The sequence below is a fragment of the Synechococcus sp. A18-25c genome, from assembly GCF_014280035.1.
Classification (GTDB): Bacteria; Cyanobacteriota; Cyanobacteriia; order PCC-6307; family Cyanobiaceae; genus Synechococcus_C.
Window position 1 is genome coordinate 112,827 of sequence record NZ_CP047957.1, and the last position, 56,414, is coordinate 169,240.

At 58.4% G+C, this 56,414-nt stretch carries 51 protein-coding genes and 1 riboswitch (2 of these 52 cut by a window edge); of the genes, 28 read left to right on the forward strand and 23 right to left on the reverse strand.

Annotated elements, in window-relative coordinates; genetic code table 11:
- Positions 1 to 100, reverse strand: partial view of a sulfotransferase gene (locus tag SynA1825c_RS00520; protein ID WP_186469830.1) — the 5' portion only. It extends 671 nt beyond the left edge of the window; 100 of the gene's 771 nt are visible here — the first part of the coding sequence; it begins with the start codon at positions 98 to 100; its stop codon lies beyond the left edge, outside the window.
- Between the two features lie 45 nt (positions 101 to 145).
- Here SynA1825c_RS00520 and SynA1825c_RS00525 point away from each other — a divergent pair, with 45 nt between their 5' ends.
- From SynA1825c_RS00525 to SynA1825c_RS00550, 6 genes are all read left to right on the forward strand, one after another.
- Entirely contained in the window at positions 146 to 2,662 is a 2,517-nt protein-coding gene (locus tag SynA1825c_RS00525) for a glycosyltransferase (protein ID WP_186469831.1), read from the forward strand.
- A complete protein-coding gene (locus SynA1825c_RS00530; RefSeq protein ID WP_186469832.1) occupies positions 2,662 to 3,906 on the forward strand; it encodes a hypothetical protein in 1,245 nt (414 codons plus the stop codon). The genes SynA1825c_RS00525 and SynA1825c_RS00530 overlap by 1 nt, the downstream gene beginning before the upstream one ends.
- A 3-nt stretch (positions 3,907 to 3,909) precedes the next feature.
- Positions 3,910 to 5,043, forward strand: a complete 1,134-nt coding sequence (locus SynA1825c_RS00535) for a glycosyltransferase family 4 protein (RefSeq protein ID WP_186469833.1) — start codon at positions 3,910 to 3,912, stop codon at positions 5,041 to 5,043.
- Between the two features lie 15 nt (positions 5,044 to 5,058).
- Positions 5,059 to 5,871, forward strand: coding sequence for an ABC transporter ATP-binding protein (locus tag SynA1825c_RS00540; protein WP_255478412.1), 813 nt, complete (start codon positions 5,059 to 5,061; stop codon positions 5,869 to 5,871).
- Positions 5,868 to 6,689, forward strand: coding sequence for an ABC transporter permease (locus SynA1825c_RS00545; protein WP_186469834.1), 822 nt, complete (start codon positions 5,868 to 5,870; stop codon positions 6,687 to 6,689). The genes SynA1825c_RS00540 and SynA1825c_RS00545 overlap by 4 nt, the downstream gene beginning before the upstream one ends.
- Positions 6,690 to 6,908: 219 nt before the next feature.
- The gene (locus SynA1825c_RS00550) at positions 6,909 to 7,808 is read left to right on the forward strand and encodes a glycosyltransferase (RefSeq protein ID WP_255478413.1); all 900 of its coding nucleotides are present in this window, start codon (positions 6,909 to 6,911) and stop codon (positions 7,806 to 7,808) included.
- Here SynA1825c_RS00550 and SynA1825c_RS00555 read toward each other — a convergent pair.
- Positions 7,801 to 9,336: a glycosyltransferase gene (locus tag SynA1825c_RS00555; RefSeq protein WP_186469836.1), complete on the reverse strand. Its 1,536-nt coding sequence runs from the start codon at positions 9,334 to 9,336 to the stop codon at positions 7,801 to 7,803. The two genes, SynA1825c_RS00550 and SynA1825c_RS00555, sit on opposite strands and share 8 nt — an antisense overlap.
- A gap of 3 nt (positions 9,337 to 9,339) precedes the next feature.
- Positions 9,340 to 10,353 (reverse strand): glycosyltransferase, encoded by a 1,014-nt coding sequence (locus SynA1825c_RS00560; RefSeq protein WP_186469837.1) that lies wholly within the window; start codon positions 10,351 to 10,353, stop codon positions 9,340 to 9,342.
- Positions 10,354 to 10,459: 106 nt separating this feature from the next.
- Between SynA1825c_RS00560 and secA the strand changes: the two genes are divergently transcribed.
- The 3 genes from secA (at position 10,460) to SynA1825c_RS00575 (ending at position 18,201) form a co-directional block, all read left to right on the forward strand.
- Positions 10,460 to 13,312, forward strand: a complete 2,853-nt coding sequence (gene secA, locus SynA1825c_RS00565) for a preprotein translocase subunit SecA (RefSeq protein WP_186469838.1) — start codon at positions 10,460 to 10,462, stop codon at positions 13,310 to 13,312.
- A 289-nt stretch (positions 13,313 to 13,601) separates the two neighbouring features.
- Entirely contained in the window at positions 13,602 to 15,908 is a 2,307-nt protein-coding gene (locus tag SynA1825c_RS00570) for a tetratricopeptide repeat protein (protein WP_186469839.1), read from the forward strand.
- Positions 15,909 to 16,158: 250 nt separating this feature from the next.
- On the forward strand, positions 16,159 to 18,201 hold the full coding sequence (locus SynA1825c_RS00575) for a tetratricopeptide repeat protein (protein ID WP_186469840.1): 2,043 nt from the start codon (positions 16,159 to 16,161) through the stop codon (positions 18,199 to 18,201).
- Positions 18,202 to 18,430: 229 nt separating this feature from the next.
- On the opposite strand, the gene cysE is transcribed toward SynA1825c_RS00575, so the two are convergent.
- Positions 18,431 to 19,174, reverse strand: coding sequence for a serine O-acetyltransferase (gene cysE / locus SynA1825c_RS00580; protein ID WP_186469841.1), 744 nt, complete (start codon positions 19,172 to 19,174; stop codon positions 18,431 to 18,433).
- A 55-nt stretch (positions 19,175 to 19,229) separates the two neighbouring features.
- On the reverse strand, positions 19,230 to 20,219 hold the full coding sequence (locus SynA1825c_RS00585) for a GntR family transcriptional regulator (RefSeq protein ID WP_186469842.1): 990 nt from the start codon (positions 20,217 to 20,219) through the stop codon (positions 19,230 to 19,232).
- Positions 20,220 to 20,298: 79 nt separating this feature from the next.
- Here SynA1825c_RS00585 and SynA1825c_RS00590 point away from each other — a divergent pair, with 79 nt between their 5' ends.
- Positions 20,299 to 21,108: a dienelactone hydrolase family protein gene (locus tag SynA1825c_RS00590; RefSeq protein WP_186469843.1), complete on the forward strand. Its 810-nt coding sequence runs from the start codon at positions 20,299 to 20,301 to the stop codon at positions 21,106 to 21,108.
- Positions 21,109 to 21,117: 9 nt separating this feature from the next.
- Here SynA1825c_RS00590 and infC read toward each other — a convergent pair whose 3' ends face one another.
- Positions 21,118 to 21,774, reverse strand: coding sequence for a translation initiation factor IF-3 (gene infC, locus SynA1825c_RS00595; protein ID WP_186469844.1), 657 nt, complete (start codon positions 21,772 to 21,774; stop codon positions 21,118 to 21,120).
- Positions 21,775 to 21,827: 53 nt separating this feature from the next.
- Positions 21,828 to 22,760, reverse strand: a complete 933-nt coding sequence (gene miaA / locus SynA1825c_RS00600) for a tRNA (adenosine(37)-N6)-dimethylallyltransferase MiaA (protein ID WP_186469845.1) — start codon at positions 22,758 to 22,760, stop codon at positions 21,828 to 21,830.
- 116 nt (positions 22,761 to 22,876) lie between these two features.
- On the opposite strand from miaA, the gene gyrB reads away from it, so the two are divergent.
- Genes gyrB through SynA1825c_RS00620 form a run of 4 tightly spaced genes read left to right on the forward strand, consistent with a single transcriptional unit; the run spans position 22,877 to position 25,973 of the window.
- Positions 22,877 to 24,844 carry a DNA topoisomerase (ATP-hydrolyzing) subunit B gene (gene gyrB, locus SynA1825c_RS00605; protein ID WP_186469846.1) on the forward strand — a complete coding sequence of 656 codons (1,968 nt, stop codon included), beginning with the start codon at positions 22,877 to 22,879 and terminating at the stop codon, positions 24,842 to 24,844.
- On the forward strand, positions 24,844 to 25,182 hold the full coding sequence (locus SynA1825c_RS00610; RefSeq protein WP_186469847.1) for an SH3 domain-containing protein: 339 nt from the start codon (positions 24,844 to 24,846) through the stop codon (positions 25,180 to 25,182). Before gyrB ends, SynA1825c_RS00610 begins: the two co-directional genes overlap by 1 nt.
- A complete protein-coding gene (locus SynA1825c_RS00615; protein WP_186469848.1) occupies positions 25,175 to 25,591 on the forward strand; it encodes a CrcB family protein in 417 nt (138 codons plus the stop codon). Before SynA1825c_RS00610 ends, SynA1825c_RS00615 begins: the two co-directional genes overlap by 8 nt.
- Positions 25,584 to 25,973 carry a CrcB family protein gene (locus SynA1825c_RS00620; RefSeq protein ID WP_186469849.1) on the forward strand — a complete coding sequence of 130 codons (390 nt, stop codon included), beginning with the start codon at positions 25,584 to 25,586 and terminating at the stop codon, positions 25,971 to 25,973. The genes SynA1825c_RS00615 and SynA1825c_RS00620 overlap by 8 nt, the downstream gene beginning before the upstream one ends.
- On the opposite strand, the gene SynA1825c_RS00625 is transcribed toward SynA1825c_RS00620, so the two are convergent.
- The gene (locus tag SynA1825c_RS00625; RefSeq protein ID WP_186469850.1) at positions 25,963 to 26,442 is read right to left on the reverse strand and encodes a glutathione peroxidase; all 480 of its coding nucleotides are present in this window, start codon (positions 26,440 to 26,442) and stop codon (positions 25,963 to 25,965) included. The genes SynA1825c_RS00620 and SynA1825c_RS00625 overlap by 11 nt on opposite strands.
- A 74-nt stretch (positions 26,443 to 26,516) precedes the next feature.
- Between SynA1825c_RS00625 and mgtE the strand changes: the two genes are divergently transcribed.
- Positions 26,517 to 27,998, forward strand: a complete 1,482-nt coding sequence (gene mgtE, locus SynA1825c_RS00630; RefSeq protein ID WP_255478414.1) for a magnesium transporter — start codon at positions 26,517 to 26,519, stop codon at positions 27,996 to 27,998.
- Between the two features lie 52 nt (positions 27,999 to 28,050).
- Complete coding sequence (locus SynA1825c_RS00635) at positions 28,051 to 29,139, forward strand: RpoD/SigA family RNA polymerase sigma factor (protein WP_255478415.1); 1,089 nt, start codon at positions 28,051 to 28,053, stop codon at positions 29,137 to 29,139.
- Between the two features lie 18 nt (positions 29,140 to 29,157).
- Here the strand turns inward: SynA1825c_RS00635 and SynA1825c_RS00640 are convergent, their stop codons facing one another.
- Genes SynA1825c_RS00640 through SynA1825c_RS00650 form a run of 3 tightly spaced genes read right to left on the reverse strand, consistent with a single transcriptional unit; the run spans position 29,158 to position 34,560 of the window.
- Positions 29,158 to 30,156 carry an alpha/beta fold hydrolase gene (locus SynA1825c_RS00640; RefSeq protein WP_186469851.1) on the reverse strand — a complete coding sequence of 333 codons (999 nt, stop codon included), beginning with the start codon at positions 30,154 to 30,156 and terminating at the stop codon, positions 29,158 to 29,160.
- Positions 30,119 to 33,409 (reverse strand): efflux RND transporter permease subunit, encoded by a 3,291-nt coding sequence (locus SynA1825c_RS00645; protein WP_186469852.1) that lies wholly within the window; start codon positions 33,407 to 33,409, stop codon positions 30,119 to 30,121. Before SynA1825c_RS00645 ends, SynA1825c_RS00640 begins: the two co-directional genes overlap by 38 nt.
- A gap of 8 nt (positions 33,410 to 33,417) precedes the next feature.
- The gene (locus tag SynA1825c_RS00650) at positions 33,418 to 34,560 is read right to left on the reverse strand and encodes an efflux RND transporter periplasmic adaptor subunit (protein WP_255478416.1); all 1,143 of its coding nucleotides are present in this window, start codon (positions 34,558 to 34,560) and stop codon (positions 33,418 to 33,420) included.
- 449 nt (positions 34,561 to 35,009) lie between these two features.
- On the opposite strand from SynA1825c_RS00650, the gene SynA1825c_RS00655 reads away from it, so the two are divergent.
- The 3 genes from SynA1825c_RS00655 (at position 35,010) to SynA1825c_RS00665 (ending at position 36,733) form a co-directional block, all read left to right on the forward strand.
- Complete coding sequence (locus tag SynA1825c_RS00655) at positions 35,010 to 35,237, forward strand: DUF2811 domain-containing protein (protein WP_186470920.1); 228 nt, start codon at positions 35,010 to 35,012, stop codon at positions 35,235 to 35,237.
- 465 nt (positions 35,238 to 35,702) lie between these two features.
- Positions 35,703 to 35,870: a hypothetical protein gene (locus SynA1825c_RS00660; RefSeq protein WP_186469854.1), complete on the forward strand. Its 168-nt coding sequence runs from the start codon at positions 35,703 to 35,705 to the stop codon at positions 35,868 to 35,870.
- Positions 35,867 to 36,733, forward strand: coding sequence for a sugar phosphate isomerase/epimerase (locus SynA1825c_RS00665; RefSeq protein ID WP_186469855.1), 867 nt, complete (start codon positions 35,867 to 35,869; stop codon positions 36,731 to 36,733). The genes SynA1825c_RS00660 and SynA1825c_RS00665 overlap by 4 nt, the downstream gene beginning before the upstream one ends.
- On the opposite strand, the gene SynA1825c_RS00670 is transcribed toward SynA1825c_RS00665, so the two are convergent.
- From SynA1825c_RS00670 to speB, 7 genes are read right to left on the reverse strand one after another with little or no spacing between them, the layout of a single operon-like run.
- A complete protein-coding gene (locus tag SynA1825c_RS00670) occupies positions 36,655 to 37,740 on the reverse strand; it encodes an aromatic ring-hydroxylating dioxygenase subunit alpha (RefSeq protein ID WP_370593763.1) in 1,086 nt (361 codons plus the stop codon). The genes SynA1825c_RS00665 and SynA1825c_RS00670 overlap by 79 nt on opposite strands.
- A complete protein-coding gene (locus tag SynA1825c_RS00675; RefSeq protein WP_186469856.1) occupies positions 37,734 to 38,489 on the reverse strand; it encodes an ABC transporter ATP-binding protein in 756 nt (251 codons plus the stop codon). The genes SynA1825c_RS00670 and SynA1825c_RS00675 overlap by 7 nt, the downstream gene beginning before the upstream one ends.
- 3 nt (positions 38,490 to 38,492) lie before the next feature.
- Complete coding sequence (locus tag SynA1825c_RS00680; protein ID WP_186469857.1) at positions 38,493 to 39,320, reverse strand: ABC transporter permease; 828 nt, start codon at positions 39,318 to 39,320, stop codon at positions 38,493 to 38,495.
- Positions 39,320 to 40,321 (reverse strand): ABC transporter substrate-binding protein, encoded by a 1,002-nt coding sequence (locus SynA1825c_RS00685; protein WP_186469858.1) that lies wholly within the window; start codon positions 40,319 to 40,321, stop codon positions 39,320 to 39,322. The genes SynA1825c_RS00680 and SynA1825c_RS00685 overlap by 1 nt, the downstream gene beginning before the upstream one ends.
- 38 nt (positions 40,322 to 40,359) lie before the next feature.
- Positions 40,360 to 41,064, reverse strand: a complete 705-nt coding sequence (gene hypB / locus SynA1825c_RS00690; protein ID WP_186470922.1) for a hydrogenase nickel incorporation protein HypB — start codon at positions 41,062 to 41,064, stop codon at positions 40,360 to 40,362.
- 22 nt (positions 41,065 to 41,086) lie between these two features.
- Positions 41,087 to 41,485, reverse strand: coding sequence for a hydrogenase maturation nickel metallochaperone HypA (locus SynA1825c_RS00695; RefSeq protein WP_186469859.1), 399 nt, complete (start codon positions 41,483 to 41,485; stop codon positions 41,087 to 41,089).
- 3 nt (positions 41,486 to 41,488) lie between these two features.
- On the reverse strand, positions 41,489 to 42,679 hold the full coding sequence (speB, locus tag SynA1825c_RS00700; protein ID WP_186469860.1) for an agmatinase: 1,191 nt from the start codon (positions 42,677 to 42,679) through the stop codon (positions 41,489 to 41,491).
- Between the two features lie 26 nt (positions 42,680 to 42,705).
- A riboswitch (guanidine-I (ykkC/yxkD leader) is annotated at positions 42,706 to 42,800 on the reverse strand.
- A 593-nt stretch (positions 42,801 to 43,393) separates the two neighbouring features.
- Between speB and SynA1825c_RS00705 the strand changes: the two genes are divergently transcribed.
- Both SynA1825c_RS00705 and mutT read left to right on the forward strand, forming a co-directional pair.
- On the forward strand, positions 43,394 to 43,648 hold the full coding sequence (locus SynA1825c_RS00705; protein ID WP_186469861.1) for a hypothetical protein: 255 nt from the start codon (positions 43,394 to 43,396) through the stop codon (positions 43,646 to 43,648).
- Positions 43,645 to 44,838: an 8-oxo-dGTP diphosphatase MutT gene (gene mutT, locus SynA1825c_RS00710; RefSeq protein WP_186469862.1), complete on the forward strand. Its 1,194-nt coding sequence runs from the start codon at positions 43,645 to 43,647 to the stop codon at positions 44,836 to 44,838. The genes SynA1825c_RS00705 and mutT overlap by 4 nt, the downstream gene beginning before the upstream one ends.
- A 53-nt stretch (positions 44,839 to 44,891) precedes the next feature.
- Here the strand turns inward: mutT and SynA1825c_RS00715 are convergent, their stop codons facing one another.
- Positions 44,892 to 46,487 carry an urea transporter gene (locus SynA1825c_RS00715; protein ID WP_186469863.1) on the reverse strand — a complete coding sequence of 532 codons (1,596 nt, stop codon included), beginning with the start codon at positions 46,485 to 46,487 and terminating at the stop codon, positions 44,892 to 44,894.
- Entirely contained in the window at positions 46,477 to 47,985 is a 1,509-nt protein-coding gene (locus SynA1825c_RS00720) for an arginase family protein (protein ID WP_186469864.1), read from the reverse strand. The genes SynA1825c_RS00715 and SynA1825c_RS00720 overlap by 11 nt, the downstream gene beginning before the upstream one ends.
- 187 nt (positions 47,986 to 48,172) lie before the next feature.
- Here SynA1825c_RS00720 and SynA1825c_RS00725 point away from each other — a divergent pair, with 187 nt between their 5' ends.
- Together SynA1825c_RS00725 and SynA1825c_RS00730 are read left to right on the forward strand one after the other, a co-directional pair.
- Positions 48,173 to 48,415, forward strand: coding sequence for a hypothetical protein (locus tag SynA1825c_RS00725; RefSeq protein WP_186469865.1), 243 nt, complete (start codon positions 48,173 to 48,175; stop codon positions 48,413 to 48,415).
- A 330-nt stretch (positions 48,416 to 48,745) separates the two neighbouring features.
- Positions 48,746 to 49,789, forward strand: a complete 1,044-nt coding sequence (locus tag SynA1825c_RS00730; RefSeq protein WP_186469866.1) for a carbohydrate kinase — start codon at positions 48,746 to 48,748, stop codon at positions 49,787 to 49,789.
- A gap of 14 nt (positions 49,790 to 49,803) precedes the next feature.
- On the opposite strand, the gene SynA1825c_RS00735 is transcribed toward SynA1825c_RS00730, so the two are convergent.
- Together SynA1825c_RS00735 and tsaE are read right to left on the reverse strand one after the other, a co-directional pair.
- Positions 49,804 to 50,850, reverse strand: coding sequence for a carbohydrate kinase family protein (locus tag SynA1825c_RS00735; protein ID WP_255478418.1), 1,047 nt, complete (start codon positions 50,848 to 50,850; stop codon positions 49,804 to 49,806).
- Positions 50,754 to 51,236 (reverse strand): tRNA (adenosine(37)-N6)-threonylcarbamoyltransferase complex ATPase subunit type 1 TsaE, encoded by a 483-nt coding sequence (tsaE, locus tag SynA1825c_RS00740; protein WP_186469868.1) that lies wholly within the window; start codon positions 51,234 to 51,236, stop codon positions 50,754 to 50,756. Before tsaE ends, SynA1825c_RS00735 begins: the two co-directional genes overlap by 97 nt.
- Before the next feature lie 24 nt (positions 51,237 to 51,260).
- Here tsaE and ahcY point away from each other — a divergent pair, with 24 nt between their 5' ends.
- Together ahcY and SynA1825c_RS00750 are read left to right on the forward strand one after the other, a co-directional pair.
- Entirely contained in the window at positions 51,261 to 52,691 is a 1,431-nt protein-coding gene (gene ahcY / locus SynA1825c_RS00745) for an adenosylhomocysteinase (RefSeq protein WP_186469869.1), read from the forward strand.
- Positions 52,692 to 52,916: 225 nt separating this feature from the next.
- Complete coding sequence (locus SynA1825c_RS00750; RefSeq protein ID WP_186469870.1) at positions 52,917 to 53,576, forward strand: DedA family protein; 660 nt, start codon at positions 52,917 to 52,919, stop codon at positions 53,574 to 53,576.
- 65 nt (positions 53,577 to 53,641) lie between these two features.
- Here the strand turns inward: SynA1825c_RS00750 and SynA1825c_RS00755 are convergent, their stop codons facing one another.
- Positions 53,642 to 54,037, reverse strand: a complete 396-nt coding sequence (locus SynA1825c_RS00755; RefSeq protein ID WP_186469871.1) for a single-stranded DNA-binding protein — start codon at positions 54,035 to 54,037, stop codon at positions 53,642 to 53,644.
- 153 nt (positions 54,038 to 54,190) lie between these two features.
- On the opposite strand from SynA1825c_RS00755, the gene SynA1825c_RS00760 reads away from it, so the two are divergent.
- The 3 genes in view from SynA1825c_RS00760 to SynA1825c_RS00770 are tightly spaced (at most 5 nt apart) and all read left to right on the forward strand, a layout consistent with a single transcriptional unit that may run on beyond the window.
- Positions 54,191 to 55,243, forward strand: coding sequence for a rod shape-determining protein (locus SynA1825c_RS00760; protein WP_304623067.1), 1,053 nt, complete (start codon positions 54,191 to 54,193; stop codon positions 55,241 to 55,243).
- A gap of 5 nt (positions 55,244 to 55,248) precedes the next feature.
- A complete protein-coding gene (gene mreC, locus SynA1825c_RS00765) occupies positions 55,249 to 55,992 on the forward strand; it encodes a rod shape-determining protein MreC (RefSeq protein WP_186469873.1) in 744 nt (247 codons plus the stop codon).
- Between the two features lie 3 nt (positions 55,993 to 55,995).
- On the forward strand, positions 55,996 to 56,414 hold the 5' portion of the coding sequence (locus SynA1825c_RS00770) for a rod shape-determining protein MreD (protein ID WP_186469874.1). It continues 85 nt past the right edge of the window; 419 of the gene's 504 nt are visible here — the first part of the coding sequence; the start codon lies at positions 55,996 to 55,998; its stop codon lies off the right edge, out of view.

Consider the following 56,414-nt stretch of genomic DNA (forward strand, 5'->3'; position numbering starts at 1 on the left):
GGCTGGTGGTGCCCCCTTTCTGGGTGCCGAGCCCGAGAAAGTGGGGCAAGCGCTGGCGGGGCCAGCGCACCCATGAAGACAGCGTCGAGCGGACGGGCATGCAACGGCATGCGGGTTAGCGTCTCCCCATCCTGCATCTCCTGTTGTGTCCAGGCCTCCTCTGTTGTTGGTGGTGGGCATGCATCGCAGCGGCACCTCCCTATTGGGGGGAATACTCCAGCGCTTGGGCGTGGAGCTCCCGGGCGAGACCATCGCTGGCGATCAGCACAACCCCGAGGGTTACTTCGAGTGGGATGCGGTGGTGGCCCTGCAGGAGCGGCTCTTGATTGATCTGCAGCGCTGGTGGCCGGCGCGCGAGGGCACCCTGGCCTTGCCGGAGGGTTGGTTGCAGCATTCCGTCACCCGTCAGGCCTATGGCCAACTCCGTGCTTTGGTCTTAGGGGCGGTGGATCATCAACAGGGGTTGTGGGCGGTCAAGGATCCCCGTTGCAGCCGGTTGTTGCCGCTCTGGCTGGAGCTGTGCCGCGAGCTAGACATTCCATTGCGTTTGCTGTTGGCGGTGCGGGATCCAGCCGAGGTGGTCACTTCCCTGGTACGCCGTGATGGGCCGCTGGTGGGCATGGAGCCGCTCAGGGCGCAGCAGCTCTGGTGGCGCCACAACCTTGAGGTGGTCGATATTGCCCAGCAGGCTGATTTGCCCTGTGCCGTAGTGGATTTTGATCGTTGGTTCCAGGCGCCAGAGCAGCAACTCGAATCGTTGGAACTTGCACTTCCGGAGCTGCGCCCCTCCCTGCACCAACGGCGGCAGGCTTTAGCTTTGATCAATCCACAGCACCGCCGCAGCCTGGGCTCCCGGCAGGCCCCCAAACTTCAAACCAGCGTGCGTCGTTTGCACCATCGTTTGTTGCGGCAGCCCTTGCCCCGTCGCTGGCCTGCCCTGCAGCCCCCTTTTGGATTGCCGGCCGCTGTGCTGCCTTGCCAGCCAGAGGCTTGGCCCGATTGGTTGGCGGCCCACCGCTCGTTCCCAGCGCCCCGTCTTACAGAGAGCGTGTCTTTGGCACGGGAGTGTCAGCTCAGTGTCTGTGGTCCGTCTTGGTTGGAGCTGCGGCCGCATCTGCTCCTGCAGCATTTGCCCCTGCCGGATTTGGGACAGGGACGAGTCGATTTCGAGCGCTCGGGCCTGCATCAATTGCAATTTGTGCTGCATGCCGATCAATCAGATCAACCTCCGCAATCACCAGTGACCGTGCAGCGGCTCACCCTCAACCTGGAGTTGCCACCTGCGGAGCGGGCCTCCCATTGGTTGGCCCATCTCCAGGCCCAGCAGCTGATCCTGGATCCCGAGCCTGCGCGAGTGCTGATGCTGCGGGTACTTGGATTGCCAGTCTGGTGGTTAGATCCAGATGCTGGGATTAACGGCTGGCTGCAGCAACCTCAGGCTGTGGATCCCCATCAGTGGGCAGCTCGCCTGGGGATGACGCCTCCTCCAAAAGGACAACTGCAGGTGTTGGGATCGGCCGGGGCTGGTTTTGAACGGGCTCTCACCCAGGACATGGCCGTGTTGGTTGAAGCAGGGGCTGTGCCCGGCGAGCCGGCGATCGCCTACTGGCCGGGATGGCCCGAGTTGGTGATTGGCGATCCTGCCGCGGGTTTGCTCCGGGCCGGTTGGCTTCAGGCGGCGGCCCAGCGGGCAGCCCGCTTGGTCCATGCGGGTGCTGATCACTGCCCGGATGAGTGGACTTTGCTGCAGCCTGCCAGACTGTGTCTGGCTCATCCTTTGGATGCCACGCCGGCGGAGCTCAAGGCTCGTCATGCCGGCCTACCGCTGATGGCTTTGGCGGAAGATCGCCCTATGCCGTTATTGCAGACCCTGCGTCAATGGAAGGCTTCCGATTTGGCCCAGCGCCCGCCCCTGGCGGCGGTGGTGGTGAGCCTCTACAACTACGCCGATCGCATCACTGAAGCGCTTGAGAGCGTTAAGGCGCAGACTCAGCAGCGCCTCGAACTGATCGTTGTTGATGACGCCTCCACCGATGACGGCACGGCCGTTGTGGAGCGCTGGATCGATGCCTGTCTAAGCACTGGGAGTGCCCCCTTTGTTCGGCTGCTGCTGTTGCGCCATGGCCACAATGCCGGTTTGGCAACGGCTCGCAACACCGCCCTGGCTCACAGCCAGGCCCCTTGGTGTTTTGTGCTCGACGCCGACAACGCTCTCTTCCCGGATGCGGTGGCGGGGTGTCTGGCGCTGACCGATGCTGCTGCCCCCCAGCTGGCGGTGGTGCACCCCCTGTTGGCGGTGGAGGCGGAGCCGGGACGCCCGGATGAACAGCGTTCGTTAGTTCGTCCTCAAAGTTGGCAGCGGGAGCGGCTCAGGTTTGAAAATCATGTGGATGCCATGGCCCTGGTGCGCCGCAGCGCCTGGGAGGCGGTGGGGGGATACACCCACATCGAAGGCGGCTGGGAGGATTACGACTTTTGGTGCAAGCTCGCGGAGGCTGGTTTTTACGGCCTCCAATGCCCCCGGATCCTGGCCGTGTATCGCAGCCATGCCGAGTCAATGAGCCATCGCGCCACCAACCGCAGCTGGCATGCGCTCTCACGCACCTTGCAGCAACGTCACCCCTGGTTGCAGTTGCCGCTCGCGCTGTCGGAGGGCGTCTGATGACCCTTCGGCTTGGAATCTTGCGCTTTGTGCGGAGTTTGTCTGCCGATCGTTCCGAGCGCCGCCGCCTTGGAGCGGCGGTGGTGAGGTTGCTGCGTCAGCGCCGCCGAAGCCTCGCGGCCCTGAGCCCGCTGCTGCGGGTTGCGCCCACCGGTGGCAAGGCCAAGCTGCAGCTGTGGCAGCACCTGGCCCGCAGCAGCGCTGCAAATCGCTGGCCGTCCCCTGAAGCTCCAAGCGAGGTGGCGGCGGCGATCCGCTCCACCCAGGCCTATGCCGATGCCGTGACGGCCCTCAGTCGTGACCGCAACGGCTTTCTACAGCGCGGGCCCGACTACGGTCAGTTGCGCAAGCGTTGGGGTGAACAGACCCCTGAACGTCTGCTGGTGTTCCACCACTACGACCGACGCGGGCTGTTGCCTCAGAGTTGGTGTGAGGCGCTCTTGGTGTTGCAGTCGGCCGGCTGGCAGGTTCTTCTGTCCTCGTCCCATCTCGATCCCGTACTAAGAGCGAAGTTGGCGCCGGCCGGGGTACAGATCGTTGGTCGCGCCAACATCGGCCTCTGCCTGGGGGCCTACCGCGACCTTGCACTGCTGCTTCAGTCCACCCCCGCAGCTCACCAGCAGTTGCAAGCCTTGGTGCTCTGCAACGACAGCAACCTGCTAGTGCAGCCCCCTGATGCGCTGGTGGCCCAGCTGGAGCGGTGGACGACCCAGAACGCGGTCCCGCGGCCGGTGTTGGCGGGCCTCACCGATTCTGCCCAGCGCAATTGTTACCACCTGCAGTCGTTTCTGCTTCATGCCAACCGTGCGCTGTTGCAACATCCCGCCTGGTTGCGGTTTTGGCTGCACTACGCCATCAGTGGCTCCAAGGATGACCTGATCAATCAAGGGGAGATCGGCCTCTCCCAGGCGCTATTGGCGGCTGGGGTGGAGCTCCAGCCCGCCTATCCGCTGGTGCAGGGGCTACTCACGGATGCCGCCATGGCGACAGAGCTGCAGGCCTATGGCATCGACCAGCCAGAGCATGTGAATCAAAGTTTGTTTGCTTGGCGCAGTTTGTTGGCTCGGGGCTTCCCCATGGTGAAGAAGCATGTTCTGTTTCAGTTGGCGGAGCATCGGGGCCGACCGATGGCGATCGCCGAGCTGGCCCGCTGGATTCCTCCCGAACGCCGCGATCAGCTGGCCCGCGACATTGAGCAGCTGCTGATCAGTCGTTACAGCGGGGGTGCACCGCGCATGGGTTAACCGATGGTGGAGCAGCTGTTGCGCGAATGGCCGCCGGGTTATGGCGGTGTTGAACGCGTGGCCCACGAGCTGGCCAGTGTTTGGGGCGGTGCGGTCTACAGCCTGGATGTGCAGCGTCAGGAGGCCATCGGCCACGATCCATTGCCGGTGGGATACCCCCGTCGGCGGCTGCCCAGCACCAAGCCCATTGCCCGTTTGCAGTTGCCGCTGCCGTCCCGAGCTCTTTGGCGCTTGCTGCGCTCACAGTCTCCTCTGCATGGCCATCTGCCGTCACCAGGGGTATTGCTGGTTTTGCTGTTGGCTCGCTTGATGCGCCCGCAGCGGCGGGTCACTGCTCATTGGCACTGCTTCCTAGAGCCAGACTGCACCTTCAGTGGTTGTCTTTTTGTTCTTTATCAGTGGCTTGCCCTGAGGCTGGTGCCTCAGCTCTCGGCGGTGATCACTACCTCGCCCCTGTTGGCTCAGGAGCTCCAGCGCTGCGGGTGCGATTCCCAGCGTTTGTTTGTGTTGCCCTGTTGCCTCAGTCAGCAGCAGGAGCAGTTGGGGTTGGCCTTGCCTGTGCCGGAAGCGCATGCTGGCGAACCGTTGCGGGTGCTGTTTATCGGCCGTCTTGACAGCTACAAGCGCCTCGACTGGTTGCTTGCGGCGCTGGCACAGCTCACCAGTCCATGGCAGCTGGTGGTGGTGGGGGATGGACCTAAACGTCCTCGTTTTGAACAGTTGGCTCAGCGTCTTTTTCCGCAAGGGTCGCCAGTGCGTTTTCTCGGCCGCTTGCCGGAGACCGCCAAGCTCGATCAGCTGGCGGCAGCGGACCTATTGGTGTTGCCTTCCGACTGCAGCAATGAAGCGTTCGGCATCGTGCAACTCGAGGCCATGGTGGCTGGCCGGATCGCCCTGGCTTTTGATCAATCGCGATCGGGCATGGGCTGGGTTGGGCAGTTGCCCGGTTTGCCGTGGTCGCAGTCGCCTGAGGGTTTGGCGGACGTGTTGCAACACCTCGCAGAACAGCCGGCCTTGCGCCAGCAGCTCAGCGTGCAGGCACGGGAGCGTTACCTCTCCTTGTTTGCTCGTGGGGTGTGGCTGCAGCATCTGCAAGGGTTGGGCGATTCGGTGGTAACCAGTAAGGTCAGCGCCTAAAGGAGTGAATGTGCCTTGCCGATCGACCATCCGTTATCTCCAGCCGGTCCACCGCCTTTGGCATTGCAGCTCAACAAGGTGTCTTTAGAGATTCCTGTATTGACAACGGAAACACGCAGTCTGAAATCTTCGTTGATTCGTTCCGTGACCGGTGGCCGCATCAGCCGGAGTGGTGGCGCTGCTGTCGTGACGGCACTGCAAGATGTCACTCTGGATATACGACAGGGCGGTCGAATCGCTTTAATTGGTCATAATGGAGCCGGCAAATCTACTTTTTTAAGACTTGTTTCTGGTGTCTACAGGCACACCGCTGGTTATTTCAAGGCACACGTTCCTGTGTTCCCAATGATTCATAAAGGGTTTATCACAAGCTCCGAGTTGAGCGGTTTGCAGGCGATTAAAGCGCATTACTTATTAGTGAACGGAAGTTTACGTGGATTTGAAGAATTTTCTGATGATGTAATCCAATTTTCAGGTTTGGGTGATTTCGTGCACCTACCTGTTAAAACCTACAGTCAGGGCATGTCGGCGAGGCTTCTGTTCGCTGTTTTGACTGGAAGTCGACACGAATGTTTGGCAATGGATGAGGGGTTTGGTGCTGGCGACACCAGTTTTTATGAAAAGGCGCAGGAGCGTATGACTCAGTTTTTGAGTTCTGCTGGAACGTTACTGTTGGCATCTCATTCTGATGAATTGCTGCGGAGATTTTGCCACCGGGGCCTTGTGTTTGACAGCGGTCGTATGGTCTTTTCTGGGCCTCTTGAAAGTGCTCTCGACTATTACCACCGAAATCACGCTGTCTCTTCATTGGTCAGGGCGAAATCATGAGCGATGCATTACGTCCTCGATTGGGAACAAGGACATCCACTGTTCGTGCAACTGTGTTGGACGCCTGGGCGACGCGTCGGGCTTGGTGGTTCACGGCGACTGCGCGCACCCGGGCAAGGTTTGCGCGTACTTTTTTGGGGAGTTTTTGGCTTGGTTTGTCAAATCTGTTGTCAATTGCCGCATTGGCATTGGTATATGGAACGGTTTTCAAAGTCCAAGATTTTAATACCTACGTTGTTTATCTAGGTGTTGGTCTTGTCACTTGGAATGGCATAAGTGCTGCGATTGGATCGGCACCTAATTTGTTTGAGCACAACCAGGCTCAGGTACACAACACCAATCTCAATCCTATTTTTTATGTCTTAGAGGAATGGGCTTTTCAGTTGCAGACCTTCCTTCAGTCCTTCGCTCTTGTATTGCTGGCTCTTAGTTGGTTTCAGCATGATTTGGTACTGAATTTAGTCTTGTATGGGTGGCTGCCTCTTTTGAACTTATTTCTATTTCTTTTCTGGGCTCCAACAATTGTCTGTTTACTGGGCGCGCGATATCGGGACATCTATCAATTGGTTCCGATCGTTCTTCAATTGGTATTTTTGTTGTCCCCCATTTTGTACAAAAAAGACAATCTCGGAGCAATGGCTTGGACTGCAAACTTAAACCCTTTGTATCGCGTTCTTAGTCCTGTGCGCCACTCTTTGATGGCTGGTGAAGTTCAATGGTCTGCAAATTTTGTAATTCTTTTGTTGAATATTTTTGGTTTGTTGATCGCCCTGCGATGGATGAATCGTGAACGTTATTCAATTCCATTTCTGATTTGAACTACACTTTTCTCGGTAAATACTGATTTGTCGTCGCGTTTAATCAATTTGCTGCCTTGGCAGCCTGGGCATTCTGGATTTGGAAGCTACGTTCAGCGTGTCATGCCTGGAATTCCTGGGACTCGATTGCAGCTTGATGATCGTGGTGAGGCGTGTTTAGTTCAAACTGATCAATGGATTTCGCAACCGCCTCCGTTGGCTCCTGGTGTGCTGACGCGCATGCTGCAGCGAAATGCCATGGTCCAGCACGGTCAAGGGATAAGGCGTTTGTTGCGAAGTGCAGGTGTTCAGCCAGATGTGATCTATTCGCCGTTCTTTGATGCCTTGCTGGGATTTCCGAAGATTCCACAGCTGATTACTTGTCATGATCTCACGCCCCTCAGTTACCCCAACAGTCGTCGGGCTTGGTTGAAATACCGCTTCTGGCAACCGCGTCACTTGGCCTGCGCTGCGAAGGTGGTTGCGATCAGTCGGCACGTGGCTGATCAGTTGATCGCTTTTGGAGCAGCAGCAGATCGCTTGGTCGTGGTTCCAAACGGGATAGCAGTGACTCGCCTTCCTGTTGCCGTTCCCGCTAGTGAGGATTTGCTGGTGATTGCTCGTCATGATTCCAATAAAAATCTGGTTGGCCTCTTGCATGCTTTGGCCACTGCCCAGCAGCTGTTGCCTCATTGGAGGGGCGTTCTTCGGATCGTCGGTCGTGATGTTGCATCCTCAGTGGAGTTGCAGGCTTTGCGCCGTGCACTGCCGAGGCCTGATGGCTTGCAGTTGCTTCAGCAACTGGACTCACGTCAGTTGTTGGCAATTCTTCGTGGCAGCCTGGCTTTGGTTTCAGCTTCTTTCGAGGAAGGATTTGATTATCCAGTGTTAGAGGCCAAGGCGGAGGGAATCCCCACATTGCTGAGTGAGATTCCCGTTCATGCAGAATTTCATTCCAACAGTTCGCTTTTCTTTCCTGTTGAAAATGGTGGCAGCTTGTTCGCTGCTGAGTTATCGCGGTTGTTGGATGATGGTCAGCTTTGGAAGGATCTCAGTAGAGCCGGTCGTGAGTTGGCGTTATCGCTTTCGGTGACTCGGCAGCAGAGCGCTATTAATGCCTGCATTGCCCAACTCACTTGAGGATCGTGACGAGGTCATGTTGTAGTTGATCGGTGAATAAGGTTTGGAATTGGCAGTAGCGGCCAATTCGTTCACGGCGCGTCTGTGCCGGATGGTCGGCAAGATTGAGGTTGGTGCCCGCAACGGCCTGCAATGCAGCTGCCCATTCGCGACTGTCGAGTGTGTCAAGACACAAAACATGCTGGTCGAAGTCATGGAGGCCTTGGATCTCCAGGTGGGATTCGCAGTCGCTGGCAACCGTTGGTGTTCCCAGGCAAGCTCCGTCGAGAACCGGAATTCCGAAACCTTCCACGAGTGATGGACTGAGCAGCCCTAGAGCGTTGAGATAAAGGTCGAGTTTGGAACTTTCATCCACATAACCAGTCAGGATGATGCCCGGTTCGTGCGCCACGATGTCTTGGAGGGCCTTGCTGTAGTCGTCGCCTTTGAGTTTGCCAGTTACACATAGTTTGATACCCATTTTGTAGAGATCAGATTCGGCATAAGCCTTCGCGAGAAATAAGATATTTTTTCGAGCTTCGACAGAAGAGTTGAACAGAAAATAACTAAATGGTTTGAGGATTTTTTTTGAAGGCACTGAGTTTTTGGATTTAGACGATGATTTTCCTGGGTTGGTCTGTGCTTCATTCCTAAGTAGGTGGCTTACAGGTTGCAAGTCAGCAATTTGTTCCGGATCTTCCGTCAGCCAGTTGGGGAAGCGTAAGGATGGGGATTGGATGATCACTGCCTCATTGGAGTTGTCGGCGCCGCGGCTTGAGCGTTGGTTGGTGTTCTGAATATGTTTGCTGTATTTATTTGCTGTTGATTGGGACACAAACAGTCTGCGGGCGGGAAGGCATGACTGAAGGCGGTGGCTGAACATCAGCGGGTCTTCGTTATGGGCGACATATTCCAGGGGAATTAAGTCGTGAATTGTCTGCACAAACGTACGCAGATTGTGTGGGCTGATGTTGAGCGGGCAGGTGGTGATCAGCGTGTCAAAACCGCGTAGGTCAATGCGAACGGGGCGCAGCTTTGGCAGCTGCGCAGCCAATTGGGTGGATAGGTAGAGCTCGGGCGCGCTCACGATGCCGGTGACGCACTCGAGGTAGTCCAAGCGTTCGATGCGCACATAAGGATTGTCGTACAGCTCTTGAAGTCGAAAACTGTTGAGCTCTTTGGCCTTGTATTGTCTTGGCCTGCGTAGAAGGTTGCCGATCAGGCGAAGGTAGTTGCCCCAACGTTTCGCTTTGCGGGCGAGTTTGAATTTCCGTTCCAGCACTGTTGTGGGGCGTTCTCGTCGTCCCAGGGCCAGGCTGTTGAGAATGCGGGCATTGTGAATCATCACTTGCGTTCGTTTGGGCAAGCGCTTGAGCCCTTTTTCGGAGAGGCTGTCGAAAAACTCGGTCAACAACCAAACTTCTGCACCTGCTTCATACAAGCAGCGCATTAATGATTTGCTGTAGACCGCAATGCCGCGATGTTCGCTTTGTTCCAGGTCGTAGGCCGTGACCAGGATTTTTTGTCCTTTCAAGGGTTGTGATTGCATTAATCAATACCCCTGGTTTGCACGTTTGAGCTTCTGCTCCAGTTTCAGTCTTGATAATTGAAGGGCATGGGTTTGCTCCCGTAAATGAGTGAGCTCAGTCTGGATTGCAGGATTGACAGTCAGTTTTTCAGCCTCTTTTTTCTGATCAATTTTTTTCAGCTCAGCCAACAGTTGACTAATCTCTTGGCCTTCTTGACGCCGATGGGTTTCCAGTGATCGAAGCGCATCGGCTTCAGCAACGCTTGCGGCTAGTTCAACTCGAAGCTGATTGGGACTCGCGGTATTGAGGAAGCGCTCATGCAATGCGCGCATGCGTGTTAGGTCCTCACTGTTGCCACGTTGATCCTGGTCATTGCCGCGAGTGGCTTCACCGCTATGTTCGCCGCTGAAGAGGGGGCAGTAAATCACATTGAGATTTAGCTGTCCTCTGAGTGCCAGGCAAAGTTCGACATCCTCTCCGCAGACCCGATAGTCGGTGCTAAAGCGCAATGATTGAAAGTGATCACGGCGGATCAGCATCGCGGCCCCAGTGGCTGCAGGCACCGCCCTTGGTCTACCCAGCACAGCATGGTGCTCTGACCCGATCAGGCGATCGAACTGGTGATAAGGAGAATGTCTTTGGTCGAACAAGATCCCCGCATGGGTTAGCCATCCGTTGTGATCACGCAACCGTGCACCCACCAGACCTGTGTTGGGTTGTTCATCGTGACAGTCCAATGCTGCATCGATGCTGTTGTGATCGAGAACAACGTCATCGTTGATCAGCAGTAATACTTCTCCGTTGGCTTTGTCGGCCAGCTCGTTCATGTTGCTAGCAAAGTGGTATGGCGTCCGGTTTGCGACCAAAAATTCGTATCTGGATTCGTTTTGGATTTGGGCCTCATTTTCTGTTACGCCGTTCCATGAGCAAAGGATTTCAACCTCCTCGCTAGGGACATGCAGGGCCTCGTTGAGGCTGCTCAGCATGGTGCTCACAAGGCCTGCTGTACGGGACACCACCAGGATGGAGAGGCGCATGGGTGTCCAAAAGCTCGCCAGACTTTATCAATGTTGGTTCGGATGGCCCCAGTATCACCGTTAAGCAGGCTCAGTAGGCTGTCGCTCAGACGATTTGGCGCCTTCCATGCTCAAGCTGTTGTTGGGTGACCCCAATGCCCGCAAGCTGAAGCGCTATCAGCCGATCGTTTCAGACATCAATCTGTTCGAAGAGGAGATTGCCCCCCTCAGCGACGACGAGCTACGTCGGCGCACCGCCGAGTTCCGTCAGCGTCTCGAGAATGCTGGCACGCTCGACAAGCAGCGCCCGGTGCTGGATGAGTTGTTGCCGGAAGCCTTTGCAGTGGTGCGCGAAGCCGGCAAGCGGGTGCTGGGCATGCGTCACTTCGACGTGCAGCTGATCGGCGGCATGGTGCTGCATGAGGGGCAAATCGCCGAGATGAAGACCGGCGAGGGCAAAACATTGGTGGCCACCCTCCCCAGCTACCTCAATGCCCTCACCGGCCGCGGCGTTCACGTGGTGACCGTGAACGACTATCTGGCTCGCCGCGACGCGGAGTGGATGGGTCAGGTGCACCGTTTCCTTGGCCTGTCCGTCGGGTTGATCCAGCAGGACATGGCGCCGGCGGAGCGGCGTAGCAACTACGGCTGCGACATCACCTATGCCACCAATTCAGAGCTTGGGTTTGATTACCTGCGCGACAACATGGCCGCCGACATCACGGAGGTGGTGCAGCGGGAATTCCAGTTCTGTGTGATCGACGAGGTCGATTCGATCCTGATCGATGAGGCCCGCACACCCCTGATCATTTCCGGTCAGGTGGAACGGCCCCAGGAGAAATATCAGAAAGCTGCAGAGGTGGCCTCCTACCTCACCCGTGCTGAAGAAATGGGCAAGGACGGCATCGATCCCGAAGGCGACTACGAGGTAGATGAAAAGCAGCGCAGCTGCACCCTCACCGATGAGGGCTTCGCTAAGGCCGAGCAGATGATCGGCGTCAGCGACCTCTACGACCCGCAGGACCCCTGGGCCCACTACATCACCAATGCTCTCAAGGCCAAGGACCTGTTCACACGGGATGTGAACTACATCGTCCGCGACGGCGAGGCGGTGATCGTGGATGAATTCACCGGCCGGGTGATGCCGGGGCGTCGCTGGAGCGATGGCCAGCACCAGGCGATCGAAGCCAAGGAGCAGCTGCCCATCCAGCCGGAAACCCAGACCCTGGCCTCGATCACTTATCAGAACTTCTTCCTCCTCTATCCGCGTCTGGCTGGCATGACCGGCACTGCCAAGACCGAGGAAACCGAATTCGAGAAGACCTACAAGCTCGAGACCGCCATCGTGCCCACCAACCGGGTGCGCGCCCGTCAGGACTGGGTGGATCAGGTGTACAAAACTGAAGAAGCCAAATGGCGTGCCGTCGCTAAGGAAACTGCCGACATCCACCAGCAGGGTCGGCCGGTGCTTGTGGGCACCACCAGCGTTGAGAAGAGTGAGCTGCTCAGCGCTCTGCTGGCGGAGCAGAACATTCCCCATAACCTGCTGAATGCCAAGCCGGAAAATGTGGAGCGTGAGGCCGAGATCGTGGCTCAGGCGGGGCGTTCCGGTGCCGTCACCATCGCCACCAACATGGCCGGTCGTGGTACCGACATCATTCTCGGTGGCAACAGCGACTACATGGCCCGTCTGAAGTTGCGGGAAGTGCTGCTGTCGCGCCTAGTGCGCCCCGAGGAGGGCCATCGTCCGCCGGTGCCTCTGCAGCGCAGTGCGGACGCGGCCAGTGGCTTTGCGGTCAAGGCAGCCCCGTCCACCGGACCGCATGGCAATGCCCCCAGCGAGGCTCGTGCCATTGGCAATCTCTATCCCTGCCAGCTCACTGACGGCACCGATCAGGCCCTGGCAGATCTGGCCCGTGATCTGGTGAAGGCCTGGGGTGATCGCACCCTTTCGGTGATTGAGCTGGAAGATCGCATTGCCACGGCTGCGGAGAAGGCCCCCACCGATGACCCGCAGATCGCAGCGCTGCGCACGGCTATCGCGCGGGTGAAGGGGGAATACGACGTGGTGGTGAAGCAGGAGGATGAACGGGTGCGTGAGGCCGGCGGCCTGCACGTGATTGGCACCGAGCGCCACGAATCTCGCCGGGTCGACAACCAGCTGCGCGGTCGTGCCGGCCGTCAGGGCGATCCGGGTTCCACGCGCTTCTTCCTGTCCCTCGGCGACAACCTGCTGCGCATTTTCGGCGGTGATCGTGTGGCCGGACTGATGAATGCGTTCCGGGTAGAGGAAGATATGCCGATTGAATCCGGCATGCTAACCCGCTCTCTGGAAGGGGCCCAGAAGAAGGTGGAGACGTACTACTACGACATCCGCAAGCAGGTGTTTGAGTACGACGAGGTGATGAACAACCAGCGCAAGGCGGTGTATTCAGAGCGTCGCCGAGTACTCGATGGCCGAGAGCTCAAGAAGCAAGTGGTGGGCTACGGCGAGCGCACGATGAATGAAATCGTGGAGGCCTATGTGAATCCTGATCTACCGCCTGAAGAATGGGACGTGGCGCAACTGGTGAGCAAGGTGCAGGAGTTTGTCTACCTGTTGGAAGACCTCAAGCCCGAACAGCTGCAGGGCCTGTCGATGGAGGAGCTCAAGGCATTTCTGCAAGAGCAACTGCGGAATGCCTACGATCTCAAGGAAGGCCAGATCGAGCAGCAGCGTCCTGGCTTGATGCGCGAGGCGGAACGCTTCTTCATCCTTCAGCAGATCGACACGCTCTGGCGTGAACATCTGCAGGCGATGGATGCCTTGCGTGAGTCTGTGGGGCTGCGTGGTTACGGCCAGAAAGATCCCTTGATTGAATACAAGAACGAGGGCTACGACATGTTCCTCGACATGATGACGAATATGCGTCGGAACGTGATCTATTCGATGTTCATGTTCCAGCCGGCACCTCCTGCAGGCCAAGCTTCGAGTTCTTAGTTTTTTAAACTAAATGCATCGATAGTTTGCGATTGGTTGATCAGCAATGCAATTCATTGAATTTTTGCGATTGTCAAAATCTAAAAGTCTTGCTTCTCCCAGGTCGAGTAGTCGGAGTGTTCCATATCTTCAAGGTCTAAGTCCATCTTTAATTATTGGCAATAGATGGATAAGGTTGTGGCAAGAAATTAAGCAAAGTCCTTGTTAATATCCTTTGACTCTTTTCATTATGAAAATGTGTTTACAAATACATAAGATTTCCTGCGCAGAGAATATAATGAGCTGATGCATGGTAATTTCAGCAATTATTTGTCCGGTGAGTCAAGAAAAAATCATGCTGCAGTTGCAAGTAGCAATTTCGCGGCACAATCAGGGAGATTTGGATCAGGCAGAAGAAATTTACAAGCAAGTCCTTTCTGATGACGCTGAAAATCCCTATGCATTGAGATTTCTGGGCTGTTTGCAATCTTCTCGAGGGTGTCATCATTCCGCAATTTCGCTTTTGCGGCAAGCTACAAGAGTCTCTGCGATGGATCCAGAGTGTTGGTTCAGCTTGGGAAATGCATATAAATCTGATTACAGGTTTGAAGATGCAGTGGCTTCTTATCGCATGGCCGAAGAGTGTGGATCTTTAAATCCTCATGTTTTTAATAATTGGGGGAGATGTTTGCAAGAGATGTCTCGGCAGCAAGAGTCGATATCAGTTCTGGAGAAGTCGGTAGCTCTCGATAGTAGTTGTTTTGGGGCATGGTTGGCACTCGGCAATGGCTGGAGAGAGCTTGGCAATGTATCGCGAGCTATCTTTTGCTACAAGAAGTCAATTATTGCATCTCCTTCCTTTGCCGATGCATATTTAAACCTCGGTAGTCTTCTTAAAGACGAGGGGGAGTACGAGGCAGCGCTTGACAATTATCGCAAGGCAATCAAGCTAAAGCCGGATTTTGTGCAAGCTTATTTTTGTTTGGCAAATGCGCTGAATGAGCAGGGAGATATTGAGGCAGCGCTTGACAATTATCACAAGGCAATCGAGCTAAATCCGGATTTTGCGCAAGCTTACTTTTGTCTGGCAAATGTGCTGACTGAGAATGGGGATTTTGAGGAAGCCCTTGACAGTTATCGGAAAGCAATTGAGATAATGCCTGATTTTGTGCAAGCTTATTTTAATTTGGCAAATGGGTTGAAAAAGAAGGGAGTTATCGAGGAAGCTCTTGACAGTTATCAGAAAGCAATTGAGCTAAAACCAAATTATGTGCAAGCTTATTTTAATTTGGCAAACTTATTGATTGATGAGGGAAGAGTTCTGGAAGCTCTTGAAAATTATCAGAAAGTGATTGAGCTAGATCCCAATTTTGCAAGTGCTTATCTAAATTTGGGCGCTTTGCTGAAGGAACAGGGAAAACTAGAGGATGCTATATTAAATTATCGGAAGGCGATTGCAGTAAACCCAGATTACGCGGACGCATACTTTAACTTAGGTCTTGTATTGAAGGAAGTGGGGGAGTTGGCTGCTGCTGCGGAAGCTTATGCCCAGTATTATCGATTAAAACCAATTGCAAAGAGTCTATCCCTTCCTTCTCTTGATTCCAAGCAATCTTTCGGCACTTTATTGCAGATAAAGGTGCCTGAAAGCGTTGAGCTTATTCCTTCTTATGTTTCAGCCACTATTCCTTTCGGCATGCACTTGATTTATGTGCACATCCCCAAGACCGGGGGTATCCGTTTCTCAAATCCTATCTTTGAGTGTATGCAACGTATGCTTTTTAGTGGAGGCTGGGAGAATTACCAGGATCTCATTGCCATTGCTAATATACAGAAAAACTTTTCTTTACTGGTCAGTCATCGGATTGATTCCGTCTCGATGCGAGATGGGATTGTCGCAGCTCTATCTTCTTACGATATTACCTCACTTGACTTTTCATTCTTGACTTCTCATGGCGTCTCTTCTCGTGAGCTTTCCTTGGCGATGAGGGATCATTTCAATGCGCAGCCTCTTCGCATCGCAACTTGGAGGGATCCTATGAGCCGCCTACGATCAGCTCTGGACTATTGGTATAGGTTGTCTGAGGGAGATTTGGAACTTGTGAAACAGAAGATTGATCAAAAAGATCCTTTTTTAGACAATGCGATCTATCGTGGCTGTTATAGTGATTTCTCATTTCAGCTGTCGCCTGATGAGCTGCATGAAGCCCAGATCGACTATCTGATTGATATTGGAGACTTCTCCGTGATGAACCAGATCATGAGCTGTTTCCTCTCTAGATGTCGTCTTCCTAATATCATTATCAACAAAAGGGTGAATGTCACCCCTTTTAAACAAAAAATAGATTTAGCTCTTTCTGATTCTTTGATTATGCAGTGCGTGGATTCCGACTTCCTGACACGAGATTCTAGTTCTGGTATTCTCAAGATGGTTTCTAGTGGATTACCAGCAGCGTTCGTTATGGAATTCGATCCACACTTAACTTCTTTTCATCCCCTGACTTTTATTGTCAATGGGACAACTGATGTCACGACTTCAATGCACAATTGGTTGCTCCCAACAGAGTATTTAACTACTGACGAAGGGCAAGTATTTTTGCAGAAAATTTTCTCTTGATGTGAAAGTTTATTTGATAACGCACGCATTAGATTTCTACTGGGAATCGTAGATACCATTTCCCAAGGTTGTGGGTGCTCTGCACAAATTAAATTTTTATTGGTCCTGTCTTTGAGGGTCAGGATCCCTAGATGTCAAACATTTGTTGTGAGGTGATATTTGACGTAAAATTGAAGTAGTAAAGAGGTGCCTTGTGAATTATGACAACATTATGAGGCTGCTCCAGCAGGGCATACAGGCATACCAGAGAATGGATCTTGATAATGCCGAGTGTATTTTTAAACAGATTCTTGCTCAAAATCCGAAGGAGCCGAATGCCCTTCATTTGATTGGCTGTATTTATAAAGACCTTGGACAGTACGAGCTCGCTGCTCAGATGATCCAGGCATCTATAAGAGAAGACGATAGAAGTCCAATTCCCTTTCTTAATTTAGGTAAAATTCTTGTTATAGTTGGTCAGCATGAGAATGCTATTAGTATTTTTCAGGAGTCATTGAAGAGAAATCAAGGTAATGCTGAGGCTTGGTTTTGTATTGGTAATTCTCTTAAGCAAATCATGAAATTAGAGGAATCCAAGCAGTCGTATCGAAATGCATTGCAATTAGATCCTTCTCATGTTGGAGCAGCATCTAACTTGGGGGCGATACTCACCAATGAAGGTGAGTTCGATCAGGCGGAGCACTTGTTTTTAAAAGCCCTTGAACATACCCCTGGCGATATTATTATTAGGAATAATTATGGAAAATTATTATTTGATAAGGGGCAGTACGACGCGGCAATTAATCAGTATCAATGTGCTCTTTCGTATGCGCCACAGTATCCTGAGCTCCACTACAACCTTGGTAATGCATGCGTCGAAAATCGAAACTTTGGCAAAGCTATCATATGTTATCGAAGGTCGATTGAGCTTAAGCCGGATTTAGCTGATGCGTATTTGAATCTGGGAGTTGTTTTGAATATTGAGGGATCTGTTGACGAAGCGATAATAAATTACCGGAAAGTGATTGAGCTTAAGCCGGATTTAGCTGATGCGTATTTGAATCTGGGCGGTGTGTTGAAGGATAAAGGGTGTGTTGAGGAAGCAATTGCAAATTACCTGAAAGCCATTGAATTGAATCCAGATTTAGCTGATGCGTATTTGAATCTGGGCGCTGTGTTGAAGGATAAAGGGTGTGTTGAGGAAGCAATTGTAAATTACCGGAAAGCGATTGAAGTAAAGCCAGATTTTGCAGTTGCGAAGCAAGCTTTAATGCTATGTCTTGCTGAGAATGGTATTCGAGAGAGTGTTTCATTAGAGGACTATCAGGCTTGCAGAGCGTTAGTTGAGCAGGCAGGCATTCTGATCGCTGCTTATGCATCTTTTGAGCAGATCCCATCAAGCAGGCGGTCGATTAATTCCTGGATTGAGGACAAAAATGCTGGTTATTTCCAAGGACAGATGTTTGCCACTGTTTTTGTCAATTTGCCTTGGGTGAAGTCAAAACATTTTAAAGAGATAAGCGGTTCGTTGATTCCAGAGCCTGGCGATGGCTACTTAGATGCTGTTGACGCTTGTTTGTCTTCAGTCCCGACTTTGCAAATTCGGATGTCTCAAGCGCCTGTAATTTCTTCTTTGGTGGAATCTGTCGCTCGAAGGAAAGGAGATCTCATTGACGTAATTGACGTGGGTGGATGGTCAGGCAATGCTCTGTTTCTTTCGGGATTTAACGATTCTTGGGATGCTGTGAACTCTTGGACCGTAGTGGAAACCCATGCTGTTTGTGCTCCTGCGCGTGAGCAGTTGCCTCGACTGCTTGAATCTTTGCCAGAAGAGTCGGGAGGAAAAAAAAATCTTGTTAAGCTTTCTTTTGAAGAGCTTAACTCATTTTATACTGCCTCTAGTGCTTCGCGTAAACCAGATTTAATCTGGTCAAGCACTGCGCAGCATTATAATGCTAACTTTCCTTGTGATTTGGATGCTTTGCTTTCATTTGGGGCGGATTTAGTTTATCTCGATACACTTCCTTATTTGTCAAGTTCCTGCTCAGCTTTGAACGTTTGTGAATTTACCGAATTAAGGGTTGCTGACCAGATGGTATCTTTTCTAATGAGTTTAAAATACTTGAAAGAATTGATTGCAGAAGCAGCTTTGAAACACGGTTACTCTTTTAAAGTTTGGGATCAGCATATTGAGCCAAAATTAGTTTTTTGGCAGCCGCAGGAAAACGATAGTTCACTGCCCAACATTGTGCAAAAAGATGCTAAGCCCTTGCTGATGAAAGTTTGTTCCATTCGTTTTGATAAGTTGGACTGAAAGTCTTTGTTGTGTGAAAATGACCTAGTCAATAACATGTGTTCGGCGAATTAATTGCCATTTAATCTTACTTCCGATTAGAGAAGCCTTGCATTATATTTGCAGGATTCCTCATGTTAATTAAACACAGTGATGTATCCCTGCTTGTGGGGTGCGCGATCTTCAAGGTGGAGGCGTATTCGCAGCTATGCCCCTGTCTGGTGTGGTTCTCCTCATGCCCTAAAGCACGTTAGTCCCCCAAAAACTCCAGGATCTCCCGGTCTTTGAGGTTCTGGGCTTTGCCGCTTCGCACCTCGCGCAGGGTGCTGCCGTTGGCAGCGGCCATGGTTCTGAGGTTGTCCTGGAGGCTGCGCACCTGGCCCTCTAGCTGATCGATCCGCTCCATCAGGTTGCGGATCACGTTGGCTTCAGCATCGGGCAGCGCTGAGTGGGCCAGAGGATTGATTCGCACGCCGCTTTGGTGGACCACCCGGCCGGGGATACCCACAACCGTGCAGTCAGCTGCCACGTTGCGCACCACCACGGATCCCGCGCCGACGCGGGTGTTGGCGCCCACTTCAATGGCCCCGAGCACCTTGGCGCCGGCACCGATCACCACGTTGTTGGCAAGCGTGGGGTGCCGTTTGCCGTGATCTTTACCCGTACCGCCCAGGGTGACGCCCTGATACAGCAGGCAGCGGTCGCCCACCTCGGCGGTTTCGCCGATCACGACACCCATGCCGTGGTCGATGAACACCCCGTGGCCGATGGTGGCGCCCGGGTGGATTTCCACGCCAGTGAGTCCCCGCCCCAGTTGGCTGAGCAGGCGGGCTGGCAGCTTTAGGGGCAGCCTGGAGCGCCACAGCCGGTGGCTGAGGCGGTGCAGCGTCAAGGCTTGGAAGCCTGGATAGCAGAGCAGGATTTCCAGCGGCCCACGCGCTGCGGGGTCCCGTTCACGAATGATCGCCAGGTCGGCGCGGAGGTGGTTAAGCATGCCTGGGCGCCGCGCTTTCAGCACTGGAGGGCGTCATTGTGGCAGCTGGCAGTGCTCAGCTGGTTTGGAGACCAATCTCCTTGCGCAGCTGCTCGATCGTGTCGCCGCTCAGGTAGCTCTCGGCGCAGTGCACTTGGGGCATGCGCATCAGCTGGGAGCGGTTTTGGCGCAGGCTCTGCTCCACTAGGGGCATACTCGGGCGATCGCACAGCACGTGACTGGAGGCCCGCAGTAGGGCCAGCAGGCGGCTCTGCACATCGGGTGTTGCGGTCATTAGCAGCAGTTCGTTGCCGCGCATGCTGTGCAGGATCACCTCCGCAGCGCGCAGGATGCCGGGGCTGATGCTCACCAGGCCTACGCAGCTGCCTTGGCGCAGCTCCTTGAGCATGGCCAACTCGCCGCGGAAGTCGTTGAGATCCACGGCCACAGCTCGCACGCCGTGTTTTTTGGCCAGCTCTTCTACGGGTTGCAGGAAGTAGCGGCTGGTCACCACCGTGCCGTTGCTGGCGCTGTCCAGCACGCTTTCCAGCTCCTCCATTGGCACCACCTCCACGGGCACGTCCAAGCAGGGCTCCAGCTCTTCGGCGATCAACATCGAGGCACCGATGTCTTCCCGGGGGGTGCTCACCAGCACGCGGGCGCCGCAGCGCAGGCGCCAGTCGATTTCACGGGTGAGCAGGTCGCGGGTCTGCTGCAGGGTGCAGCCGGCATTTAGGAGTCCATCCACGCACTTGCGCACCTCCCGGTCGATGTCGGTGACCCCGCGGTTGCGCATGGTCATCGGCGAGCGGATCTCCCGCGGCTTCTGCTGGTCGCGCACGTAGATGCCCGAGCCGGCCATGGCTTCCACCACGCCATCGGTTTCCAGCTGGCGGTACACCTTGCTGATCGTGTTGCGGTGCAGTCCGGTCTGCATCGCCAGCTGACGGGTGCTAGGCAGGCGATGACCCGGGGGGTAGTGCCTGGCGGCAATGGCGAAACAGATCTGGTTGTACAGCTGGGTCGACGCGGGGATATCGCTTTCCTGCTGGATGTGGAATCGCACGCCGGTGGGCCGGATCAAGATGCGGCCACCATAAGGAGTGAACGGCTCGGTGACAATTGGCTGGGTGGTCAGTGTCCCTATGCCAGTTCCCGTCACACCGGAAATCGAGTCCCGTTGGTGCGTGGTGGATGGGGGGCCTGTGCCCTTGCGCTGCTGGTGGTCGCTGCCCAAGTCATTGCGTGGCGATAAGGTGATGACGATACGAAATAGTAACCAGGGCGGTACGAGAAAGGAACATCAACGTGCCATCTTGGTGCTTCCCGAAGTGTCTGGTGTGAATGCTTGGGTGCGCTCCGTGGCCGATCGCTTCGCGTCCATGGGCGTACCTGCCCTGGCGATGCCCCTGTTCGCACGCACGGCTCCTCAGCTCGATCTCGGTTATGGCGAGATGCAACTCGCGCAGGGGCGGGAGCACAAAAACGCCACCCAGGCCGATGAACTTCTGGCCGACCTGCAGACGGCGATCGCTTGGCTCCGGCGCACCCTGGAGGCTCCGAATCTGGAGATCACCGTGGTGGGGTTCTGTTTCGGGGGGCATGCAACTTGGCTGGCCGCCACCCTGCCGGAGGTGGCCCGCAGCTTTGCGTTTTACGGAGCTGGTGTGGTGCAGGGGCGGCCCGGTGGTGGCGCTCCCACCCTCGAGCTCTTGCCGCAGGTCACAGGCGCGTTCACTTGCCTATTCGGCCTCGACGATCCGCTGATTCCCGCCAGCGATCGCGCCGCGATTGAAGCGGCCTTGCAGGTCGCCGATCCAGAAGGGCGACGCCTGCGCGCATTCAGCTTTGCCGGCGCTGATCACGGCTTCATGTGTGACGCCCGCGCTGCCTTTGACGACAAAGCCGCCAGCGCGGGCTGGCGGCTGTTGAAGGACTCGCTTGGCCTTAACTGAGCGAACGGATCAGCCGTTGTTGCTGGGTTTGCCCACGGTGCGCACGGCGCGTGGGGGTGCGGTGATCGTGCGCACCGCTTTGTTCGCCACGTCGTCTTTGTCGTCTTTTTTCACCAGCGGCGTTTTGCGAGGTGTGAGGAACATGATCATGTTGCGGCCTTCCCGTTTGGGAGGCTGCTGGATCTCGGCCGGTTCCTCCAGGTCTTTGGCCATGCGGCGCAGCAGCGTTTCAGCCAAAGCGGTGTGCTGAATCTCGCGGCCGCGGAAAATCACCGTGCACTTCACCTTGTCGCCGGCCTTGAGAAAGCGCTGGGCCTGACCGATCCGCACGTCGTAGTCGTGCTGGTCGATCTTGTAGCGCATCTTGACCTCCTTCACTTCGGTCTGGTGCGACTTCTTCTTGGCCTCCTTGGCTTTCTTTTCCTGTTCGAATTTGTATTTGCCGTAATCCATGATCCGGCACACCGGCGGATCGGCCTTCTCGCTCACCAACACCAGGTCGAGCTCTCGCTCCTGTGCCACGGCCAGAGCCTGTTCCCGGTCGATCACCCCGAGCTGGGTGCCATCAGCATCGACCACCCGCAGTTGGGGGTAATTGATGCGTTCGTTGATGTTGGGAAGCTCCCGAACGGGAGCGCGGCGGTCAAAACGAGGACGTGGTGGCATTCAGTGGGAGCAAGGGCGGCTTGGCCACAATCAGCCAAGCAATGTTGTAAGCCTCACCCTAGACCCGCCTCGATCAGCTGGGTGGCTTCCTTAAGGGCATCAGCATCTCCCAGCCAATGCGGTTGGTGCTGACGCCGGAACCAGGTGCGCTGGCGTTTGGCGAATTGCTGGGTGCGTTGGGTGGTCTGACGGATGGCCCGGTCCTGGTTGAGGCGGCCATCCAGCACTTGCAGGGCTTCGCCATAGCCGATGGTTTGCAGCAATGGCAGCGCGGCGCCGTAGCGCTCCTTGAGTTGACGGGTTTCCTCCAGCAGGCCACCCGCATACAGCTCTTCAGTGCGCTGGCTGATGCGCTGGCGCAGATCCGCCGGGTTCAGGCCCAGTTCCAGCACCCGCCAGGGTGGTGGCTCGGCGCTGGTCTGCTTGCTCATCGGCTGGCCTGTCGCATAAAGCACCTCCAGGGCTCGCTGGGTGCGCACGGCATCCGCCGCGGCGATGCGTTGGCCGGCGGCGGGGTCGGCTTCCTGCAGCAATTGATGGCAGACCGATTGGCCCAGGTTGGCCAGCTGCTGTCGCAGTGCGGGCTGGGGTGGAACGGCCGGAGGGCGCAGGCCACTGGTGAGAGCCTTCAAATACAAACCGCTGCCCCCCACCAGGAAGGCCATGCCGCGTTGTTGCAGGCTGCCGTTGATCGCTTCATTGGCTTCCTGCTGGAACTCCTGGAGGGTGATCGGTTGATCGGGGCGTCGCAGATCCAGCAGGTGATGGGGGACGCGCGCCTGCTGGGCGGCGGTGGGCTTGGCTGTGCCCACATCCATCTCGGCGTAAAGCTGGCGTGAATCGATGTTGAGGATCTCCAGTTCGAAGCGTTCCGCCAGCTCCAGGGCCAATGCCGTCTTGCCGCTGGCGGTGGGTCCCAGCAGCACCACCACCAGTGGTGGATCCAGCGCTGCATCGGGCGCTGCAGGTGGGCTGGAGTCGGGCATCGAGTGAAAAGGGGGTGCACCCCTGCAAAAAATGACGTCTGAGAGGCCTCTGTGAGCGCCTCTGTTGCGCCGGTGGTAAATTCAGCCTGACAGGAAGCCTGGCCGACCGAAAGCGCATGAGCGAAGCCGCGAAAGTACAGGCGGCCTACGGTGCCGAACAGATTCAGGTGCTGGAGGGTCTTGAGCCCGTCCGCAAACGCCCTGGGATGTACATCGGCTCCACGGGGCCGAGGGGTTTGCATCACCTGGTGTACGAGGTGGTCGATAACTCCGTCGATGAAGCGTTGGCGGGGCACTGCAACGAAATCCAGGTGGTGCTGGCTCAGGACGGCTCTGCCTGCATCACTGACAATGGTCGTGGTATTCCCACCGATGTGCACCCGCGCACGGGCAAAAGTGCGCTGGAAACGGTGCTCACCGTGCTGCACGCCGGCGGCAAGTTCGGCGCCGGTGGTTACAAGGTGTCCGGCGGCCTGCACGGCGTTGGCGTTTCGGTGGTGAATGCCTTGAGTGAATGGGTGGAAGTCACCGTTCGCCGGCAGTCGAAGCTGCATCGCCAGCGCTTTGAGCGGGGTGCTCCGATCGGCAGCTTGGCCTCGGAAGACCAACCGGCCGATGAAGGCGGGCGCACTGGCACCAGTGTGCGCTTCAAGCCCGATATTGAGATCTTCACGGGCGGCATCGTTTTTGATTACGCCACTCTTTCGGCCCGATTGCGCGAGCTGGCTTACCTCAACGGTGGGGTTCGCATTGTGTTCCGCGATGAGCGCGAGTCGGCACGCGATGCCGAAGGCAACGCTCACGAGGAGGTCTACTTCTACGAAGGCGGCATCAAGGAATATGTCGCTTACATGAATGCCGAGAAAGATGCTCTGCATCCCGAGATCATTTATGTGAACGCCGAAAAGGATGGCGTTTCCGTCGAAGCGGCACTGCAGTGGTGCGTGGATGCTTACTCCGACAGCATCCTCGGCTTTGCTAACAACATCCGCACCGTCGATGGCGGCACTCACATCGAGGGTCTGAAGACCGTGCTCACCCGCACGCTCAACACCTTTGCCCGCAAGCGCGGCAAGCGCAAGGATTCCGATTCCAATCTCGCTGGAGAGAACATCCGCGAGGGCCTTACCGCCGTGCTCTCGGTCAAGGTGCCGGAGCCTGAATTTGAAGGCCAGACCAAAACGAAGCTGGGCAACACCGAGGTTCGCGGCATCGTCGACAGCCTGGTGGGTGAGGCTTTGAGCCAATACCTGGAATTCAATCCGGGCGTGATCGACATGATCCTGGAGAAGGCGATCCAGGCCTTCAACGCCGCTGAAGCTGCTCGCCGTGCCCGCGAGCTGGTGCGCCGCAAGAGCGTGCTGGAAAGTTCAACTTTGCCCGGCAAATTGGCCGATTGCAGCTCCCGCGATCCGGCCGAATCCGAGATCTACATCGTGGAGGGCGACTCCGCTGGTGGATCCGCCAAACAGGGCCGGGATCGGCGTTTCCAGGCAATCCTTCCTTTGCGCGGCAAGATCCTCAACATCGAGAAAACCGACGACGCCAAGATCTACAAGAACACAGAGATTCAGGCGCTCATTACAGCTCTTGGTTTGGGCATCAAAGGAGAAGACTTTGATGTGAAGAATCTGCGTTACCACCGCGTCGTGATCATGACTGACGCCGATGTGGATGGTGCGCACATTCGCACCCTGCTGCTCACATTCTTCTATCGCTATCAGAAAGAGTTGGTGGAAGGTGGCTACATCTACATTGCTTGTCCGCCCCTCTACAAAGTGGAGCGAGGTAAGAAGCACAATTACTGCTACAACGAATCCGAGTTGCAGAAAACCATCGACGGGTTCGGTGAGAAAGCCAACTACAACATCCAGCGATTTAAGGGTCTGGGTGAAATGATGCCCCAGCAATTGTGGGAAACCACAATGGATCCCACTACCCGCACCATGAAGCGGGTGGAGATCGAAGACGCTCTGGAAGCGGATCGCATCTTCACGATCCTGATGGGCGACAAGGTGGCTCCCCGCCGCGAGTTCATCGAAACCCACAGCGCTGAGCTCGACATGACAGCGCTCGACATTTGATGAATCGCTCAGCTGCCGCGATGCTGCGCTGGAGCTGGTTGCTTGGCGTAGCGCTGCTCGGTCCTGCTGCTCTTCCGGCGGGCGGTGCGGAGCGCCGCTTGCCGCAGGTGCGTCGTCACCAGGCCGGTGGGTCGCTACTCAGCGGTGATCGTTGGACGTTACTGGCCAGCCCGCGCGTGGCGGCCCCGGCATTGCGTCGCCTTGAGGTGGGCACACCTCTGCATTTGCTGCGCCACTGGCGCAGCGATGATGGCCGTGACTGGATTCAGGTGAAAGTATCCAGTGGCTCAGCTTTGCCCATGGCTGTGGATGGGCAGCGCGGATGGATCCATGGCTGAGCTCGCTGCGGTGGATGCCACCTTCCGTCAGGCGGTGTTGGTCGGGATCGGAGCGATTCCCGGAGCCTGGTTGCGTCTGCGGGTGGTCAACCACCTCGAGCCGATGGTGCCGCGCAAGCACTGGGGCACGTTGTTGGTCAATCTCACCGCCGCCTTCGCTTTGGGGTTGGTGCTGGGTCTTCAACGGTCCGGCCGCTGCGTTCTTTCGGCTGGTATCTCCCCGTTGATCCTGCTGATCGGTGTGGGTTTCTTCGGCAGCCTCAGCACCTTCTCCACCTTTGCCGTGGATGTGCTCAATACCCTGCGCGATCGCCGCTGGGGGGAAGCCCTGCTGCTTGGGGCTGGTTCGGTGATGGGCGGTTTGCTCGTTGCGGCAGCGGGCTATGGATTGGGGCTGACCGATGGCTGACAAGACCCTGTCGATGCGCGACGAGTTGCAGCAGCTGCTGTTGGTCGCCGCCGGTGCCGTGCCGGGGGCGCTGTTGCGCTGGCAGCTTGGTGCTGCGCTTCACGATCGCGACGTGCTGGCCAATGTGCTCGGGGCGTTGATTCTTGGACTGTTGTTGGGTTTGCCCTGTGGGCCCCGCCTGCAGCTGCTGATTGGCGTTGGTTTTTGCGGCGCCTTCACCACCTTCAGCAGCTGGATGGTGAACAGCGTTGATCTGATCAGCACAGGTCAGCCTTGGGCAGCTGTCGGTTTAATCGGGCTCACCTTTGGGCTGGGCCTCGGTGGCGCAGCCCTCGGGTTGTTGGTGGGTCGAGCGCTCGGGCGCCTGACGCTCAGGCCTTGAGAGCTGCCTCGATTGCGCCGGTGAGTTCGGCGTCTTCCGGTGCCACACCGCTTTTGAAGCGGTTGATCACGGTGCCATCCTTGCCCACGAGGAACTTCTCAAAGTTCCAGGCCACATCGCCGGCGGGCTCGGTGGTGTTGAGGGTGGTGTAAGGCTCTGTGGTGCTGCCGCTGGCATGCACCTTGTCGAACAACTCGAAGCTGGCACCAAAAGTAGTGGAGCAGAACGTTTTGATTTCGTCCAGAGTGCCAGGTTCCTGGGCGCCGAAGTCGTTGCAGGGGAAGCCGAGAACGCACAGGCCTTCAGGGCCGTACTTGTCCTGCAGGGCCTGGAGCCCGGAATACTGCTTGGTGTAACCGCAGCGGCTCGCCACATTCACGATCAGCAGCACTTTGCCGGCGTAAGCGCCAAGGGACTTTTCGCTGCCATCGGGGGTGCGCACGGACACGGAGCTGATGCTGGGAGCCATGACGGTCGGGAACGTTCGGCGCAGACGATAACCGGCTTGGGTCGATCTACACTTTGGTGCGCTGGAGACGGGGCATGGATCAGGCACCGGACTCCCGTGAGAGTGCACTGCTCACTGAGGCTTCGGGCAGCGCAGCGTCGGCGCAGCTGGTGGTGGAGGTGGTGGCGCGTCAGCTGGAATCCATGCTGAGTGTCAGCAATTACGACGGCGTCAAGCTGTTGCTGGCTCCGGTCCAGCCTGTGGACGTCGCCGAAGCGATCGGCAGCCTTCCTCGCACCCTGCAGGCACTGGCCTTCCGCTTGCTGCCCAAAGACGAGGCCATTGAGGTGTACGAGTATCTCGAGCCTCCGGTGCAGCAGAGCCTGCTGGAGCGGCTGCGGTCCAGCGAGGTGCTGGAGTTGGTGGAGGAGATGTCTCCGGATGATCGGGTGCGCTTGTTCGATGAGCTTCCCGCCAAGGTGGTGCGCCGGTTGCTCGCGGAGCTCAGCCCGGCGGAGCGCCGAGTGACGGCTCAGCTGCTGGGGTACGCCAGTGAGACCGCTGGTCGCCTGATGACGACCGAATTCATCGATCTCAAAGAATTCCACAGCGCGGCGCAGGCGCTGGCAATCGTGCGCCGCCGGGCCCGCGACACCGAGACGATCTACAGCCTCTATGTCACCGATGCTGAGCGGCATCTCACCGGCATTTTGTCGTTGCGAGATCTGGTCACCGCGGACCCGGAGGACCATATCGGTGATGTGATGACCCGGGATGTGGTGAGCATCAACACCGACACCGACCAGGAGGAGGTGGCCCGGGCAATTCAGCGTTACGACTTTCTGGCTGTGCCGGTGGTGGATCGCGAGATGCGCCTCGTGGGCATCGTTACCGTCGATGACGTGATTGACGTGATCGAGCAGGAAGCCACCCGTGACCTCTACGCCGCTGGTGCTGTGGAAGCGGGCGATGAAGACGACTACTTCCAGAGCAATCTGTTCACCGTGGCGCGCCGCCGGGTGGTGTGGCTGTCGGTGTTGGTCGTGGCCAGCTTGGTCACCTCCGAGGTGATCGCCGTCAACGAAGACGTTCTTAAAGAAGTGGTGTTGCTGGCCGCCTTCATCCCACTGCTAGCGGGAACCGGCGGCAACGTCGGCGCCCAGAGCTCCACGGTCGTCATCCGTGGTCTCAGCACCCAGAGCATCTCCTCTCTCGGGCAGCTCAAGGCTGTGGCCCGTGAAGCCATGGCCGGTTTGCTGCTGGGTCTGCTGATGATGCTGCTGGTGGTGCCGTTCGCTTGGTGGCGGGGCCAGAGTCCGTTGGTGGGCTTGTCCGTGGGCACCAGCCTCCTGGCGATCACCACCCTGGCAGCCACGGCGGGCGCAGGCTTCCCGTTGCTGTTCAACCGCATGGGGCTGGACCCGGCCTTGATGTCGACGCCCTTCATCACCACCTGCACCGACGTGGTGGGCACGCTGATTTACCTGAAGACGGCGCAGTGGCTTCTGGTGCATTGGCCCCAGCTTCTGCAGGGGGCAGGTATTTCTACCCATTTCTTCGCTGCCACCCTTTTCTGAGAGGACGTTTACGTTTCTTAGGAGTACGCTTCACACAACTCAAAGAAGCGATATGGCTCCCGCTCTCGCCGCTGCTTCCGTTGCGAACGCTGCCAAGATTTCAGCCAAGGGTGTGGCATCCGCCAAGGCCTCCACGGCTAAGACCTCCCCGTCCAAAGGGTCGTCGTCCAAGGCTGTTGCCGTCCGTCCTTCCGGCACCGACGTGGACCTGGTGCGCTCTTATTTGCGGGACATCGGTCGTGTGCCGCTGCTGAGCCATCAACAGGAGATCACTCTGGGCCGTCAGGTGCAGGAGCTGATGGATCTGGAAGCGCAGGAAGCGGAATTGAGCGATCAGCGTGGCGGTGACCCGGTGCCTGCGGCCGAGTTGGCCAAGGCGGCGGGATTGAGCCCGGTGCAACTGAAGCGCAAACTGCAGGCGGGCCGGCGTGCCAAGGAGCGAATGGTGGCGGCGAATTTGCGCCTGGTGGTGAGCGTCGCCAAGAAATACACCAAGCGGAACATGGAATTGCTGGATCTGATCCAGGAGGGAACGATTGGTTTGGTGCGGGGTGTGGAGAAGTTCGATCCGACTCGGGGCTACAAGTTCAGCACCTATGCGTACTGGTGGATCCGTCAGGGGATCACGCGCGCGATTGCGGAGAAGAGCCGCACGATCCGGCTACCGATTCACATCACCGAGATGCTGAACAAGCTGAAGAAAGGCCAGCGTGAGTTAAGTCAGGAGCTGGGCCGCACACCATCGGTGACGGAATTGGCAGCGTTTGTGGAACTGCCGGAAGACGACGTGAAGGACCTGATGTGCCGGGCGCGTCAGCCGGTGAGCTTGGAGATGAAGGTGGGCGACGGTGATGACACCGAGCTGCTGGATCTGCTGGCGGGTGAAGGCGAGCTGCCAAGCGAACAGGTGGAGGGTGAGTGCTTGAAGGGCGACCTGCGGGATCTGCTGGGTCAGCTGCCGGAACTGCAGGAGCGTGTGCTGCGGATGCGTTACGGGATGGACGGCGAGGACCCGATGAGTCTTACCGGCATTGGTCGTGTGATTGGCATCAGCCGTGATCGCGTGCGCAACCTGGAGCGTGACGGTCTGGCTGGTTTGCGTCGTCTCAGCGATCAAGTGGAGGCTTACGTCGCCTGCTGAACCGACAGTTCTCAGGCGTCAGAGCGATTTCACTTCGCGCATGGCTTCGAGAAGGTCCAGAAGCCGGGCATTCACCAGATCGGGAGCTTCATCGTGGGGACAGTGCCCAACGTTTGGCAACACCCGTAACGATTGGATGCAGCGGAAGCGGTCAGCCCAAGCGCGTGCTTCCGCTACCGGTTCCCAGGGATCCCGTTCGCCCCAGATCAGATGGACCGGTTGCTGGAGAGTCTCCAGCAGGTCAGGGGCCAGGTGGTCGTCAAACAGATTGATGAAACCGCGAAAGGCCTCTGCTGCTCCCGGTCGCTGCGTCGGTTGATAGAGCAGTTCAACAAGTTCATCGTCGATGTTGGCGCCACTGGGATAGGCCTGGTCGAGCACGCTGCGGATCACTCGCGGTCGGGCTGCGTTGCGGAAGAGTGCGGTGCTCAACCAGCGCTGGCTCACCAGCGTTTTGAGCAGGGGCCGGATCCAGGCCATCCAGGCCGGTTGGGTGGCGAGTTGCTTGTCATCCATGAGCCGCTGGGCGCAGTCGATCAGCACCACACCCCGGCAGCGTTGCTCCAGCAGCTGCGCCGCCCGCAGAGCCACCACGCCACCGATGGAGTTGCCCACCAGCAGCACAGGGCCTTGCACCACCTGCTGGCAGAAGTCGGCCACCTGCTGCCCCCAGAGATCAAAGCCGTAGCTCAGGGCGCTGCTGCGTGATGGAGGCTCGGTTGGATCTGATTCTCCTGCGAGCAAGGCCCGGGGCTGGCTGCTGGCGCCGAAGCCGATCAGGTCGAGCGCGTAGGTGTTGGTGCAGCTTCCCAGCACCGGCAAGGCGTGGCGCCAGTGACCGCTGCTCGCACCAAAGCCGTGCACCAGCACAACCGACGGGGTGGATCCAGACGACTGCGAAGCTGCGACGCCGTGGCCTGCATGGCGCCAGGCGACGCTCAGCTCACTGCCATCGGCTTGCGCCCAAGACCAGAACAATTCAGCTGGCACCAGCGATTGCTGCGTCGTCGCCCTCATCTTGCTGGTTGGGACCGAACCACCGTGCCTCCAGCCCCTTGATCACCACATAAAAGGGCGGCACGACCCCGAGTGAAAGCACCGTGGCCACCACCAGACCGCCGAAGATCACCGTGCCCAGTGATTGCTGGCTCTGGGCACCAGCGCCGTTGGCGACCACCAGGGGCAGAAATCCCGCGAGGGCGGCGATGGCGGTCATCAGGATGGGGCGCAAGCGTGATTCAGCCGAGGCCACCACCGCTTCGGTGGGCGACAGTCCATCTTCCAGATGTTGTTCGGCTACTTCCACGATCAGGATGCCGTTTTTGGCGGCCAAACCGATCAGCGTCACCAGACCCACCTGGGCGTAGATGTTCAGGTCGATCGAGCGGATGGCCAGAAATGCCAGGGCACCGAGCATGGCCAGGGGCACGGTGGCCAGGATGATCACCGGCGTGATGTAGCTCTCGTACTGGGCCGACAGCACTAGATACACGATCACGATGCCCAGGCCAAACACCAGCACGCTGGCATTGCCTGCCGACAGCTGCAGCAACGCCAAACCGGTGAAGGCCGAGCCGATGTTGTTAAACGACTGCTGGCTGAACAGCGACTGGATCGTCTGCAGCGCTTGTCCGGAGCTCTTGCCTACGGCTTGCGCGCCCTGGATTAGCACCGTTCGGTAGAGGTTGTAGTGGCTGATGATCGGTGGTGCGCTGGAGAGCTCCACCTGCGCGAACTGAGACACCTGCACCAGTTCGCCATCGCGACTGGTGACGTAGTAGCTGAGGATGTCGTTCACGTCGGCCCGTTGCTCGGCGCCGGCCTGCAGATAGACGTTGCGGACCTGACCGTTCTCGTAGGTGAGGCCCGTGTAGCTGCCACCGGCCAGTGTAGCGACGGTGGTCATCGCCTCTTTGTAGTCGACGTTCAGGGCACCCATCACGACGCGGTTGATGGTCAACTCGAAGGCCGGCGCGCTGGGGATGAACTGGGTGTAGAGCGTGGAGAACATGCCGCTTTCACGCCCCGCTTTGATCAGTTTCTGGGCTTCATCGTTCAGCTCGTTGAAGCTGTAACTGCCGGTGAGGTCGTTGAACTGGAAGTAGAACCCCCCCTGGGCGGAGAAGCCGGGCACCGCCGGGGGCTGTCCCACCACCGCCATGCCGCTGCTGAGCTGGGAGAGCTTGGCGTTCAGCCGGTCGGCGATGGCGAAGGAGCTGTTCTTGGCTCCGGGGCGTTCACTCAACGGTTTCAGGCCGATCAGAATCGTGCCCTGGTCAGGGCTTGAGCCATTGAAGCCATAGCCGCTGATCACATTGGCGTTCAGGATGTCGTCCTCTTGTTTAAGGATGGCGGCGATCTCTGCACCCATCGCTTCGGTCTCGTTTAAGGAGGCGCCGTTCTGAAGCTGATAAATCCCTGCGAGATAGCCCTGGTCTTCATCAGGAATGAACGCGGAGGGGAGGGCGGTGAAGGCAAGCGCGGTGATCACGATGCCGCTGCCGAGGGCCACCATCACCCAGCGTCGGGCGCCGATCAGGGTGTGGACCAAGCGGGCATAGGCGCTTTGCAGACGATTGAACTGTTGGTTGAACACTCGGAAGATCAAGGGCAGATTGGCGCCGGCCAGGCCCCCAACCACAACGCCGAGTAGATAGGTCCAGCTGCCGAAGGAGGCGGCGCTGAAGCGTCCGAAGGCCAGGCCCACGATCACGCCGGCCACTGGCCACACCCAGCCTTTCGGTGTGGGTGCTTCACCACTTTTCAGGATCAGGCCCGAAAGCATCGGCGAGAAGGTAAGTGCATTGAAGGCGGAGATGGCGATTGAAAAGGCGATCGTCAGCGCGAATTGCTGATAAATGATGCCGATGCTGCCGGGGTAGAAGGCCACTGGCACGAACACGGCCATCAGCACCAACGCCGTGGCTACTAGTGCGCCGAACAGTTCACCCATGCAGGCCAGGGCCGCCTGCCGAGGCTTCATGCCCGCTTCGATGTTCTTGGAGACGGCCTCGATCACCACGATGGCGTCATCCACCACGAGGCCCGTGGCCAACACCAGTCCCAGCAGGGTGAGTTGATTGATCGAAAACCCGAACACCTTGATGAAGGCGAAGGTGCCCACCAGTGAGATGGGAATTGCCAGGCTGGGCACCACGGTGGCGCGCCAGTTCTGCAGGAACAGAAACAGGATCAGCAGCACCAGCACGATCGCCAGGCCCAGGGCATCGATCACGCCATCCACCGAGGATTCGATGAACTGGCCGATGTTGTAGATCTGCTTGACCGTGACGCCCGGCGGCACATCGACGGCGAACGACTCCAGCTGCTGCACCACCGCGTCGGCCACATCCAGCGCATTGCTGTCCGGTGTTTGGAACACCGCGACGGAGACCGTGTCGTGGTTTGACGCGTCGACGGCGGAGCTGGTGTAGTTGTTGAAGCCGTAGCGCACTGCACCCACATCCTTCAGCAGAAGCAGGTTGCCGGTTTCGCTGCGACCGACGATCAGATTGTTGAACGCCTCGATCGAGAGCAGGTTGCCGTTGTCCTCCACCAGCAAGGGATAGGTGTAGGCCTGATCGCCTGCCGCGGGGGGACCGCCCACCAAGCCACCGATGGAGGTGCTGTTCTGCGCCTGCACGGCGTCCACCACCTCGCTGGCGGTCAGTTGATTGGCTGCCAGTTTGTTGGGGTCGACGAAGAGCCAGTAGGCGGGGGTGCTGCCGCCCAGGATGTTCACATTGGCAACCCCTGGCACCCGCTCCAGGGGGTAGTAGAGCTCTTCGTAGACGAGCCCATTCAGATAAGCGGCGTCGTATTGGCCTTCGGTCGACGACACCTGGTAGGCCAGCAGGATCGATGGTGTCGACTGCTTGACCGAAACGCCAGTGTTGGAGACTTGCGGCGGCAGCTGCGGCATCGCCAGGGAGACGCGGTTCTGCACGTTCACCTGGTTGATGTCGATGTCAGTGGTCTCGTCGAAGTAGACCTGAATGATGCTCTGCCCCTCCATGTTGCTGGTGGAGGCGATGTAGGAGGCGCCCGGGACGCCATTGATCTGCGCTTCGATGGGGTTGGTGACCGCTTGCTCGGTGACCAGGGAATTGGCACCGCCGTAAGTCGCCGTCACTGAGATCAGCGGCGGCGCGATGTTGGGCAGGTTGGCGATCGGCAGCGTGGGGATGGCAATCACCCCCATCAACACAATCAGGATGCTGCAGACGGTGGTGAGCACCGGCCGCTTGATGAAGTTGTCGGAAAACGCCATGGCTGCCCTCAGTCGCTGGCGCCCTTGCTGGAGTCCGTGGCGATTTTTACCGGAACGCCATTGCTGAGTAGAGCGGTGTTGCTCACCACCACCCGGTCACCCCGTTGCAACCCTGACTGAATCAGATAAAGATTGTTCTGCAGGTCGCCCAGGGTGACGGCGCGCTGCACCACGATTGGCGTGGTGCCGGGCAATTTGGCCAATTTCTGCTTCTGGACTTCGGGCACGGAAGCCGATGCCTTGATTTTGGGTAGGGCACGGCTCAACGACACCGTCACGTAGACGAAGGGTTGCTGGGCTTGCATGAACACCGCCTGCACCGGCACCGCCAAGGCCTGCTTTTCGCCGATCACGATTTCACTTTTCACAAACTGACCGGTCTTCAACTGGCCGCTGAGGTTGGGGAAGGTGGCTTTCACCATCAGCGTGTTCGGCGACTGGTTGTTGCCACTGATGCCGAAGTAGGGAGAGATGAAACTCACGGAGCCTTCACCCGTCACCGGTGGGTTGGTTTGGGAGGACACCTTCACCGTTTGACCGATCGCCACCTCGCTGGCGCGGGTGGCGGGCACCTGCATCAGGGTCCACAGGGTGGAGTTGTTGACGATGCCCGTGATCGCCTGGCCGGTCTTCACGTAGTCACCCAGCCTCACCGTGTCGAGATCGCCGATGACGCCATCGATGGGAGAGCGTACGAATTTGTAGCCGAGGTTGGCCGCGGCGGTCCGCGCCTGATCGCGAGAGGCAATCGCCTGAGTGGCGTATCGGTCCCGTTGCTTGGCGGAAGCGGCGCCGTTTTCGTACAGAAACTGATAGCGCTCGGCGTTGATTTGGTCGGTCCGGGCTTGCGCTAGGGCTGAATCCAGTGCTGCGCTCAGCTGCACATTGTCGAGCACCAGAATCGGCTGACCGGCCTTCACCTGCTGCCCATCCTTGGCCAGCACTTTCACCACGCGGCCGTCGGTTTCCGGTCGCAACGACACCGTGGTGGTCGATTCCAGCAGGCTGATGGCCTGGATGCTGGGCTGGAAGGTGGCCTCACCAATCGTGGCGGTCTGCACCGTCATGATTTTGGGCGCTGCTTTGGGTTGGCCGCAGCTGGTGAGCAGAGCTGTGGCGGCCAGAACGGAAAGCAGGAGCGGTCGCCGCACGGAAGCCCTCGCAAGTTGGCCGGACGTTACTGGGTTTTTCAGGGCGAAACCGGTCCGGTCGTGGTTCCGTCGCAGGGGGCTATGGGTTGGATGTCTTAATGGTGCGGATGGGCGACTGATCAGGAGCTGTAAACAGCGCGTCAATCCACGGTGATCGCCGCATTTTTCACAGGTTTTCCACAGATCGGTGATCTCGGATCCCATCACTGATCGGGGCTTTAGCCAAGGCACGGGGAAAAGTGGTTCTCCCCTTGACGCCGAGGCTGTTGGTTGTCGCCGATTCCGGGCTGGTGTCCCACCGCGCACTCAGAAGCCTTGCAGGCACTGGGTTTTTGTTTTTGGCTGCTTGCAAGACGGAGTGATTCCGTTGTTTGACACCGTTTCCGTCTTCATGGCCTGATAGACACGTTGACAGCGAGTGGCTTGAGTTGCGCGAGACGCCTGATGCGATTCCGATTCACGTGAGTGTGGAAAATCAGATGCCGGAAGACCTCCATCGCGCCATGGCGGCATTCATTGCCGACCATCCCCAGTGGGATCAATACCGGCTCGTGCAATCCGCGATCGCTGGTTTTTTGTTTCAGCAGGGATGCAAGGACCCTTCGGTGATTCGCCATTATTGGGGTGGACTGTTCCGCCGGGAGCCCTTCTCCAAGGGCGGGAGCGTTCTGCAGTGATACCCACGACCAGCCAAGCTTGGGAGGACGCCAACATCGAGGATGTGAACCGTGATGGACTCCCGCTTGATTCAATGAAATCGAGTTTCGTAACACTTGAGCTTCGTTTCAGCGGTCACAGTCGTGTCAAAATCGTTAGTTTTTAAATTTGAAAATCATCCGTCTTGATCCTCTCCATCACTTCTGTATTGATCCAACGCTCTGGCGTGCAGTAAGAACACTAGCCAAGGCACTCATTTGACTGCGGTGTCCACAATCATGGCTGGTTCATCTTGACGATTTTGAAGCTTAAATCTTTCGTATTCCTGCGATCAAATGGAAGCATGGTTGTGCTTGTTGCACCTCCATGCCGTCGCTGGCCATTGGGGGATGGAAGCCAGCAGGGATGCGCTGAGGTGCGTTGGTCTTCACTGCTTTGCAGCCTTTCAGGCGCCGTATGCTGAGTCCTAAGAATTGCGTTTTGTCTTGGACAACAGTCCTGTTGTGGATGCTCGGCGGCAGCAGTTGATTGCATCGCTCCGCCAACGGTTTCGTTTGGCGCAGGACCGGGACGATTCTCGCGCCAAGCAGGAGTTGTTCCGCGAAGCGATTTATCTCGGCATCCAGCCTCACCTGTTCACCGACGGCCTTTGACCTCCGCCCTACTGCTGTTCAAGACCCTCTGGGGTTGGACGGATTCCCTGGATCAGGCCTGTGAATGCTCCCAGCGGGGCGGGTTTGACGGGTTGGAAGTCAATTTGGATCATCCCTGCCTGGAGGCTTTGCCAGCCGCTGCGATCCGGAGTCGGTTGGATCGGTCGCAGCAGCACTTGATTCTTGAGATCGTTACTGGTGGTGATTACACCCCGTCGCTGCAGTGGAGCCCTGCTGATCACCTGGCGCAGTTGGACCAAGATCTGCAGCGAGCCGCAGGCCTCGAACCCCTGAAGATCAACCTGATCACCGGCAGCGACAGTTGGTCGGATGACGTTCAGGACGATTTTCTGGACGCCCTGCTCGATCGACTCGATGCAGTGCCGGTGGCGGTGATGCTGGAAACCCACCGCAGCAGGAGCCTGTTTGACCCTTGGCGTCTGCCAACCCAGCTGCAGCGGTTCCCGCGGCTGCGTCTAACGGCTGACCTCAGCCACTGGTGCACGGTGAGCGAACGTCTGATGACCCCCGAGCTTTCGCCGGTGCAGGCGATGGCCCCTCGGGTTGATCACATCCATGCTCGGGTCGGTCATGCCCAAGGCCCCTCTGTTAGTCATCCCTTCGCACCGGAATGGGCTGAGGCCTTGGAAGCCCATCGCCGCTGTTGGCAATTGTTTCTGGATCAATCCGCCCGGCTGGATCAACCCTTCACGATCACGCCGGAGTTTGGGCCTGATGGCTACATGCCGCAACTTCCCTTCAGCGCGAAGCCGTTGGCTGATGTTCAGGCTCTTAATGCTGAGATGGCCTCTTGGCTGCGGTCCAGCTTGAGCATGCCCGCTTCCGATAGCTGTTCGCTGTAGAGGCTTTGCCAATGCAGGATGCGCTGTTCGAGTTGATGAGCGGGTCCTGGCTGGAAGTTCTCGTCGTACCCCCGTTGAGCAGCCTCCACGAGGGCTTTGTCCTCGTCTAAAAAAATCAGCAATTGCTCCAACCAGGCTTCAGCCTCCACGGTGTTGACGGCCCCAGTCGGTGCGAGGAGCTGAAGCTGCATCGTGCATTGCAGAGGCTGCTCCGGCAGAAACTCCAGCAGGGCGATCCGTCCGTCAGGCCAGATCAGCACATGGGTCCAGGGCGGCAGGCCAAAGGTCTGAAACGGTCCCCCATCCGGGTGTGGCGTTTCGAGCAGGTTGACGTAGCGACTGAAGTGATGGACGTAATCGCGAACTGGTCCCTGTTCGCGGTGCAGGGTCGTTGGATGGGCAATCGCGACGTGGTAGTCGTCGAGTGTGTTGTCGTGGGCGATCTTCCAATTGCAATTCAGGCTGCGTCGCGTCCGCCCGCAGGCTTCCACGGCTCGGCTCCAAGCGGCTGCGGCCGTGGTTTGGATCAGAGCCAGTTGCTGCTCCAGCGGGATCGGTTCTTCAGCGAGGGCGACCCAGATGAAGGGTCCTTGGATCCGACATGACAGTTCGCTCAACCCCCAGGCCTGGCGATCAAACCCGGTCTCAAACCCCGACTCTCTGGCCGCCGATTGCAGAGTGCCATCCAGGTTGTAGGTCCACCCGTGATACGGGCAGATCAGTCGTCGGCATGACCGAGCGGTTTCTCGATCCGCTTGAAAGGCGACTCCGCGATGGGGGCAGCGATTACGAAAAGCCCGGGGTTTGCCGTTGTCCGGCCAGGTGAGCAGCAGAGGTTGATGCAGCAGCGTGATGGCCAGGGTCTGCCCGGGACGGAGAGCGGTGGCTGCTGCAACTGGATGCCAGAAGCGGTTGGCATAGACACGGCAATCCCACTGATGCATCGCTTCGTGGCGATACATCCATCCCGGCAGAAACGGCTGATTCAGCCTCGGGCTCTTCAACACAGTGAAGGCTCCAGCTCACGCATGGTTCCCGATAGGGATTGCCGTAGGGCCAGAAAGTCGCTGCTCACGCGGAGCTGATCGAGATCACTTTTGTTTAAGTCAACATCGATGGATCGGATGATCCGCCCCGGGTTGGGGGCCAGCACGTGGACGCGCTGGGCAAGCACCAAAGCCTCCTCCACGTCATGGGTAATCAGCAGAACTGTGAGGCCTGTTCGTTGCCAAAGCTTGAGCAGGAAGTCCTGCATCGATTCCCGGATCTGGAGATCCAGAGCGCCAAAGGGTTCATCCAGCAGCAGGACGCTGGGGTTGGTGGCGAGGGCGCGAGCGATGGCCACCCGCTGCTGCATGCCGCCCGATAGTTCGCGCGGCAATTTGGTCGCGGCGTCACTGAGCCCGACGACTTCCAGGAAATAGGCGGTACGCGCCTTGATCTCTGCTGCTTTCATCCGTTGAAGACGCATGCCGAAGGCGACGTTGTCAGCAGCGTTCAGCCAGGGAAAGAGGCTGTACTTCTGAAACACCATGCCCCTGTCTGGCCCAGGGCCAGAAACGGGGGTGCCGTCGACAGCGATGCTGCCGCTGCTCGGTTGATCCAGGCCAGCTATCAGCCGCAGAATGGTGCTTTTTCCGGATCCAGAGCTGCCGACTAGGGCCATGAAGTCTCCGGATTGCATGGAAAACGACAAGTGATCGAGGATTAATTTTTCCCCGAAACGTTTGCTGAGGTTGTTCACAATCAGCTCCATGGTTCATACCGCCCATTTGCAGCTGAGGCGAAGCAGGAGCCGGAATCCCATGTCGATGGCGAAGCCGATCAAGCCCAGCACGATCAACTCGGCGAAGATCTGATCGGTGCGGAAAAAGCGCTGAGCCAGCTGGATGCGTTTTCCAAGGCCCACTTCCGCGGCCACCAGCTCCGCCACCACCACGAGGTTCCAGGAGGTGGCGATGTTGATTCGCAAGGTGTCGATGATGCTGGGCAGGCTGTAGCGGGCGACGACTTGCACCAGCACCTGCCGGCTGCGACCACCCAGGGTGAGTGTGGTTTCAATGAGTTCTTTGGGAACGAACTTCACCGCATCCATCACCATCAGGATGTTGAAGTAGATCGTGCCGAGAAAAATCAGAGCGATCTTGGGTTCCTCCCCGATGCCGAGGTAGATGATCAGTAGAGGGATGAAGGCCGCTGCAGGCATGTAACGCAGCATGGCGATCAGCGGCTCGCAGATGGCGCAGATCGCCGGGTAGACCCCCATGCAGATGCCAATCGGCACCGCCAGAAGTGTGGCGAGAAGAAATCCTGCGAACACACGGCCGGTGCTCGCCACAATGTCTTGAAAAAGAATTCCGCTCTCCGCCATGGAGGCCAGGGAGCGGAACACGGCCTGCGGCGAGGGCAGGAATTTTTCATCCACCAAGCTGAGGGAGGCGATGGTGGTCCACAGCAGGAGTGGCACCAGCAGTGATGCCACCTGCAGACCGCCCCGCACGGCCTTGGATGGCATGGCACCCAGGGTGAACAGGGAGAGAAGTCCAGTGCTTCTCTCCTTGTTGGCAGCGGCGGCCGTCGCAGTCATCAGGAGGCGGCGACCTTCTTGATGAAGCTGTCATCAAACAGCGAACTCATGTCGGGTTTCTCGGGAATGAAGCCCACCGAGACCATGAAGTCAGCCATCGACTCCGCTGCGTAGGGCATGAACTTCATGCCCTCACCATCGCTGAACGCTTGGAGGTTCTCCTCGATGGAGAAGAAGCGGGTGCCGTCTTTGTACTGCTCGTATTCTTCGGTCGGAATGCCGGCACGCTTGGCCATGATGGCCTCAGACTTTTCGGGGTTCTTCTCCATGAACTCGCGAACGTCCCACCAGGTCTTCACAATCTTCTGCACATCGTCGGGACGCTCCTTGATCAGATCAGCGCTGACGGTGAGCAGATCAGGGATTGCTCCGGGGTACTCCTTCGAGCTGGCAATCACCTGAGCACCTTCACGCTGCATGGCGGTGCCGGTGTAGGGAGGGAAGGCGCCAACGGCATCCACCTGACCAGCCGCGAAGGCTGTGGCTGCCTGATCGGTGGGCATGCCTTTAATCACCACGTCATCGCGGCTCAGGCCCGCATCTTGGAGGGCCAGGCTGAGCAGGTAGTCGTCCACGACGCCTTCCTCGACAGCCACGGTCTTGCCTTTGAGATCGGCGATGGAGGAGATGGATGCGTCAGCAATGATCTGGTCATTGCCGGCCGAGTTGTCGTTCACCAAAACCACCACTTCACCGCCGTTCTCGCCCGGCAGGAAGGAAATGGTGTCGTTCAGGGTTTGGGAGTTGCCGTCGATTTTGCCGGCGGCGAAGGTTTCCATCGACTGCACATAACCGTCGAACCACTTCATCTCCACATTCACGCCGTTCTTTTCAAACAGCTTTTCTTCCACGGCGATGGCCCAGGGCCACCATCCGGCCCAGTTGCTGTAGCCCAAAACGATCGGTGGGCCCTCCACTACTGGGGTGGAGGGCTTGGAGCAGGCGACGGCCAGCACGATGGCGAGGCCGGCGAACAGAAGGTTGCGCAGTTGTTTGGTCATGGCATGGGCGGGAGGGAGGAGATGTTGGATTGATCTGCTCAGGCGGTGGCCAGAGCAGGGGCTGTGGTGGTCCGGCTGGCGAGGGCTTGCCGCACCCAGATGTGCCAGGCATCGAGGCCCTCGCCTGTCAGGGCGGAGACCTCGATCACCGTGGCGTTGGGGTTGATGCTGTGGATGTTGCGGCGGATCACCGCCACATCTATTGGCAGGTGGGGTAGGAGATCCACCTTGGTGATCAGCACCACATCTGCGTTGCGGAACATCAGGGGGTATTTGAGCGGCTTGTCGTCGCCCTCGGTGACGCTGAGCAACGCCACTTTCTGATGTTCCCCGACGTCAAATTCCGCTGGGCAGACGAGGTTGCCCACGTTCTCCACAAGCAAGAGATCAAGCGCGGAAGGGTCGAGTCGCTGTCGCAGCAACGTCAGGCCACCACTCACCATGGCCGCATCAAGGTGGCAGGCTCTGCCGGTGGTGATGGGCACGACCGGAATGCCAACGGCTTCCAACCGGTCGGCATCCAGTTGGGTGGTCATGTCGCCCTCCAGCACGGCCATGCTCAGCTCGCGAGCCAAGACGGGGAGGGACCGTTCGAGCAAGGCGGTTTTGCCTGCGCCTGGGCTGCTCATCAGGTTGAGGCACAGCAGATCCCAGCTCTGGAAGTGCGCGTTGTTGTGCTCGGCTTGATGGGTGTTGGCTGCAAGCAGATTACGGCTGAGGTTGTCCTCGAGAGGCATATGCATGGCAAAAGGGGAGGTATTGGTTTCAGCGCTGACGCTGGATTGGAATGGACTCAAGGGCAGCGGCGGCATCGCTGCGGTAATCAATGCTGCGGATGCGTAATTCCCTGCCGCTGACGATCTCTTCAAGTGGGTGATCGCAGCAGGGAGAGCGGTAGGCGTTTTCGGGCACGGGGTCGTAGGTGCCGTTGCAGGTCAAGCAGCGGCCCACAAAGGGGATCTCCGTGATCGTGAGCCGGGATCCATCCAGCCAGGTGCCCTGCACCGCAGCCTTGTAGGTGGTCACCAGCTGATCGGGTTCAACGCAGGTGAATCGCCCCACATCGAGATGAACGGTCTCGACCATTGCAGAGGTGTCTTCGCGACGGTCGCGCCATTCATTCAGGGAGATCAGCAGGCATTTGGTCATGTCAACTTCATGCATGGTTTATCTCCACTTCTGATCAACGGTCATGTTGCAGCTGTCGCTGATCCACTCCGGCTTCTCTTTGCGGGGCAACTGACCGCTCACCACGAGGTGGGCCATGGTGTCGCAGATCACCCGGGTGGCCATCAACGAGGTCATGTCACTGATGTCGTAAGGCGGTGACACCTCAACGATCTCTAAACCGCAAACGGGAACGTTGCGCACGATCAGTTCCAGCAGCTTGAGCGCCTCACGGGGCATCAGGCCGCCGGGCTCCGGCCAGCCAGTTCCCGGTACGAAGCCGGCATCGATGCAGTCAATGTCGAAGGAGATGTAAACGCAGTCCGTGCCATCGGTGGCTCGTTCAATGGCGTATTGGGCGGCGGCCTCCAGCCCCATTTCGGTGATGTCGGTCACCGTGAGCACATTGGTGCCCCGTTCTCGGCAGATCTTGACGCCTTCCCGAGGCACTTGCCAGCCACCGATGCCCAGCTGCACCAGGTTTTCAGCCGGAGCGTTGGCCATGTTGGTGGCATGGAACCACGGGCAGGTGTGCATCCGCTCGTCCAGATCGATCTCCTGGGTGTCGACATGGCGATCGAAATGGATGATTCCCACCTTTTTGTCGCCGAGATGGCGACAGACCCCGCGCACCGTGGGAAAACCGATTGAGTGGTCGCCACCGAGAATGATCGGGAAGGCACCGCTTGAGAACACGTGGGCGATGCCTTTGGAGATCTGATCGAAGCTCTTTTCGTTGTTGGCGGGGATCGTGAAGATGTCACCCACATCGCAGAGGGTGATTTGTTCGCGGAGGTCCACCCCCATCTCGTAGTTGTAAGGGGTGTAAAGCGCTGAAATGCGTCGGATGCCCTGAGGCCCAAAGCGTGTTCCGGGCCGGTAGGTGGTGCCGCAGTCGTGGGGAACGCCAACGATGGCGACGTCGTAGTTGCCCACGTGATTGACGTCTTCCAGGTAGGGAGCCTTCATAAAGGTGTTGATGCCGGCGAAATGCGGCAATTCACCCCGGGAGAAGGTGGAGATGTTGCGGTCGACGATGCTGGCCGCCGCCTCAAGGCCGAAGCGCTTGGCTTGATCGACTTCTTGTTGCCAACCGGTGAGGGGAAGTTTGCGTTCTTTTTCCAGCGCATCCATGCCTTCGCTGGGGTGCGAACGCTGGAATGCCCCTGAGGAATCAGTCGTCGATGCCATAAAACGAGGGAGTGGGCTTGGGGGCGGTCTCCCGGGCTTTTATCCCTCCGTGCGCCGGCGAGCCGGCTGAAACCTCTTGGACCAGTCGTCCCGAAGGACCGGAACCCTAGATCTCTTCCGCGGGCTCACTCTCCGATTCCGCCTGGTGCACCGGTGTGTCAGCTGCTACGGAATCTTGATGTCGAAGTTGATGGTCAATTCATCCTGGTGTGAATCAAGCTGTTGACATCATTCAGCGCCATTGTGGGGTCGATTTCGGTTATTGAGACCTTTGAAAGTGAGGTAATTGTTTGGTTCTATGTCATGCATTCTTCGAACAGGTGGTTGATATGTTTGTCCCTTTGCTCGTGTTTAGATCGGGTCGAGATTTTGATCGACATTGTTCGATTGGCTGATGCCAAACGGATACATGTGGGTTCTGCTGAGACTCTATTGAATCGGCTCAACGTTGCCCCTGAGTCCTGTTGGTGGCGATTTCTTGATCAGGAGGGCGTTGAGGCCATGGCCAGTTCATCGCTCTTCACACGGCTCAACACGTGGTTTGATGCAGGTTGTCTTCACCTGATCATTTCTTGATTCAGGTTGGTTTGCGCGCTTTTGACCGCACTAAGACAAACTGTCAACGACTACAAACTGCCAACGACTGCACGCACTCGATCTTGAAGCGCAACGGGCCGCAGTGGAAGTCATCACCTCTGCGCGGGGGCTGTCGTCGTGACTGAATTCCTGGAATCCAAAAGTGATCCCAAACCCAATCGACCTCAGTTCGCTGCGGTCCTGGCGCAGGCTCGTCATGCAAGCGTCGTTTTGAAGCTCGCCAAGGAGGCCCAGAAGAACGGGCTGGGTGGCGTTGTTGGTTGCCACTGGTTGGATAGGAATGCCACCACCGGTGGTGGTCGGCTCCTCCGATGCTTCGGTTTGTCTGGACAGCTGTTGGGCCGTGACCGGGTTTGGGTCGCTGCGACATGAGTCAACAAAGCAACGTCGAACATCCCGACCTCAGCGCACTAGCGCCTGACCTCTCTCTGTCGCTGTTGGCCTGGTGGGACGTCAATGGCCGCAAGAATCCTGCGCTCAAGCCATGGATGTTCACCAAGGATGGACGGTGGCCCGAGCCTCATGAACAACTCTCTGCGCTGCAGTGCTGGATTGCGGAGGTGATGCTCCAGCAAACCCAGCTGCAGGTGGTGTTGCCCTATTGGCAGCGTTGGATGCAAGCTTTCCCCACCCTCGTCGCTCTGGCTGAGGCTGATGAGCAGTCGGTGTTGTTGCGCTGGCAAGGCCTCGGTTATTACTCCCGCGCGCGCCGCCTGCATGGCACGGCTCGGTTGCTTTTGGCTCAAATCGATGGTGATCCTTCGAAGGTTGAGCTCTGGCCCCAGGATCTCGACAGTTGGCTGGCCTTGCCGGGGATTGGCCGCAGCACGGCGGGCGGCATCTTGTCGTCGGCGTTCAACAGTCCGCTGGCGATTCTTGATGGCAATGTCCGTCGCGTGCTGGCGCGTTTGATGGCCCATTGCCGCCCTCCCATGCGTGATCAGGCGCTGTTCTGGACATGGAGTGAGGCGCTGATTGCGGCCCTTCCTCAGCGCAGTCGCGATCTCAACCAGGCTCTGATGGATTTGGGCGCCACGCTGTGCACGCCGCGCAATCCTTCCTGCGACCATTGTCCCTGGCAGACCAGCTGCGCTGCGTACGCTGCTGGCACTCCAGAGTTCTATCCCGTGAAAGAGGCGCCCCGCAGCATTCCTTTCCAGGTGATCGGTGTCGGCGTGGTGCGCAATGGGGATGGTGAGGTGTTGATCGATCAGCGGCTCAATGAAGGTTTGCTGGGAGGACTTTGGGAATTTCCAGGGGGAAAGCAGGAGCCTGGTGAGGCCATTAACGACACCATCCGCCGCGAGTTGCGCGAGGAGTTGGCGATTGAGGTGGAGGTTGAGGAGGAACTCATCACCGTGGAGCATGCCTACAGCCACAAAAAGCTTCGCTTTGTGGTGCATCTCTGCCGTTGGCTTTCGGGTGAACCCCAGCCCCTGGCCAGTCAGCAGGTGCGTTGGGTGCACCCCGAAGGGCTTGGTAACTTTCCCTTCCCCGCCGCCAATGCCCGGATGATTGCAGCGCTGATGGATCACCTAGGGCTGCCATCTATTCACGCTTGAGTCGTGGACCTTCGCCTGGTAGTGGGGTTCTAACCACTGGCCTCATCCTTCAGTCATGCCAACAACAGTTGGTCGATCCACTGTCGCCAGCTCAGTCCTTCTGGATGATTGGCATAAACAAGATTGGTTTCTGCGCTGGTCAAGTTGGTCTGGCCCAAGCTGCGCAGCAGCCGATCGAGCTCGTTCGGCTCAAGATGATCATCGCCATTGGCATCCATGGGGATCAGGTAAAGCCGCAGCCGGTCTTCGCCGTCCCGTAACCGTTGCAGGTGCTGGATGAAGTGGCCGAATTCCATCCGGTTGATTTGACCATCTCGGTTGAGATCCATCGCTGCCAGGACCGTGTTCAGTTGATCGTCCAGCAATGGATCGTTGTTTTCGGCCTGCCTTTGAATGAGGTTGCTCATGAGGGCATGGCGTAGTTCAGCAATGCTGAGACGTCCATCCTGGTCGCGATCAAGTTCGGCAAACAGCTCTTGGGTTTGGTGATTGAGTGGTTCTTCCAACACCGGTGGAGCGCTGATGGTTGGGATGCCGGCCAGTCGTTCTTGCAGGTGACGACGGAACCTCTCCAGGAGCACACGGGTGACGCCATAGCGCTGGCGATGTTCTTCAGGGCTGACCACAGCGTGTAAGCAGATAGGAATCAGGGCCGGCAGCCTGCGCTTCGCGAGGCGTTGCAGGCACCAGGTCGTGATCACGAAGCTCAGGGTGAGTGGCGGCAGGATTCCGATCATGCGGATCTGCAGCACCTGAAGCAGTGTGGCCAGGCTGGCTCCGAGCATGGCCAGCAGAATGCTTCTGCTGCTGGGAGTGTGGAAAATGCCGCCGAGGGCTATGGCGGTCAGCACGCTGTTGTATCCCCAGAGGCCTTGGGCGACGGCGCTGGCGTCAGCACCTTGGATCAGGCTGCTCGTCATGCCGATGATCGCGCCGATGACACCCAACCCAGCCGCTATGGGGCTGGCGATGACAACAGCGATGGCCACCAGGCACCCACTGGTGAGACTTGAGCAAAGAAACACCTGCCCAAAACTGTGCGGGATTCCGAGCAGCAGCGTTTCAAGCGGTGTCGTCGCGGCAGCGGGCTGAATGGCTTCGAGTGGTGTGGTGAGCGAAGGAGGAACGACAGCGAGCAGAACCCAGGTGATCAAACAAAACGGAAGGGTGAGCACCGGCGGATCGCCTCGACGGTGAAAACGCAGCCGCCAGAGTTCAATCATCCAGGTGGTCAATCCACCACCGATCGCCACCAGCAGCGTCAGTTGTGCCGCGTTTGCGGCTGATGGCATTGGGGTGTTCGCCAATGCTGCGGTGGCGCATCCCACCAACACACCGTTGAAGCCATGAATGCCCTGGTTACGCAACTCCGGGGACAACCGCATCCAATGGGAGACGCCATTGGCTGCAGTCATCCCCACTAAAGCCCATCCCGCCATCCAGGGCGAGCTGAGCCAGAACGCCAGCAGCAGCAAAGCGCCGCTGAGGGGATGGTTGATGAAAATCACCTGGGACACACTGCGCAGCCCGCGCGCCCAAGGACCCTCGAGGGCCCGTGCTCGATTCAGCCAACCCGTTGGTTCGATCGGTTTCGGCGCAGGCAACAGGGTCTGCAGCCTCTCGTAAACCGATGGGGACTCAGCCTGCATGCGTTGCTGAGGTGGGCGTGAAGCGTTCCGCGAGCACTTCCATGCCGGCCCGATAGAGGCTTAGAGACATTTCGGCCAGGGTGTTAAGCACATCCAGATGGGGATTGATCTCACAGATTTCCCAGCAACACACCCGTGGGTCCTTCAGCAGGGTTTTGATCAGCAGCATCACCTCATGGGCCCAGAGCCCATTAGGAACCGGAGTTCCGGTTCCTTTGCAAATGGTGGAGTCCAGTGAATCCACATCCAGGCTCACGTAGATCAGGTCCACATCGGAGAGATGCGTCAGGCATTGTTTGGCGGCCTGTGTGGCGCCATTCCTCCGCACCTCTGCGGTGGTGATCACCGGGATTTCATGCTGGGCCAACGTGATGTCTTCAGCAGCTTCCGTGTCTCGAACGCCGACATAAATCAGATCACGCAGGGAGATGGCTGGTGATGTAGAGCCATGCAGTTGCTTGAGGCTGTTCCAGAGCGATCGTGTTGTCGCGTCGGGATCATTGATGGCTTCTGGCAGGTTGTCGTGCTGCGCAGCAATGGCCAGCGGCATCCCGTGCATGTTTCCAGAGGGTGTAGTGAAGGGCGAATGAATGTCGGCATGCGCATCGATCCAGATCACCCCCAGTCGTTGCTCAGGGTGTGCCCGTCGAATTCCCGCGATGGTGGAGGCAGCCGTTGAATGGTCTCCGGCCAACACCAGTGGGAAGCTCCCCTGGTCCAGGGTTGTGGCCACAAGGTCGGCCGCTTCCTGCATCACCTTGGTGATCTTTTCGATATGACGGGCGTGGGGTGTGGTGGTCGTTGCAGCGTTGTCATCTGCGCGGGCCCTGGGAGAGCGATCGTCGTGAATCTCTTTGATTAAGCCGTCGCTGAGTTGGCTCAAATCGTGTTGCCGCTGGACCGCGTTTTTGAGAAGTTCAATGCCTGAGCCTGCTCCAGGGATGCCTGCGCCGAGGTCACAGTCCACCTCCACCAAGGTCACGCCGTCCAGACGTGCCGCACTCTGAACCTGAACCAAATTCTTTTTCAGGCGTTTGAGATCGGCCAAGGAACACGGCAGTTCCAGGGTCTTGTCCAGAAGGTCAAGAAACTCATTGGCGCTGATCTGAGCATCACCATTGCGATCCAGTTGTGTCGTCAGTGTTTGCGCGTCGTGAGGGGACTTGGCTGAATACAGCATGCGCATCATGCGGTCGAGCTCTTCTCGACTGAGCCAACCGTTGTGGTCGGCATCCACCAGATCAAACAGGTCCCGCAGCAGTTGATGCCGTCCAAGCTTGGGCTGCTGTTGCGCCCACCGCAAAAAATCATCACGACGGATGATTTTTTGCTCGTGCAGCAACTGTCTGAGGGCATCCGCTTCTTCGGGGGCAATCACCGCTGCCATGGATGTCAGCACTTGCTCGACCTCTTGTGCTGTGATCGACCCATCACCGTTGACCTCAAACTGTGCAAAGAGCGAGGACAGCTCGTTCATCAGCAGAGGCGTGGTTGTCATGGCTGGACGGCAGGTGATGGGGGCTGTGAGGAGGTCGAGTTGCGTTGGTTGATGACATTCCGAAGAAAAGTCGTTCCTCTATGGCGTGTTTTGAGTGGCGTTGCTACTGGGCATTCTTGTCACTATTTCAGCTCTTGCGACACGGTCTCATTGTTTTACTAGCATGAGAATCAGGCGCTTCATTGTCATGCAATTCAAGGGAAGCCTGATGGCTTTGCAGGTCCTTGTTGAGCGACTGGGTGTCCCCTGTCATTGGCAGCATCGCGGCCCATTTGAAATGGCGGTGTTTGACGACGGCGTTAGTAATTTGAAGCTCAATTGGTGGCCTGAGACCGGTGAATTGAGGCTTGTGGGAGATCCCGAGGTGCGTGATGAGTTGGCCAAGCGCCTTGAAGCATTGTTGGCAGAGCATGCTTCAAGCGCGTCTTGATGGTTTGTTGATGGGGTTGGGGTGTTGACGTCATCGTCTGCTGGCTCCGGGGCCCATTTGGTGTGAACCATGTCGCGTGCCGATTGTTTGAGATTGGGTTTCAGACATTGAGAGATGGTGGTCAGACGAGTCAGCCCTAGAGAGTGGTTGTTGCTCGTCTGTTGGTTGACCGGTCAGGAATCGTTGAGTCCGCTTGTTGGATGTCATCTAACGGGTGATGTCATCGCGATGGGCTGATGGGCTTCGGCCATGGGCCTGATCGGTTGAGTGGTTTCCTTGGTTGGCAGTTTTGGTGCTGCTGGCCACGCTGCAGTCAGTTGATCCGGCCCAATGGCCATATCTGCAGGCGGTGCTCCCCTGGTGCTCTGTTTGGGTGAGGCTCTGGTGGATCGATTGGGTCCCCTGGGTGGTGACCCCGCCACGGCGGCGCCGGCGGACTGCGACGACCGACTGGGGGGAGCTCCGGCCAATGTGGCCTGTGCCCTGGCGCGACTGGGCACGCCGGTGGGCTTCATCGGCCGTCTGGGTCTGGATGGCATCGGCGACAGTTTTCGCGAGCTCCTTGCAGATCGCGGCGTCGATCTGCGCGGCTTGCAAAGTGACCGTCACCGGCCCAGCCGCGTGGTGTTGGTGCGACGGGACGCCACCGGTGAGCGGGTGTTTCAGGGTTTCACCGGGGATCTGGGTGAGGGCTTCGCGGATCAGGCCCTTGATGCCCAGAGCCTTGGGCTGGTCTGGTCTGCCTTGGCGGATCAGGCGTTGTGGCTGTTGGTCGGCACCATTCCCCTGGCCACAGAGGCCTCGGCGCTGGCATTGCAGGCGGCGGTGCAGCAGGCCGCGGCATCCGGGGTACGTCTTGCTCTGGATGTGAACTGGCGCCCCACCTTCTGGGATGCCGCTGCCGATCCCGCTGCCGGCCCCGGGCCTGTTGCATTGACGCAGATGCGTCCGCTGCTGGAGCAGGCGGCCCTGATCAAGCTGGCGCGCGAGGAAGCCGAGTGGCTGTTCAGCAGCAGCGATCCTGTGGTGATCAGTGCAGGTCTGCCTCAGAGCCCCGATGTGCTGGTCACCGATGGTGGTCAGCCGGTGCGTTGGTGCATGGCGGGCCATGGCGGTTCGATGCCGGTGTTGGCGCCGCCACGGGTGGTGGACACCACTGGTGCCGGTGATGCCTTCACTGCAGGGCTGCTGCATCAGCTGGTGGCACTGACGCCATCGGCTGGGCAGCCGCTGCGGCTTAGCGAGGCGGTGGTGGAGCAGGTGGTGCGTTACGCGGCCGCCTGTGGTGCGCTGGTGTGTGCGGGTCCCGGAGGGATTGACCCCCAGCCCTTGCCCCACCGCGTGATGCAGTTTCTCAACCAGCTCAACGACTGAAGCGCAGGTCCGTTTCAGAACACTTCCACAGGGAGCGGGTGGCAGGCCATGAATTGCAGAGCTTCCTCGCGGTTGAACACGCTCGCGGTGGCTGAGCTGCTGCGCACGCAGCTGGCGCCAAGGGCGCTGCCCCAGCGCAGGCAGGTCGGCAGGTCTTGGTCGTCCAAGAGCGCCGCGATGAAGCCGGCATCGAAGGCATCGCCCGCACCGGTGCTGCCGACAACGTCCGTGCTGTAAGCACCGATGCGTAAACGCGTGGTGTCGCTCACCAGGTGATCGCCATATTGTCCTGAGGTGATCACCACCGTGTGAGCGCCTGCGGCCCGAAAGGCATCGGCTTGCTCCCAGGGGTGGCGGCAGCCCGTCAGTTCGGCGGCTTCCTCGTTGTTGGGCAGAAACCCGTCCACGTGGGGAAGGATGGCGCTGAGCCGCGCCATGGCGTTCGCATCCGCGACTTTCACCACATCCAGCACGATGCGCGTGCCGGCTGATCGGGCCAGTGCCAGTCGCTCAAGCATGTCCGGGCTCTCCAGACCATTCAGCATCAGAAATCCGCCGATGTAGAGCACGGCCACCGTCTCGATCAAATCCTCTGGGATCAGGGCGGGCGACAACAGCCTGTTGGCGCCGGCGTGGGCGATGAAGCGTCGGTCCTCTCCGCGCACATTGATCACGGCTGCCGTTGCGCTGGAGGCGTCCGTTGCGTGCACTAAGCCAGCGGTGTCGACACCTCTGTCTTCCAGCGTTTGTCGGATGAAAGTACCGAAGAGATCCTTCCCAATACAGGCGGCGATGCCCGTGCTCACATCCAACCGGGCCAGATTGAAGGCGGTGTTGGCGGCGCAGCCGCCGAGGCTGAGTTCGATCCCGTTGGTTTCGACCAACTGCCCCTGAGCCGGCAACGCCGGGATGGGCTGGCAGACCAGGTCAGCGCAGACACCGCCAAGGCAGAGGCAATCCATCGTCAGCGCATCAGCGTGGCGCGCCGGCCCCCATCGCTGCGATGGGCCAGTGTCAGCGTCCAGGCCTCCGGCAACGGCAGGCTGAGCCGTTCCGGCCACTCCACCACCAGAAGGGCTCCCATGCTCAGCGCTTCCTCTTCCTCCTGCAGAAACAGATCGTTGGCGGCCGCCGGTATCTCCAGCCGGTAGAGATCGAGATGCACCAGCGGCGGTGAACCCTGTGGGTAGTGCTGGGAAAGGGCGAAGGTGGGGCTAGTGATCGGTTCATCAATGCCCAGCGCGGCTGCGATGCCTTGGACGAGTGAGGTTTTTCCAGCGCCGAGCGGACCCTCCAGCATCAGCAGGCACGGTCGATCCGGCTGTTCCACCAACCAGCGGCCCAACGCGCGGGTGGCCTCCAGGTCCGCTAACACCCAGGACCGATCGGTAGATTGCGTGTCAAGCGAGCCCGAAGCCTCGGCGTCTCTGCAGAGATTCAACTCCACGTTTTTTTAGGGAGCACCGAAACCATGGTGGCAGCGCCCACGTCCGCGGCTGAACTGAAGCTTGACGTCGATTGCGTCATCGCCGATCTCAACCAGGCCGACTTCGGCCGCAAAGAGCTCGACATTGCCGAGACCGAGATGCCTGGTCTGATGGCGCTGCGAGAGAAGTACGGCAGTGAGAAGCCGCTGAAGGGTGCCCGCATCGCCGGCTCTTTGCACATGACCATTCAGACGGCCGTTCTGATCGAAACCCTGGTGGAGCTGGGCGCTGAAGTGCGCTGGGCGTCTTGCAACATCTTCTCCACTCAGGATCACGCCGCCGCGGCCATCGCTGCTCGGGGCATTCCCGTGTTCGCTGTGAAGGGCGAGACCCTGGAGGAGTATTGGGAGTACACCCACCGCATCCTCGAGTGGGGCGATGGTGGTTCTCCCAACATGATCCTGGATGACGGCGGCGATGCCACCGGTCTGGTGATGCTGGGTAGCAAGGCCGAGCAAGACATCACCGTTCTCGACAACCCCGGCAACGAAGAGGAGACCTTCCTGTTCGCTTCGATCAAAAAGAAGCTGGCGCAGGACCCCAGCTTCTATTCGCGTACCAAGGCCCAGATCCAGGGTGTGACCGAGGAGACCACCACCGGTGTGGCGCGTCTCTACAAGATGCAGAAGAGCGGAGAGCTTCCCTTCCCCGCCATCAACGTCAACGACTCGGTCACCAAGAGCAAGTTCGACAACCTCTACGGCTGCCGTGAGTCCTTGGTGGACAGCATCAAGCGCGCCACGGACGTGATGGTGGCGGGCAAGCAGGCCCTAGTGATCGGCTATGGCGATGTGGGCAAGGGTTCAGCCCAGTCTTTGCGCGGCCTCGGCGCCACGGTCTGCATCGCGGAAGTGGATCCGATCTGCGCTTTGCAGGCGGCCATGGAGGGCTACCGCGTGGTGCGTCTGGAGGACGTGGTCGAGGAGATGGACATCTTTGTGACCGCGACCGGCAACTTCCAGGTGATCCGCAACGAGCACCTCGAGAAAATGAAGGACGAGGCCATCGTCTGCAACATCGGTCACTTCGACAACGAGATCGATGTCGCCTCCCTTAAGAACTACGAGTGGGAAAACATCAAGCCGCAGGTGGATCACATCACCTTGCCCAGCGGCAACAAGATCATCCTGCTGGCGGAAGGCCGTCTGGTGAATCTTGGCTGCGCCACCGGCCACCCCAGTTTTGTGATGAGCAACTCCTTCACCAACCAGGTGCTGGCTCAGATCGAGCTGTTCACCAAGGGCGATGAGTACGGCAAAGAGGTGTACGTGCTGCCCAAGCATCTCGATGAGATGGTGGCCCGCCTGCACCTTGGCCGCATTGGCGCCAAGCTCACTGAGCTCAGCCAGGAACAGGCTGACTACATCAACGTGCCGGTGGAAGGTCCCTTTAAGCCTGACCACTACCGCTACTGATCGGTTGACGGTCAGCCAGGTCGCTTCGACGGCCTGGCTTTTTTGATACCCATTTTCAGCAGTGGCAGAACGGCTGATGACTCAGCGGTGGTTGGGTCTTTTGGGGCATCCGGTGTCTGACACAGTTGCTGCGGCTCTCCGGCGACCCGGCTAGCTCGCTTCCTTGCACCTGAGTGTCATTCATAGTCTCTTCATGGAAGACTTGCCCGGTCTTCCAGTGCACGCATGGGGCTCACCGAATTTGTCACTCAGCTGCCGGATTGGATCGGTGAGGCGGTAAAGGCCAATCCCTGGGCTGGGTATGCCGCCATCTTCGCGGCGATGTTCTTGGAGAATCTGTTTCCGCCCATTCCTTCAGAGCTGATCATGCCCCTAGGTGGCTTCTACGTGCAGCAGGGGCAGCTGCAGTTAATTCCGGTCGTTCTGGCTGGCTTGCTGGGCACCGTCCTTGGCGCGCTGCCCTGGTACGGGATCGGTCGTCTGATCAATGAGGAGCGAATTGAGCATTGGCTCAGTCGTCATGGGCGTTGGATCGGCATCAGCCCGGAAGAACTGGGGCGCAGCCGGCGCTGGTTCAACCGTTACGGCACGGCCCTGGTGTTCTGGGGGCGCCTTGTGCCCGGCATCCGCACCTTGATCTCGGTGCCGGCAGGGATTGAGCTGATGCCGATTACCCCGTTCCTGATTTGGACCACGGCCGGCAGCCTGATCTGGACCTTGCTGCTCACTGTTGCCGGCATGGTGCTAGGTGAGGGTTACAGCAATGTGGAGACTCTGATCGATCCGATCAGCAAAGGGATCAAGGTGGTGCTGGTGATTGCAGTGCTCGCCGGCGGAATCTGGCTTGGCCTGCGCATCTGGCGTCGTCGCAACGCCGCCGATTAATCCTTCGAACCCTCCGCCAAGATGCTGGCGTTGCCATCCGGTAACGCCAGCGCCCTAACGGCTGATCAGAAGGGCACTTCCTCCTCGCTGGGGGCGCCGCCGCCGAAGTTTCCGCCACCGAAATTGCCGGAGCCGGCCTCGTTGTCGCGCTTGGATCCCAGCAGTTCCAGACGATCCACCCGCACCACCGGCTTGCTGCGCTCTTCGCCGCTGTTGCGGTCCGTCCAGCGATCCAGCTTGAAGCTGCCGATGATGCCGAGCAGCGAGCCTTTTTTCACGTAATCGGCAGCGACCTGTGCTTGCTTGCCCCAGATCTCGAGATTGAACCAATCGGGTTCGTCATCGCGGCTGCGTCGGTTCACGGCGATCGTGAGGTTGGCCACCATGCTTCCGGATTCGAAGTAGCGCACTTCGGGGTCTCGGCCTGCCCGGCCGACGAGGGTCACGGAATTGACTCCCATTGAATTGCTCCTGTTAGTTGGGTTCATGATGCGCCACGGTTGCCGGAATTGACCGTTGTCGTGGCTGCTTTCAAGGAGTTCCCCCGTCGTGGCCAGACGTAACAGATGGGTCTGGAAACTGCTCCTATGATTCGCCGAAATGTGGTTCCGCCAGTGCTCTTCCGCCGCTTCCAGTTGTCCCGCGACATCGGCATTGACCTGGGCACGGCTAACACCCTGATTTACGTCTCCGGCAAGGGGATTGTGCTGCAGGAGCCCTCGGTGGTCGCCCTCGATCTTGAGCGCGGCGTCACCATGGCGGTAGGTGATGAAGCGAAGTTGATGCTGGGGCGGACGCCCGGCAACATCCGCGCAGTGCGTCCCTTGCGCGATGGCGTGATTGCTGATTTCGATGCCGCAGAGCAGATGCTCAAGACCTTTATTCAGAAGGGCAATGAGGGCCGCGGCATTGTTGCGCCAAGGTTGGTGGTGGGTATTCCTAGTGGTGTGACCGGGGTCGAACGGCGGGCCGTGCGCGAAGCCGGTCTAGCCGGCGCCCGCGAAGTGCACCTCATCGATGAGCCGGTGGCAGCTGCCATCGGTGCCGGTCTGCCGGTGACCGAACCGGTCGGAACGATGATTGTTGATATTGGTGGTGGCACCACCGAGGTCGCTGTGCTCAGTCTTGGTGGCACGGTGCTCAGCGAGTCGGTGCGGGTCGCAGGCGATGAAATCAGCGATTCCATCGGTGTGTATCTCAAGAAAGTGCACAACCTGGTGGTGGGCGAACGCACCGCAGAAGAGATCAAGATCCGCATCGGCTCTGCCTTCCCCGATAACGAGTTCGACCAGACTGTGATGGACGTGCGCGGCCTGCACTTGTTGTCCGGTCTGCCTCGCACCATTCAGCTCCAGGCCGGCGACCTCAGAGAGGCCATCGCCGAGCCACTCAATGTGATTGTGGAAGCGGTGAAGCGCACCCTGGAACGCACGCCGCCCGAACTGGCCGCCGACATCGTCGATCGCGGGATCATGCTGGCTGGAGGCGGTGCCCTAGTGCGGGGCCTTAGCGACTTGATCAGCCATGAGACCGGCATTTTCACGCACATTGCTGAAGACCCTCTGCTCTGCGTGGTCAAGGGATGCGGTCAGGTGCTTGAGGATTACAAACGTCTCCAGCGGGTGCTTGACACCCCTGAATTCGTTCGAGCCGCGGCTGCCGTCTAACCGCTATGGGTTCTTCCCAGTGGCCGCAGGGGTCGCGGCTGCGTTCGGTTCAGCGCCTGTGGCCCTGGTTGCTGCTGCTCGTGGCGCTTGGCTTGGTGCGATTCAGTAAAGGTGCCGGTTTCGCCGATGCCTTTGCGTTGATTAGCCGCCCGTTCTGGCCCGGTACGGCGCAGCGCGAATGGGTTCAATCCGCCACAAAGCAGGAAGAGGCTGCCCGACTGATGCTGCTGGAGGAAGACAACGCTCGCCTTCGGGGCCTGTTGAAACTAAACCAGCAGTCGTCTGGCGATTGGCTTCAAGCCGCTGTGATTTCGCGTGCCGCGTCCGGTTGGTGGCAGCAGCTGGAGCTCGGCACGGGATCGATCCAGGGTGTGGCCAAAGACGATGCGGTGGTGGGTCCCGGTGGTCTGGTCGGTCGTGTGCAGAGCGTGACGCCCACCACCAGTCGCGTGCGTTTGCTCACGGCTCCTGGTAGCCGGATCGGCGTCTGGTTGCCCCGCACCCGTCAGCATGGCCTGCTGTTGGGGCTGGGCACGGCTCGGCCTCAGTTGCAGTTTCTCGACAAGGAAGTTCGGGTGAAGGAAGGGGATCTGGTCAGCACCTCTCCTGCTAGCACTCTCTTGCCCCCCAATCTGCCGGTGGCGGTGGTGCAATCGATCAACCTGCGGGCTGTGCCAGCTCCCACGGCTCTGGTGCAATTGATTGCTGCTCCTGATGCCATCGACTGGGTTCAGGTGAAGGTGCGCTGATCCATGACCCCACTGCATCGCCAGCCCACCTGTGTGGCCTCCGTGTTGCTGGTGCCTCTGCTTCAGCTCGCAGGACCGTCCTGGCTCACTTTGGAGGGCGTCCCTCCCAGCTGGGCCATGCTCTGGTTGCTGCCCTGGTCTTTGGTGGATGGACCCGTCCCCGGTTTGATTGCTGGAGCCGGCCTGGGGATGGTGTTGGACGGGCTCAGCCTGGGCGACACCACGCAGGTGCCGGGATTGATGTTGATGGGCTGGTGGTGGGGACGACTGGGACGTCGCGGGCCACCGATTCAGCGCAGCCTCAATCTCGGTTTACTGGCCTGGATCGGCACGGTGGTGCTTGGGTTGAGCCTCTGGCTGCAGTGGCTGGTGCTGGGGGTACCGGAAGCGATGATCCAGGCTTGGGCACTGCACACCACCGT

Bases quoted from the DNA above. Each gene is read 5' to 3' on its own strand.
- SynA1825c_RS00680 (WP_186469857.1), bottom strand. From the start codon at position 39,320: ATGACTGCGACGGCCGCCGCTGCCAACAAGGAGAGAAGCACTGGACTT.
- gyrB (WP_186469846.1), top strand. From the start codon at position 22,877: ATGAGCGAAGCCGCGAAAGTACAGGCGGCCTACGGTGCCGAACAGATT.
- SynA1825c_RS00530 (WP_186469832.1), top strand. From the start codon at position 2,662: ATGACCCTTCGGCTTGGAATCTTGCGCTTTGTGCGGAGTTTGTCTGCC.
- mutT (WP_186469862.1), top strand. From the start codon at position 43,645: ATGAGTCAACAAAGCAACGTCGAACATCCCGACCTCAGCGCACTAGCG.
- SynA1825c_RS00625 (WP_186469850.1), bottom strand. From the start codon at position 26,442: ATGGCTCCCAGCATCAGCTCCGTGTCCGTGCGCACCCCCGATGGCAGC.
- SynA1825c_RS00725 (WP_186469865.1), top strand. From the start codon at position 48,173: ATGCAATTCAAGGGAAGCCTGATGGCTTTGCAGGTCCTTGTTGAGCGA.
- SynA1825c_RS00645 (WP_186469852.1), bottom strand. From the start codon at position 33,409: ATGGCGTTTTCCGACAACTTCATCAAGCGGCCGGTGCTCACCACCGTC.
- SynA1825c_RS00715 (WP_186469863.1), bottom strand. From the start codon at position 46,487: ATGCAGGCTGAGTCCCCATCGGTTTACGAGAGGCTGCAGACCCTGTTG.
- mreC (WP_186469873.1), top strand. From the start codon at position 55,249: ATGGGTTCTTCCCAGTGGCCGCAGGGGTCGCGGCTGCGTTCGGTTCAG.
- ahcY (WP_186469869.1), top strand. From the start codon at position 51,261: ATGGTGGCAGCGCCCACGTCCGCGGCTGAACTGAAGCTTGACGTCGAT.
- SynA1825c_RS00610 (WP_186469847.1), top strand. From the start codon at position 24,844: ATGAATCGCTCAGCTGCCGCGATGCTGCGCTGGAGCTGGTTGCTTGGC.
- SynA1825c_RS00755 (WP_186469871.1), bottom strand. From the start codon at position 54,037: ATGGGAGTCAATTCCGTGACCCTCGTCGGCCGGGCAGGCCGAGACCCC.
- SynA1825c_RS00555 (WP_186469836.1), bottom strand. From the start codon at position 9,336: ATGCAATCACAACCCTTGAAAGGACAAAAAATCCTGGTCACGGCCTAC.
- SynA1825c_RS00750 (WP_186469870.1), top strand. From the start codon at position 52,917: ATGGGGCTCACCGAATTTGTCACTCAGCTGCCGGATTGGATCGGTGAG.
- SynA1825c_RS00590 (WP_186469843.1), top strand. From the start codon at position 20,299: ATGCCAGTTCCCGTCACACCGGAAATCGAGTCCCGTTGGTGCGTGGTG.
- SynA1825c_RS00535 (WP_186469833.1), top strand. From the start codon at position 3,910: ATGGTGGAGCAGCTGTTGCGCGAATGGCCGCCGGGTTATGGCGGTGTT.
- SynA1825c_RS00615 (WP_186469848.1), top strand. From the start codon at position 25,175: ATGGCTGAGCTCGCTGCGGTGGATGCCACCTTCCGTCAGGCGGTGTTG.
- speB (WP_186469860.1), bottom strand. From the start codon at position 42,679: ATGGCATCGACGACTGATTCCTCAGGGGCATTCCAGCGTTCGCACCCC.
- SynA1825c_RS00730 (WP_186469866.1), top strand. From the start codon at position 48,746: ATGGCCATATCTGCAGGCGGTGCTCCCCTGGTGCTCTGTTTGGGTGAG.
- infC (WP_186469844.1), bottom strand. From the start codon at position 21,774: ATGCCACCACGTCCTCGTTTTGACCGCCGCGCTCCCGTTCGGGAGCTT.
- SynA1825c_RS00575 (WP_186469840.1), top strand. From the start codon at position 16,159: ATGGATCTTGATAATGCCGAGTGTATTTTTAAACAGATTCTTGCTCAA.
- SynA1825c_RS00640 (WP_186469851.1), bottom strand. From the start codon at position 30,156: ATGAGGGCGACGACGCAGCAATCGCTGGTGCCAGCTGAATTGTTCTGG.
- SynA1825c_RS00570 (WP_186469839.1), top strand. From the start codon at position 13,602: ATGGTAATTTCAGCAATTATTTGTCCGGTGAGTCAAGAAAAAATCATG.
- SynA1825c_RS00545 (WP_186469834.1), top strand. From the start codon at position 5,868: ATGAGCGATGCATTACGTCCTCGATTGGGAACAAGGACATCCACTGTT.
- SynA1825c_RS00550 (WP_255478413.1), top strand. From the start codon at position 6,909: ATGCTGCAGCGAAATGCCATGGTCCAGCACGGTCAAGGGATAAGGCGT.
- SynA1825c_RS00620 (WP_186469849.1), top strand. From the start codon at position 25,584: ATGGCTGACAAGACCCTGTCGATGCGCGACGAGTTGCAGCAGCTGCTG.
- SynA1825c_RS00685 (WP_186469858.1), bottom strand. From the start codon at position 40,321: ATGACCAAACAACTGCGCAACCTTCTGTTCGCCGGCCTCGCCATCGTG.
- mgtE (WP_255478414.1), top strand. From the start codon at position 26,517: ATGGATCAGGCACCGGACTCCCGTGAGAGTGCACTGCTCACTGAGGCT.
- SynA1825c_RS00635 (WP_255478415.1), top strand. From the start codon at position 28,051: ATGGCTCCCGCTCTCGCCGCTGCTTCCGTTGCGAACGCTGCCAAGATT.
- cysE (WP_186469841.1), bottom strand. From the start codon at position 19,174: ATGCTTAACCACCTCCGCGCCGACCTGGCGATCATTCGTGAACGGGAC.
- SynA1825c_RS00675 (WP_186469856.1), bottom strand. From the start codon at position 38,489: ATGGAGCTGATTGTGAACAACCTCAGCAAACGTTTCGGGGAAAAATTA.
- SynA1825c_RS00695 (WP_186469859.1), bottom strand. From the start codon at position 41,485: ATGCATGAAGTTGACATGACCAAATGCCTGCTGATCTCCCTGAATGAA.
- hypB (WP_186470922.1), bottom strand. From the start codon at position 41,064: ATGCATATGCCTCTCGAGGACAACCTCAGCCGTAATCTGCTTGCAGCC.
- miaA (WP_186469845.1), bottom strand. From the start codon at position 22,760: ATGCCCGACTCCAGCCCACCTGCAGCGCCCGATGCAGCGCTGGATCCA.
- secA (WP_186469838.1), top strand. From the start codon at position 10,460: ATGCTCAAGCTGTTGTTGGGTGACCCCAATGCCCGCAAGCTGAAGCGC.
- SynA1825c_RS00560 (WP_186469837.1), bottom strand. From the start codon at position 10,353: ATGCGCCTCTCCATCCTGGTGGTGTCCCGTACAGCAGGCCTTGTGAGC.
- SynA1825c_RS00720 (WP_186469864.1), bottom strand. From the start codon at position 47,985: ATGACAACCACGCCTCTGCTGATGAACGAGCTGTCCTCGCTCTTTGCA.